The organism is Caulobacter sp. FG121, assembly GCF_057809815.1.
In genome coordinates this window covers 440,141-496,334 of record NZ_JBMDKR010000003.1, presented here as the reverse complement: position 1 = coordinate 496,334, position 56,194 = coordinate 440,141, and the positions used below count along the sequence as shown (strand labels likewise).

Genomic DNA, 56,194 nt, shown 5'->3' with positions numbered 1-56,194 from the left:
TGACCCGGCCCTGCAGAATCATGTCGCAGGCCCGCTTCTGATCGGCCTCTGACAGCTTGGTCAGGGCCCGCAGCTGGGCGGCATTTCGGCCCACCGGGTGGGCGCGGAGCTGGGTGGCGACTGAGGGGGCGAGGCGGCGATAGAGTTCGAGGTCGCGCCGCACAGTGCGGTCGGTTAGGCCGATCGAGTCGCCGACCTCCGAGGCGAACCCGTATGCAACGGACATCATGTCCGTTGCATCCTGGGCTTCCGCCTTCAGTGCGGTTTGCCAGCGGACCTGGGCGGAAACTGCGCGGCCATCGACCTCGGCCTCAATGCCGGCGCGAGCGCGCAACACCTGGTGAAGCTCGGCGACGAAGGCCGCTCGATCGAGCGGATCAAGGCCCTTGCGCCAGAGGTTCTCGGAGACCTCGCGCCGCCGCCGGTCGAGCGCGTCGGCCGACTTCACCACGGCCTTGATTTCGGTCCAGCCCTCGGCGCGGGCGCCGGCCAGGCGGTGGCCGCCGGTGATCAGCTTCCAGCCATTCCGACCAGGCAGCCGGCACACCGAGATGGGATCGTCCTGGCCGTCGGCGGTCATGATCCGGCCGAGCGCGGCGGCCCAGTTTGGATCGACAGGCCGCAGCCTGTCGCTGTCGTCGATCATGTCGATCGGCAGCATCACCGCCTGCTCGACGACCGCGAGGTCAGTGCTGGAAGCGGCGACGGAAAGAGCGGGCGAGGCCATGTCTAGCGCGCCCCCGCCGATAGACGGTGCGAGGTCCGTGCCTTTGCGCTACTATCCACCTTAGTGGATGTGGTGCCCCCTTCAGGGGCGGAGTAGCGGCGCGGGAACAGCCTATGCAACGGCTCTTTCAAAGCAGCGGCGATGGCCTCTTCGGTCTCGGCCGACGCGCGACCACGCAGAACATCCTTCACCGAACCAGACGGGCGACCCGCCTTCTTTTCGAACTTCAGAAGGCTGCCAAACTGCTTTCGCAGCTCGGCTTTGATGTCCTCTTTGTGCAGCGCGTCGGTCATCTGAATCCCGTCAGGGGGCGATTATCCCCTTTAGTGGACGCTAGTCGCTCTTCAGGGGAACGTCAACGGTGACCGGGCGGGCTGATCGCGACAATTCGTCCGCTTTTGCGGATCGCTTGGAATCGGCCCTGGGGAGCCTTCCGCAGGCCGTTGTGGCAAAGCGTGCGGACGTCTCGACCAGCGTCCTGAGCAAGTATCTGCAGGGCGCTGAACCGAGCCTTTTCCGGGCGGCGCGGTTGGCCAGGGCGCTAGGCGTCAGCCTTCAATGGCTCGCTACAGGCGACGGCGAGCCGAACGGGGCGATTCGCGGTTATGTCGACGTTCCCATCCGGGACGTCCGCCTTGCGGCGGGGGCAGCCAGTTTCGCCGAGGGCGCCCGAATAGTTGGCCACATGCCGTTCGACATGGAGCTGCTGCGAAGTATCGGGCGGCCGGATGGTGATGGCCTGACGGTCGTGGAGGCGGAGGGCGACTCGATGGCTCCTCTGATCCCGGATGGAGCGCGCGTCCTGATCGATCTTAAGGACACCAGGCTGAGGGAGGCCGTCTTTGCATTTCGCGTAGGAGACGAGCTGCGCATCAAAAGGTTGAGACGCGTGATAGACGGGATCGAGATCATCTCTGAGAACCCGCGTTATGAGGCGGAGTTGTTGGGTGGCGACAGGCTTGACCAATTCGCCATCATCGGCCGGGCCCGGTGGGCTGGCGCAGAGCTGTAGGAGCAGATGAGCATGGGCGAGCCCATCAAAGTCGAAGTGGTAGGTCAGCGTCTCACCTGGTGGAAGATCGCCATTCTGCTGATCTGGGCAGGCGTCATGGCCTGGCCGGTGGTTTGGTTTATGACCAAACTGACCTAGGTCGCCGAGTCATGTTCGGCTGGCTGAGGAAGTCGACCAACCCTCCGGTCCCGGTCGCAATTGAGCCTGCAGTCGAGGACAGCTTTGGGTGCCCGGAATGGGCGATGGTTGCCGCATTCGATGCGACCTGCAGTGATCTTCCCGAAGACTTCATCGACCGCGAACTGGTCTACCCTTCATGGCGAGCGGCCATGCTGTCAGGAGCGCCGCGACCACCATCAGCTCTGATCGACCTTCTTCCGCCGCCGGAGAGCTGGCCGGCGCCCGATCAACTCCTAATCTGTGATCAGGGTTGGGCTGAAGGCCGAGAAGGGACGCTCGCTCACCTGTTCGTTCGGACAGCAATTGGCCGAGCACGGGCCCTGCATCGCCATCAACGCGACGAGGCGACGGGAGGCGGCATTCAGTACCGGCGCTTCATAGCCGTTGAAGACAGGCGGACGCTTCCGGCCCATGCCGCGCTTCACGGCGTAGTCCTTCCGGTTTCCGATCCATGGTGGGATGACCACCTTCCACCACGAGGTTGGGGCTGTCGCTGTACCACGATTGTGGTCAACGAACGAACGCTGCACCGGCGGGGCTGGGCGGTCGCCACGAAGCCACTCGAAGGCGGTCGCTGACGCAATAGACCGCGCCTGGCAGGGGTCCCACTTCTTTGCGGCGCGGCCGAAGGCGCCTCGCCGCCCATGCTTGCTACAACCCCTTATTGTTTAAGCCTTTCCGGGAAGTGGGACCCCGCACGGGAAGTGGGTCCCCGCCTGGTCCCACTTCGGCGTGCCGGTGCGCGGCCCAAATTTTTAGGTGCGCCCGCGGCGGCGTCGGGCCCATCGTCCCCAACCCGTTACTGATAAGGCGTTTAGGCGGCCCTCATTGACCCGTGAGAGATCGTCGCGCGATCGTCGGCGACTCTAGCCGGTCCTGTCCGCCGGCCGTCTAAATCGCGGGCGACTCTAGACAGAGGCGCGCGATCGTCGAGGATCGCGACCGGCCAATTTTTCCTTGTGGCTCACGGGGTCATCCCACGGTGTCCCCGCGTATCCCACCCTATCCCGGCGACTCCAGCCTCTCTTGTCCCCTCACAGCGGTCGGTGCGGCGCAGTGTTGAGGATGCAATGACCGCAAACGACCCGTCCGATCTCTACGGCCTTCCGCCCGACTTCCGGCGGGACAGGCTGCATGCCGCCTTCATCACAAGTCTCGTTGCCCTGGCCACGGACATGCCGGCGCGCGAGATCGCTGGCCCCACGCGCAGAAACCATGCGGCGACGCGCGCGCGGCAGGTGGCGATCTACCTGGCGCACGTCGCGTTGTCCTGGTCGCTGGGGCGGGCGGCATTGGCCTTCGGCCGTGACCGGACCACCGCCAGCACGGCGGTCCGCACGGTCGAGGATATGCGGGATGATCCGGGCATGGATGCGCGCATCGCGGAACTCGAACTCTGCGTGCGCCATGCGCCGGCGCCCTGGGAGGCGGCGGCATGAGCGACGGATCGGTGGAACGGGCAGTGCGCGTGCTGGCCAGGCCGGGCGCCTGGCTCGATGCGATTGGAGACGGCGTCTACGCGGTTCGACTGTCGGCCGACCGGCGCCGGCGAGCGATGCTGGAGCTGGATGAGACAACCTTCATCGCGCTGACCGTCGAGCCGGGCCTCAAGACGCGCGTCGAGGGCGGCTGGCGGCTTTCGCGAGCGCCGGAGATGCGGCCAACGCTGGCGGCGCGCCCGAGCATTGTCGAAGGAAGCCGCCTTGTCACCGACCCTGACGGTCGGCGAGCCATGAGGACGGTCAATCTGGGCGAGTCCCCGATCGCCTGGCTGGCCCGGCGACGGGACTCTCGCGGCGAGGCCTGGCTGACGCCCGTTGAGATCGCGGCCGCCGAGAAACTGCGCGATGACTTCGTACAGGCCGGCACGGTCGGCCGTCTGACCATGGCGTGGGACGCCGGCCCAAAGGCCAGGGGAGGGCGCGGTCCGGGCGTCGATCCAGCCGAGCGCGCCCGCGCGGCCAAGGCGCGGATCGCCCGGGCGCTGACCGACGTCGGGCCGGGGTTGAGAGAAATCCTCGAGCGCGTCTGTTTCGCCGGCACGGCGCTTGAGGCGGCGGAACGGTCGCTCGGCCTGCCGCGCCGGTCGGGAAAGACGGTGCTCAAGCTGGCCCTCGGGCGGCTGGTCGCGCACTACGGCCTGGGCTGACCCAGGGCCTCGGCGTCGCGCCGGATGCGGGCGACCATGGACGCCAGCCCGTTGGCCCGCTGGGTCGACAGGGCTCCGCTGAGGCCGAGGGCCGCGAACGCCGCCGTGGCGTCGAAGGCCAGTATCTCGGCGGGGGTTCGATCATCGAACAAGCGCAGCAGGATCGCGATCAGACCGCGAACGATATGGGCGTCGGAATCGCCCCGGAACCGGACCCGGCCGTCCGGCAGGGGCTCGGTGACCAGCCAGACCTGGCTGGCGCAACCGCGGACCTTGTTGACCTCGGACCGTTCGGTATCGCTCAGCGGCGCGAGGTCCCGGCCGAGTTCGATGACGTAGCGATAGCGCTCCTCCCAGTCGCCGAGCAGGTCAAATTCGGCGGCGAGATCGTTCAGGGCGTCGGCAGGGGAGGTCATGCCGCCGGACTTAAGGCCCCGACGTGCCCCGGGCAAGGTCGCCACGGCCGGGCGGCGCTTCCGCCGGAATCCCCAGTTTGAGCCCGAATACCTATGCGTTCTTTGTTCCTCCACAGGTCAAAAGGCGAGCATTCCCCGGAAACGCATCGCCCACAGGGAGAGCGGTATGGAGCCGAGGCCTCGGGACGGCTACTGTCCCTGTCAGGCTCCTGAATGGAGCGGGGGGACGAAAGCCAGTGGGCGATAGCGAGTCCGACGAAGCCCCGAAGGGCGACGTCGCTCCGGCGACGCAGACGGACCTGGAGCGTTGGAACCGCGCCTGGTCCATCGCCTGGCTGTCTGCCGTGGGCGTGACCCTTGTCGCTTTGGCCATCTTCTATCCCGGCACGCTGTGGCCCGTTGCGCCAGCCCTGTTCATGGGCGGGCTGCCGGCGGGGATCGCGCTGGCGACGCGCAGTCATCAGTCAGGTCGGAACCCGGGCTTCATGCTCGCCATCTGGGCGGCGGCCGGCGGGCTGGCCAGTATCCTCGCAGGCGGCGTGGGGGGGCCATTGGCGGCCTGGTGTCTGGCCCCGGTCGCGGCGGCCGCGGCCCAGGGCGGCGGACGTCGGCTGGCCGAAAGCGCCTCGCTGGCGCTGGTCGCCGGCGCGGTGTCGGCGATCGCGGTTCTGGCCGGGTTCGCACCCGCGCCGCCGACCGGCATGGTCGCCTTCTGGATGGGTCTGCTCGCGCTGACGACAACAGGTCTGGGGCTCGGCGCCGGACTGATCATGATCGAGCGTCAGGTCAATCGACGGGAAATCCGTCTCGATGACGAGGTTGAACGCCTGCGCGCCGTGCTCGAGGAGCAGCCGCATTTGGTGATGTCCCTGTTCCCGCACGGCCGGGTGCGGGCGATGTTCGGCCGTACGCCGCCTGGCGTGGCCCGCGAGAAGCTGCGGACCCTGGGGCTCGGCGGCGCGGGCATGGGCGAGGCGGACCGGACGGCCATTCTCGACGGCCTGCGCAAGGCCGCGGCAGAGGGCTGGGCCGAGGTCGGCTTCACCCCGGGCGGCGCGATGGACCGCTGGACGGCGGTCACCCTGCGCCGAGTGGAGGAGAACCTGATCCTGGCCGTGATGCGGGACGCGACGGCGGAACGCGACCGTCAGGCGTCCCTTGAACAGGCCCGTCAGGACGCCGAGAGCCTGGCGGCCGGCAAGTCACGCTTCCTTGCCAACATGTCCCATGAATTGCGCACGCCGCTGAACGCCATCATGGGCTTCTCGGACATCATGCGGGCGAAGATGTTCGGCCCTCTGCCCGACAAGTACAGCGAGTACGGCGAGCTGATCCACGAGTCCGGAGGCCACCTCCTGGACCTGATCAACGACGTGCTCGACATGTCCAAGATCGAGGCCGAGCGTTTCCAGCTGTCGCGGGAGTCGTTCGACGCCCGGGAGGCGGTGTCCGCCGCCCTGCGCCTGTTGCGGGTCCAGGCTGACGGCGCGGGCGTCAATCTGCGGGGCGTGCTGCCGCAGGCCTCCGTGGATGTCGATGCGGACCGGCGGGCGATCAAGCAGATCGTGCTGAACCTCGTCTCGAACGCGCTGAAGTTCACGCCCCGCGGCGGCACGGTGACGGTGACGGCCCATGGCTACGACGGCGATTTCGAACTGATCGTGGCCGACACCGGCGTCGGCATTTCGGCGGATGATCTCGAACGGATCGGCCGCCCCTACGAACAGGTCGGCGATGTCACCCGGCGGCAGTTGGGCACAGGCCTGGGGCTGTCGCTCGTGCGATCGTTCGCCGAGCTGCACGGCGGCGACATGGTCATCGAAAGCACGGTCGGCGAGGGGACCTCGGTGACGGTCCGTCTGCCCGTGCTGGAAAAGCCCGAACGCGGCGCTCCCCGGCAGCCGGTCGGCGACAACGTGATCGCCTTCAATCCCCTGCGGTAGTCAGCGCGCATCGACTTTCAGGAACGCTCGTCCGGCGGCGAAATCCCCGACCTCGACATAGGCGCGGCGCACCGCGTCACGATCGCGTCCGGCGAAGACGAAGTCGACCGCCACAGCCTCGCGGGTGTCCAGGGCGGCGAGCGACTCGACCGCCTGGGTGGGAAAGCGGACCAGGATGGCGGACTTCGCGCCCCCCGGAGCCAGCCGCCGCGAGGCCGGGCTGCGGGCTTCGGCGGAAAAGGCCCGCGTGGCGGATGGCGGCAGGCGCCCGGCTAGCGGAATGCGACCGTCCGGTCCGGCCAGCCGCCGATCGAGATACGGCCCCGAGGTCCGTGTCACGTCACGCATCACGAGGCGGACGGCATAGGGAGAGGCGCCGTCCGCGAAGTTCGCGGACGCCAGCAGCACACCCTGACCGGTCTTGCCGGCAAGACCGAACACCATGCTGTCCCAGCCGAACCGGCTGGGCTGCGACAGACGCCAGACAGGTCCGTCGACGGAGACGTTGCGATTGGCGTCCCAGCTTGCCGTATCTCCGGGATAGGACAGACGCGCGATGCGGGAGTAGCTCTGGAAGGCGGACTTCACCCGGGACGCCGCGGTGACGACGTCGGGCGACTGGCAGTCCGCCGCCGCGGCCTTTGCACGGGCCCGGTCCGCGACACCCAGCAGTGACTCTTCGGTCGCGCCTGCACGCATCGCTGCGCCCCGCGCCTGGAGTCGGGCGGCGTCCAGCGCGGCGACCACGCCGGAGTCGAACAGATGGCAGCGGTCGTCCGCCGCCACCATGACCGAGCGCTCGTAGAACAGGTCGAGCGCGCCGCGGGCGAGCGCCGCCGCCGGCGCGGCGCAAACCACCGCAGCCAGCATCAGTCCCCGCCATCGGCGGGCGGCCGTTGAGCTCGGGCTCGTCATGGGTTCGTCTTTTCCCGTATGCTTCCACAAGGCCGCGACATCCTGGAGGGTGCGTGTTGCCGTTCGGTTAGCGGGTGGGTCTTTGCTTCTTTCCACGGACATCTGGGTCGGCGCCCTCATTCGCCGCGCCGAGCAGGGCGGGGCGTTCCCGATGGTCATCCGCAAGGGCGACCCACGCGCCGGCGCCGTGCTGGTCAAGGTGGTGGACCGGCGAGCGGGTATCGCCCGACTCTACAGCGAAGCCACACGCGGCGACGGCGAGCGGATCTGGATGCAGCCGCTGGCGTCGCAGGACGAGGCCGAGCTGGACGCCTATGCCCAACGGACCGTGCGCGTCGATCCTGATATCTGGATCGTCGAGATTGATGACGGGCAGGGCCGTCACTTCCTCGTTGAACCTGTCGAACAGCGTTAACGGCCCCGTTAACCGCCTTTCTACACCGGACTGAAAGCCTGCCCGGTCCATAGCAGGGGTGTCTTCACCCTGTACCCCGGCTGTGCTTTCACATGCTTTTCCTGATGAACGACGTCGTGCTGAATCTCGACGCGCTTGAGCTCGCGCCGCCGGTTATCGCGCGCCGCTTCGAACGCCTCGGCCGCAAGTACATCGACCAGCTGGGCGCGGAACTGTTCTCGGAAGACCCGCTTCTGCCGCACCACGATATCGAGCGCGCGCAACGTCTGGCGGCCCTGATCGTGGCGAAGACGCCCGAGATCAATGCAGCGCTGTTCGTCGCCCCCGCCAGGGGCTGCCCACCGGATCAGGTCCAGTCGCGCTATTGCCAGATCGGCATCGAGATCATGGGCCTCCTGCACGAGCGTCAAAAGCACGGATCCCTGACGACGGTCGAAGCCGACCGGCAGGTCTGGCGCCGTCTCGCGGCCTGACAGGCCCCGACGCCAGCCTTTACGGACCGTCGCCGGATCGCCTAGGCTACGCGCCTGAGTTGAAGGGCGTTGGTCCAGGGAAGCAGGCAATGGGAAACTTGAACCGCTGGATCCTGGCGATGTCGGCGGTGGTCGGGCTGTTGCTCGCACCTACGGCCGCCCAGGCAAAATGGCTGCGTGGAGAGACCGCCCACTTCGTCCTCTACAGCGATGGGCCAGAGTCGAACCTTCGCCACTTCGCGGCCGAGCTGGAGGATTTCGACGGCCTGCTCAGAATGGCCCACGGGCTCGACCCGACGGCGGCGCCGCCCCGCAAGCTGGAGATCTACCTGGTGGCCGGCAGTCGCGACCTTGCGCGCGTGATGCCAGGGGCGTCGGAAAGTATCGCCGGGGTCTATCGCGCCAATCTGGGTGACATCTACGCCGTGGCGATCCGCGGTCAGCGCGGATCGGGTGATGGCGAGCGCTTCCTGTTCCACGAATACACGCACCATTTCATGATGCAGCACTTCGCCGCCGCCTATCCGGCCTGGCTGGTCGAGGGGTACGCGGAATATTTCGGCGCGACCCGGATCGAGGACGAGCTCATCGAGGTCGGCGTCGCGCCCAAAGGCCGCGCCGCGAACCTGGCGAACTACCCCTGGCTGCCGCTGAGCACGGTGGGCAGTGTCACCCCGCCCGTCCGGCCCGCCAAGGGCCCCAACCTTGCCGGCGGGATGTACTATGCGGAATCCTGGCTGCTGACCCACTACATGCTCAGCGACCCGGCGCGGAAGGCGAGGCTGGGTGACTATCTGCTGGCCATCGGCCGCGGCGAGGATCCGGTGAAGTCGCTCGAGACCGCGCTTGGCATGGATCTGCCATCAGCCGAAAAGGTGTTGCAGAAGTACCTACGGGCCACGCCCGGCATCCGCTACAAGCGGGCCGCGCGACCGCCGACGGATGTGCTGGTCACCGTCCTGCCGCCTTCAGCTGACGATCTTCTGCTGGAGGGCCAGCGTCTGAAGAGCGGTGTCCCGGCCGCCGAGCGCCCGGCGTTCCTCGGTCAGATCCGTGAGCGCGCGGCGCGATATCCGGGGGATCGTCTCGCCGACCTCACGCTCGCCAGAGCGGAAATCACATTCGGCGACCGCGCGGCGGGGGAAGCGATCCTGGCCCGCCGCATCGCGACGGACGCCCGTGACGTCGACGCCCTCTGGCTGATGGCGTTGAGCCGACTGTTCGCCGGCAACGCGGACAGGGCTCATCGCGCGGCGCTCTATTCCGAGGCCGGTCCGTGGCTCGGCAAGGCGTTCGCTGTCGACCCGAACCGATATCAGGTCCTGTTCGACTACGCCCAGTCACGGTCCCTGACGGCCGACTACCCGACGGACAACACCCTGACCGTGCTGCTTCGGGCCCAGGAGTTGGCGCCGCAGGTGGCCCCTGTCCGGCTGGCCGCCGCCCGGGCCCTGATGAAGCGCGGCCGGTTTCCACAGGCGATCGCGCTCCTGTCGCCCCTTGCCAACAACCCTCACGGCGGCTCGGTCGCGGGAATTGCCCAGCAGCTGATCAGGCGGGCCCAGGCAGGTCAACAGGCTGAATCGGCCGCCCCGCCGGCGGACGACGATCCGGACGACAGTTGATTGGCGCGACCCGTCGCAATGGGCGCGCTCGCGCAAGGCGCGAGTCCTACTTTACGGTTCTCGCGTCCCCCGTCTAACGTCACGCCTTGGAGTTGAGGCGTAGGGGTGGGGGCATGGGTGCGATACGGGGATCGAACCGTTGGGGCGCGGCCGTGTTCGCCGCCCTGGGTCTGCTGTTCCTCATGCCGGCGACGGCCGAGGCCAAATGGCTGAGGGCCGAAAGCCCCCGCTTCATCGTTTACAGCGACGGCTCCGAAGCGGCTTTGCGCGATCAGACCGTGAAGCTCGAGGCCTTCGACACCTTGCTCCGCAAGTTTCACGGTCTTCCGGCCGATGGGGTCCCGCCCCGCAAACTGGAAGTCTATCTGGTCGATGGCGTGGACGGTCTGCGGCAGGTCTGGCCAAAGGCCACGGGTATCGCGGGTTTCTACACCGCGGACGAGGACGGCGTGTTCACCGTCGCCATCCGGCAACGCCATGACGACACGACCTTGCTGCACGAATACACGCACCACTTCATGCTGCAGTTCTTCCCCTATCCGTATCCGGCATGGCTGATCGAGGGATACGCCGAGTACTTCGGGACGGCCCGTGTTGCCGACAACCGAATCGAAGTCGGTCGGTTTGACGAAGGACGGACGACCAACCTGGTCCAGTTGACGTGGGTTCCGATTACCGACCTCCTGACCAAGCGGCCTTTCGAGTTGGCTGATGGCGAGGAGGCCGCGCTCTTCTACGCCCAGGCCTGGCTGCTCACCCACTACTTCATGGGCAACGCGGACCGATATCCGCGCATGGTCGCCTATATGGAGGCTGTAGGTTCCGGCGGCGATTCAGAGGAAGCGATGGTGAAGGCCGCCGGGATGCCGCTGCCGGCCCTGGACCGCACCATGCGCGCTTATCTGCGGGGCGGACTGCCCTATGGCCGATACCCGATGTCCGCTACCCCCGCGATTGCTGTAACGGCCATGCCGGCGTCGGCTGACGACATACTTCTCCTCTCGCTCAGATTGATGCAGACGTCCAAGGTCAGCGAGGACTTGATGGAAGCCATCCGCAAGGCCGTAGCCCGCTGGCCCGGCGACAGGGCGGGGACGCTGTTGCTGGCCAATGCCCAGACCCGGTCGGGTGACCCCGCCGCGGCCGAGCCGGCCCTTCGGGCGCTGCTCGCCACGAATCCATCCGACGTGGACGTTTTGCTGGCTCTGGGGAACAACCGTCTGGCCGCCGGGAAGGACGAGGTGGAGAAGCGGGTCGCCTTGTTTCGAGAGGCCGGCAAACTCTTCGCGCGGACCTACAAGGCCGACCCGGCCTCCTACAAGGCCCTCTATGGTTACGTGCGGAGCCGCACGATCGAGGCGGGCTATCCAAGCGACAATGACATGGAAGCCCTGCTGGCCGCCAATGAGCTGGCGCCCCAGGCCGATGATATAACCCTGGCGGCGGCCTACGCCTCAATCCTTCGCCACGAATGGCCGCGCGCGCGCGCCTTGTTGCTGCCATTGGCCAATTCGCCGCACGGGGGGGATGCCGCCAAGGAGGCCAGGGAGCTGCTGGTCAAGGTCGACCGGTCTTCACCCGCGTCAACCACCCCGTGACAAACACCGGCGACCCCGCTACCTCCCGCCGCCATGTCCAACGCCACCGCCCTTGAAGCCGCGCGCCGGCGCACCTTCGCCATCATCAGTCACCCTGACGCCGGCAAGACGACCCTGACCGAGAACCTGCTGCTGGCCGGCGGGGCCATCCGGGCGGCCGGGGCCGTGCGCGCCCGCGGCGAGAACCGACGCACCCGGTCCGACTGGATGAAGATCGAGCGCGAGCGCGGCATCTCCGTCAGCGCCTCGGTGATGACGTTCGACCACGACGGCCTGATGTTCAACCTGCTGGACACGCCGGGCCACGAGGACTTCTCGGAAGACACCTATCGCACCCTGACCGCCGCCGACGCCGCCGTTATGGTGCTGGACGCGGCCAAGGGCATCGAGCCCCAGACCCTGAAGCTGTTCGAGGTCTGCCGCCTGCGCGACATCCCGATCGTCACTTTCATCAACAAGATGGACCGCGAGGCCCAGGACCCGTTCGCCCTGCTGGACGAGATCGCCTCCAAGCTGGCGCTGGATCCGGCCCCGCTCTACTGGCCGGCCGGCTCGGGCGGACGGTTCAAGGGCATGATGGACCTGCGGACCCAGACCCTGATTCCGTTCAGCAAGAACCGCGACGAGGGCCACCCCGCGCCCGTGCCGTTCAAGTCCAACGCCATTGACGGGCTGCTGCTGCCGGACGAGCGCGATGAGCTGGAAGAGGGCTCGATGCTGGTCCAGGAGGCATCCAAGCCCTTCGACCACCAGGCCTTCCTCGAAGGCCACATGACGCCGGTCATTTTCGGATCGGCCCTTCGTCACTTCGGGGTCGACGAACTTCTGGCGACGCTCGCCGCCTATGCGCCGCCGCCCCGCCCGCGCGCCGCCCAGAAGGCCGGCGTCGACACCCAGGTGGTCCCGGGCGATCCCGAGGTGACCGGCTTCGTGTTCAAGGTCCAGGCGAACATGGACCCCAACCACCGCGACCGGATCGCGTTCTTCAAGCTGACCAGCGGCAAGTTCACCCGCGGCATGAAACTGAAGACCTATTCGACGGGCGTGCGCGGCGAGGCCCCCGGCAAGCAGATGAGCGTCAATGCGCCGATCATGTTCTTCGCCTCCGACCGCGAGCTGGCCGAGGAGGCCTACGCCGGCGACGTCATCGGCATTCCCAACCACGGCGTTCTGAGGGTTGGTGAAAGCCTGTCCGAGAGCGGCACGTTGCGCTTCGCCGGCCTGCCCAACTTTGCTCCGGAAATCCTGCAGCGGGTACGGGTCAAGGATCCGCTGAAGGCCAAGCATCTGAAGAAGGCGCTGGAAGGTCTGGCCGAGGAGGGGGTGACCCAGCTGTTCCGGCCGATCCTCGGCTCCGACTTCATCGTCGGCGCCGTGGGCCAGCTGCAGTTCGAGGTCATGGCCGACCGCCTGTCGAACGAATACCAGCTGGATGTGATCTTCGAGCCGGCGCCCTACGCCGAGGCCCGCTGGCTGCACGGCACGGCCGCCGCCATCGAGACCTTCGCCTCGACCCACCGCACGGCCATGGCCGAGGACATCGACAATTCCCCCATCTTCCTCGGCAAGTCGGCCTGGGAAATCAGCTACGTGGGCGAACGGTACCCGGACCTGCAGTTCCTGCGAACGCGGGAGCGGGGGTAGGCGGGCTAACGGGGACATGTACCGCAGGTACGTGTCCCCTAATCCAACCGCCGCTGAATCTTGATTGGGGGACACGTACCTCCGGTACATGTCCCCTAACGTCCCGCGTTAACCATACTGAAGAAATTTACGTCTTGTTAAGGACTTGGGACCGCGCTTTGCTCCTTCCCTGAAGACCGCCCACCGGATGTGCCGGGTCGGGACGGGTTTCGCCGGGGAGCGGGCGCCGCATGTTCGAGTTCGGTCGTGAGTTGCGCCGCTTCCTGGGGGGCGAGCCGGTCGCCAGCGTCTATCGCGACGGCCTGACCGGCGGCGATTCCAGCCTGCTGGAGTTGCTCGATCTCCGTCTGCTGATCAATGAGGCGCGCGGCGCTGACGTCGCGGCCGGCAGGATCGGCGTGAAGGATCGCGGGACACGGCTGGTCGAGGCCGCCGTCGCCTGGCGCGAGGTGGCCCGCCGGTCGGGCGACGCCACGGCCTTGCGCAAGGCCGCCTCGAGCGCGGAAGCCGCGGCGAAACTGTTCACGGAACAACACAAGGCCTCGGGCGTCGCCCGGGCCAAGGCCGAACAGGGTCTCTGCGCCCTGCTGGGCGCGGACCTGTTCGGCGATGAGGGCCTCGTCGCCGCCGCCGAACGTGTGCTGGGCGAAGCCGCTTCGGCGTCCGGCGTCGGCGCGGCGCTGGCCGGGGCGACCCTGGCCGGCCTGCGCGGCCGCGCGGCCCTGACCGGCGGCGAGCGTTCCGATGCCCCCGCCGCCGCCTTCGAGGCGCCGCTGGCGGCGCTGACCGCCGCGGGCCGGGCCAGTCCCGCCGCCCGGCTGATGGCGGTCGAGCAGCGCGTGGCGCGGGCCGATCTGCTGGCCCTCGCCGGCGCGTCGCGTCACGACCGGGATCTGATCGACCACGGCGTTCGCGAGGCCCGCGCGGCTTCGGCGACCCTCGATGTCGCCATTGAACCCCTGACCTGGAGCCGCACCCGCGCCGCTGAAGGCGCGGCGCTGAGCCTTCTGGCGGAACTGACCGGCGACGTCGGCGTCGCGGCCGACGGCGTCGATGCCCTGGCCTCGGCGCTGGAGCAGGTGGCCAAGGATCACAGCCCGCTCGACTGGGCCCGAATCCAGACAGGTCTGGGTCAGGCGCTGATCGTGCTCGGTGAAGCCAGCGACAATCCCCGCGCCTTCGAACAGGCGGTGACCTGCTTCGACCGCGCAGAACTGGTGCTGAGGGACCAGCCGGTGCTGGCCCTGCGCGCCCAGGCGGCGAGCGGCCGTGCGATGGCGTTGGGCCGTCAGGCCGAACTGACCGGGGATCTCGCGGTGCTCGATTGCGCCGTGGCCGCCCTGAAGACCGAGCTCTGCCGTCTCAAGCCCGGCGCCGAGCCGGTTGCCTGGGCCGTGGCGCAGCTGAATCTGGCCCGTCTCTACGAAACCCGCGCCGACATCACGGGCCGCGACGACGGCGGCCTGGCCGCGGCGTCAGTCGCCCTGGCCACGGCCATGGACGTCTTCGCCGAGGAAGGCATGCGGTCCCTGACGGACCTGGCGCACCAGGCCCTGGAGCGGTTGCGCACGCGAGGCGGCCCGGCCTAAACTCTCTACGGTTGTAGGGGGCTCTTCGATGTTCGCCTTGGTGTTCGCGTTGCTTCTAGCGGCGGCCGCGCCTTCGACGCCTCCGTCCGCTGGAGGCGGCTTCGTAACCCAACCGGTCTGGCTAAAGCTGCCCAACGGCGACGACATGGCCCGCTATCGGCCGGAAGACGCCCGCGTGTCGGGCCGCGCCGTCATCGAATGCAAGGTCTCCAGCCGTGGCCTGCTGCAATTCTGTCAGGTGCTGGAAGAAACGCCCGGCGAGCTCTACGGCAAGGCGGCGCTTGCTGTCGCTTCGCGTTTCAGACTGGGCCCCACGGACCGCGCAGGGCTGGCCACCGCCGGACGCAAGGTGCGCATCCCGCTGACCTGGACGCTGACCGCGCCGACGGACCCGGCGAACGTGATCCAGTCTCCGCACTGGATCCGCCGTCCGTCCGGCAACGACATGGCAGGACTCTATCCGCGGGCTGCGATGAACAAGGGGCTATCCGGCAGGGCGACGATCGTTTGTCGCATTCTCGCCAACGGACGACTCGCTGACTGCAACGCAGTCGAGGAAACCCCGGAGGGCATGGGCTTTGGCGCGGCAGCGGTCCGGCTGGCGCCCTATTTCCAGATGACGACCACGACGGCTGACGGTAAGTCCGTCGAGGGCGGGACCATCCGCGTTCCGCTTGTCTGGTCACTCCCCCAGTAGTCAGGCCGCCGCGACGTCCCCGGTCGACCGGCGCATCCGCCAGAAGCGGATCGTCCGCAGCGCGGCGTCCTTGGGCAGGGCGGTGTAGAGGTCGCCGTGGGCCTTGGCGCGGGCCATGGCGTCGCCGTCGCGATCCAGGATCAGCACCGTGAAGGTCAGGAACAGGCTGCGGTCGAAGTCCGCCGCCTTGCAGACGATCGCCAGGGCGTCGAGCTCCTTGCGCTCGAGGATCAGCCGGGCGGTGTGGTAGTCGATGTCGGCCAGCACGCCGAGCGCCACCAGGAACCGCGTGGTCTCCCGGTTGCGCAGCATGGCCGCCAGGGTGCGCGGACTGATGTCGCCCTTGGCCTTCATCGCACGGACACCGGCTTCGGCCTCGGCATAGTCCGCCGGCAGGGCGCCGTCGCCCAGGGCGACCCGCTTGCGGCCGGCGCTCAACGCCGCGTCAAGCTGGGCCGGATCGATTTCGGCGTTGCGCGCCAGGATCCGGTCGCGAAGCTGCGCCTCGACGACGAAATACATCTCGTTCAGCAGGTCGATCGGCAACGACTGGCGATTGACCACCGCCTCGTGAAGATCGGGATTGGCGGTCGCCCGGTCGACGGCCTGCTCGTGCGCCTGGCGCGACAGGGTGGCGCCTTCGTTGCGCAGCAGGACGCCCAGCGTGTGGTCGTCGCCGCGCTCGACGATGGCCTCGGAGACGGAGGCCGACACCGAATGACGTCGAGAGATCGCGCGCAGGTGATCCTGGCCGTGGGTCCGGGCGACCTGGAGCAGATCCTCGTCGCTGAGCGCCCAGGAATGCTGCAGAACCGGGCGGGCGACCTCGATGTCGTCTCGAGCCAGGGATCGCATCAGCCCGGCCGGCGCGCCGGCGCCGCCCGCCATCCGCTGCGCCAGCTCCGCCCGGACCGCCGTTTCCATCTCGCCGGCCAGCTGGCCGAGCACTTCATCGAACAGGGCCATCTCGTTCGCGCCGTGACGCTCGCCCGAGAAGAACAGGTCGGTGACGCCCCGCAACAGCTCGCGACGACGACCGCTGTCGGTCTCGTGCGCCAGGGCGATCAGATCATGCAGGCGGCTTCCGGCCGCGACATCGACGCTCACTTGCCGGCTCCCGGGCTGGCCGCGGCGCGGCGCGCGGCGGTACGTTCAGCCTCGCGCTTGGCGGCGCGGGCGGCCTCGTCGGCCTCCTCGGAGGCGCCGACGCCGGCCATGCTGTCATCGTCGCCCGCATCGTCCTTCAGGACGCCGTCGCCGACGCCGCTGAGCGCGACGGCCCCGGCGAGGCTGGCCTCGGGCCTGAATGCGGCGCGATCCCCCGGCGGCGGCATGGGGATTGGATCAGGCGTCTCGCCGTAGGCGCGGTGCACGGAATAGAAGCGCGGCGCGTTCGTCGCATAGAATCCGCCCAGAGCGGGAACAGGGCCCGGCGGCGGCGCGAGGGCCGCGACCGGCGCGGGCGCGGGCGCACCCGTGACCGGGCGGCTGTAGAGGCTTTGCGGTGCGGCCGGCGGAGCGACGCCGGCGTAGGCGGCTCCCGGACGGGGCATCGGCGCCTGGACCATCGGCGTCTGAACGGCGGGAACGCGGGTCATCGGCGCCGGCGACGCGGCGGTCGGACGGTAGAGCCCGCCGGGCAGCATGGTCGGAGGTCCCGCGACCGTAGACGGCGGTGTTTGCGGAACGGGCGGTGGCCCCTTGCCGGACCAGGTCAGCATCGGGCCTGCGTAGGGGGCGGCGCCGGCGGCAGCGCCGCGCGCGGCCACGGTTGACCCGTAGCGATCACCGGCGTGGGCGCTTGTGGCGCTGGCCGCCAGGACGGCGATGACAAGGACGAGACGCATGCACGCTTCCGATCGACTGGATGCGTTCTGTGTAGTGCGCGCCGCTTAATCCTCGCCTAACGGCCGCGCCACCAGATCAGCGCCCGGCGTTCCGCCGCCTGCAGGATGGCGTAGAGACCGGCGCCCATGACCGCCAGAACGAACAGCGCCGCGAAGGCCTTCGCTGTCTGCAATCGATTGGTGGCTTCAAGAATGCGCCACGCCAGGCCCTGCGATCCGCCCGACCCTGCGCCGAATTCAGCCACCACGGCCCCGACAACAGCCAGACTGGCGGCCACCTTGTGGCCCTGGAGAATGAGGGGCGCGGCGCTGGGAAGGCGCAGACGGGTCAGCTTCTGCCAACGGGTCGCGCCATAGAGGTCGAACAAGCGCTCAAGGTCGGGATCGGTCGATTTCAGGCCGGTCAGGACGCCGGAAAAGATCGGGAAGAAGGCCACGACGGCCGCCAGACCGACTACGGCGCGCTCCGGATGCTCCAGACCAGCCCAGACCGCCACGATGGGCGCTATGGCGATGATCGGAGTCACGCTGAGCGTCACGACCACGGGGTGAATTGCCTGTTCAACGAGATTGCTCAGCCCGGCGGTCAGGGCCAGCAGGCTGGCCACGAGGCTGGCGGCGAGCAGGGCCCAGAGCGCCGTGGCCAGGGTGTTCCAGCCCGAGAGGGCCAGCAGCGGCAGATTGTCCCGCAGGGCTACGCCGATCGCGGACGGGGTGGGCAGAAAATAGCTCGGCACCGCCAGCGCCCGGCAGGCGAATTCCCAGGCGCCGAGGATCAGGCCGATGAAGACGACGGGCGCCAGGATGGCGGTGAGGGCCTTCACGCCGCGCGCTCCATGCCGTCGGCCAGCAGACCGGACACGGCCTCGGCGGTCTTCCGGAAGGCCTCCGTCGTGCGGAAACCCGGCGGCCGCGGCATGGCCCCCTCGACGGCGGCCTCGCCGGCGATGCGGCCCGGCCCCGGCGTCATCACGATGACCCGTGAGGCCATATAGACGGCCTCCTCGACGTTATGGGTGACGAACAGGATCGCCGGCCTCAGGTCCGACCAGAGCGAGAGGACATCGTCGGCGAGGGTGCGGCGGGTGATCTCGTCGAGCGCCGCGAACGGCTCGTCCAGCAGCAGCAGGCGAGGGCGGGTCACCAGCGCCCGGGCCAGCGACACCCGCATGGCCATGCCGCCCGATAGCTGCGCCGGCCGGCTGTCGGTCGCGGCGCCGAGACCGACCCGCTCGAGGGCTTCGCAGGCCCGGTCACGCGCGATCCGGCGCTCGACGCCGGCCAGCTCGAGCGGCAGGGCGACATTGGCCGCGGCGCTCATCCACGGGGCCAGCGTGGGGGCCTGGAAGACCAGTGAGGTCTCGCCCCGTCCGGCCGTGCGGTCGACCGTCCCCCGCGTGGGTTGCTCCAGTCCGGCCAGCAGGCGCATGGCGGTCGACTTGCCACACCCGCTCGGCCCGACCAGGGCGACGATCTCGCCGTCGGCCAGCGACAGGTCGACCGGTCCCAGCGCCCGCCGGCCGCGATAGTCGACCTCTACACTGGAGAGGGCGGCGGTCACGCCTTCGGTGTCACGAAGTCGAGCGTGAAGGCCTGACGGTAGTCCATGTCCTTCGGATAGACGCCTTGTTGCGAGGTGACCCTGAAGAACTCGGCCCAGCGAGCCTCGCTCATCGCGCCGACGTTGCCGCCGGCCGCGTCGCCGGATTCGACGATGCCGTGCAGGCGCATCTGCTCGCGGGCGTTGGCCAGCAGGGCCGGGGTCATTTCCGGGTTGTCCTTGAGGATGAGCGCGTCAGCCGCGGCGGGGTCGCCATGCAGATAGGCCTTCCAGCCCACGGCGCTGGCCTCCACGAAGGCGCGCACCATGTCCGGATCAGTCTCGATGATCCTGTTCGGGGCCAGCACCATGGTGGCGTAGCCGGGATAACCTTCGTCGGCGAGCAGGAAGACGGCGGGCTTGAAATGGCCCTCCTTTTCCACCTGATAAGGCTCGCTGGACAGGTAGCCCTGCACGATCGCCCGCTGATCTGCGAGGAACGGCGCCAGGCTGTAGTTGTAGCTGCGCACCTGGGCGTCGGTGAAGCCGTACTTGGCCTTGAGCCAGACCCAGAAGGCCGTCTTCGACGCGTCGGCCAGCAGGATCGGCCGGCCGGCCATGTCGGCGATCTTCGCCACGCCCGTGCCGGGGTGCGCGATCAGCACCTGCGGGTCCTTCTGGAAGAAGGCTGCGACCGCCCTCACCGGCGCCTTTTCGGCCGCCATGTTCAGCGGGATGAAGCTGTTGGAGCCCATACCCATCTCGATGGCGCCGGCGGCCAGAAGCTGCGGGACGTTCACGCTGGGACCGCCCTGCATGATGGTCACGTCGAGCCCTCGTTTGGCGTACTCGCCCGAGGCCAGCGCCTGGTAGAAGCCGCCATGCTCCCCCTGGGCCCGCCAGTCGGTGGCGAAGCGGATGGTCTTGCGGCCGTTCGCCGCCTTTGGCTTCGGCGAGCAGGCGGCTGCGAGAACCGCCAGGGAGGCGGCGATCATCTGACGGCGGGTGGTCATGTGCGGAATCCCCAGCTTCTGCCAAGGCAAGGTAGGTCGCGGGAAATGGGGCGCCAAGGGTCGATGAATGACCGGTGTCGGCAAGCGACCAGAATAGCAGGGCCCTGAACGAGCAAGAGGACGATACTTCCGGTCGCCCGGCCGCATCGCCCTCTCACCCAGCGCCCTCTCGGGAGCTGCGGTCTGGAGGTCCCGGATCGTCCTGAACCTGGAATTTCTTCCGGCTCCTGACAATCCGCTCCCGGTCCGGTCTCCGAAGGTCTCCCTCCGGTCCTTGGCTCCTGGAGCGTCCCGCCCGCCTGGCCTTCCGGTTTCCCGTCTCGCCCGCGCCGCGTTTCCTCTCGACGGATTGAGAGTGCGTCCGCTCCGGTCGGGGCGCAACGGCCGCGGCAGGCGGCGCTGTGCATGGTTCGGGTAGACGTGGTGGATGTTTTGTGGACGGCCGGGGACTCGTCGTCGCAACAGGGCCACTGCTTTGCGATCGGTGTTATCCACAACAAACGTGGATCGACCGGCACACCCTTCTTTCGTCATCGTCGGACTTGTTCCGACGACCCATGAACGCCGAAGCGTGTCGTGGATTGCGAGGGGGCGGGCGCCCCTTCCGGCGAAAACCGCGTGCATGGGTCCTCGGGACAAGCCCGAGGATGACGGAATTTTTTGATCCCGCGGCGCTTCAGTCCGGCTATGGAACAATCGCAGTCCAATCAGAACCCCCGGGGAAGCGACCATGAGCCTGATCACCACCGAAAAGCGCGGCCATGTCGCCATTCTGACCCTCAATCGCCCGGACGCGATGAACGCTTTGGGCGCGCCCGGAGACGGCGATCAGGTGGCCGCCGCCTGCGCCGAGATCAACGCCGACAGGTCGGTCCGCTGTGTGATCCTGACCGGCGCCGGCCGCGCCTTTTCGGCCGGCGGGAACGTCAAGGCCATGAAGGACCGTGAGGGCGCGTTCGGCGGCAACGCCGTCAGCATCCGCGAGAATTACCGCACCAACATCCACCGCATCGTCCGCGCCATCTACGGCCTCGAGGTTCCGTCGATCGCGGCGGTCAACGGCGCGGCTATCGGCCTCGGCTGTGACGTGGCCTGCATGACCGACATCCGGATCGCCGCCACGGGCGCAAAGCTGGGCGTGACCTTCCTCAAGCTCGGCCTGATCCCGGGGGACGGCGGCGCCTGGCTGCTGCCGCGGACCATCGGCATGAGCCGCGCTTCCGAACTGCTGTTCACCGGCGATGTCATCGACGCCCAGACCGCCTGCGACTGGGGGCTGGTGAGCCGGGTCGTGCCGGAAGAGTCGCTGATGGATGAGGCCATGAAGCTGGCGGAACGGATCGCCCAGCAGCCGCCGCACGCGCTGCGCCTTGCCAAGTCGCTGCTGAAGCACGGTCAGAGCACCAGCTATGACACCCTGCTGGAAATGAGCGCCGCCTCCCAGGCCATCTGTCATCTGACCGAGGACCATATGGAAGGCGTCGACGCCCTGCTCGAGAAGCGTCCGGCCAACTTCAAAGGCATGTGATGCGGGGGCTGGCGCTGATCGCTATCGCGGGACTGGGCCTGGCCGGGTGCAAGCCCGCGCCGGCCGGTCCGGCGGCGCCGGCTCAGGCCGGCGAGGCGCGCTGGGCGTTCGGCATCGGCAAGAACAGCGTCGAGATGGCCTGGGTCACGAATGCGGCCACGGCCGACGCGCCGATCAGCCTGGTCTGCGCCCGGGGCGACGGGATCATGGTCGTCGCCCGGGCCTTCCACCCGATCGGCAGTGAAGAGCGGCTGACCATCGGCGCGGGTGACGACGCCTTCGCGCTCGTCGTCGCCGAGGACCCGCAAAGCGCCCACGTGAGCGCCACCGGGCCGGCTGACGAGGCGATGCTGACAGCCATTGTGAGCGGGCGCCCCATCAGCGCCAGCTACGGCGCCCAGCGCTACGGGCCTGTGAAGGCTCCGCCGTCGGCCCTGCGCCGGGCGTTCGCCGACACCTGCCGCAAGCTCAACGCCGGGCCGGGGATCGAGATCTGATGGGAAAGGACGTCGACGCCATTCCGGCCCGGTTCGGCGACGACGTCGAGGTCGGACGGCTGCAGTGGGAGTCGCCGAAGCTGATCTTTCGCGGCGCGACCCGCAGGGTCTTCGAGGGCGACGCGCTCAAGGGCATCGCCGCGGATGGCGCTGACCTCGTCCTCGCCGACGGCTCCCGTTTCACCCTTGGCGACGTTCAGGCAGGGCGCTGGGCGCAAGCGATCGCCAACCCGCCGGGCCGTCTCGACAAGCTGGGCGTCAAGGCCGGCATGACAGCGGCGATTCTCAATCTTGAGGATCCGGATTTCGCGACCGAACTCGCCACCCGCGCCAGTTTGTCGAACGCGTTCAGCGAACTTGATATACTGATTTTGGGGGCAGACTCGCAGGGGGACCTCGACCGGTTGCCCGAGATTATCCCGATGCTGGCCGAGCGCGGCGCGCTGTGGATCGTCTCGCTGAAGGGCAAGCTGCTGCGGATCAGGGACGTCGAGGTCATGGCCGCCGCAAAGGCTTACGGCCTGGTCGACAACAAGGTCTGCGCATTCTCGGATACGCGCACGGCGCTTCGGTTCACCCGCCGCCGTTGAACGGCCGGTCGTCTTGGCGCTCGCTTTCCGCGACGAAAGGGGCCTAGAGGTCGCCCATGGCCCTTCGCGACTTCGCCCTGCTCGTTCTGATGTGTCTCGTCTGGGCGTTGAACAACATCATCAGCAAGATCGTTGTCGCCCACTGGGGCGTGCCGCCGCTGTACTACGCCGGCGCGCGGTTCATGGTCGTGATGCTTTGCACCCTGCCGTGGCTGCTGCCGGCGCCGAGGCCAATCTGGCGGATGGTGGTCGTCTGCCAGCTGATCGGCGGGGCCAACTTCGCCTTGATGTTCATGGGTCTGAAGACGGCGAGCCCGTCGGCCGCCTCCATCGTGGTTCAGCTGGGCGTGCCGATGACGACCGTCCTCTCGATGTTCATGCTCGGCGAGCAGGTCCGCTGGCGACGCGGTATCGGCATGGTCCTGACCTTCCTCGGCGCCGTGGTGGTGATGTGGAACCCGGCGGGTCTCTCCATGTCGGCCGGACTCTGGCTCGTGGCGGCCGCGGCCCTGACCGGCTCGCTCGGCGCGGTGATGATGAAGCAGATGGAGGGGGTGAAGCCGCTGCAGTTCCAGGCCTGGGTCGGATTCACCTCGGCCTTGCCATTGCTGGGCGTAAGCGCGCTTGGGGAACACGGACAATGGGCTGCGGCCCTTCACGCCGGCTGTCCCTTCCTGGCGGCGGTGCTGTTCTCGGCCCTGATCGTGTCAGTGCTGGCGCACACGACCTATTACGGCCTGATCCAGAAGTATGAGGCGACCCTGATCTCGCCTCTGACCCTGCTGACGCCGCTGTTCACGATCATCCTCGGCGTGCTGGTCACGCACGACCATTTCGATGCAAGGATGGCCATCGGCGCGACTCTGGCGCTGGCCGGCGTGCTGATCGTCGCCCTGCGGCCCAACCATGTGATGCCCTTGCTCCTCCTGATGAGAAACCGGGTGCAATGACCCTGACCTTCATCGACACCCCGTCGCCGAATTTCGATGCCCGGACCAAGGTTCCGGACATGCTGGTGCTGCACTACACCGGCATGCAGACCGGTGAGGCCGCGCTGGCCCGGCTGTGCGATCCAGCCGCCGAGGTCTCGGCCCATTACCTCGTCGAGGAGGATGGCCGCATCTTCCGGCTGGTCGCCGAGGAGCGCCGGGCCTGGCACGCGGGTCGGTCGTTCTGGAAGGGCGAGACAGGCGTCAACCACGCCTCGATCGGCATCGAGATCGTCAATCCCGGCCACGAGTTCGGCTACCGGCCGTTTCCGGAGGCCCAGATCGCGGCCGTCATTGCGCTCGTCACCGACATCCGCACCCGCTGGGACATCGAGGATAGCCGTATCCTCGGCCACTGCGACGTAGCGCCGGAGCGAAAGGAAGATCCCGGCGAGTTGTTTCCCTGGAAGCAGCTTGCGGACGCAGGGCACGGCATCTGGGCCGAAGCCGACCCGGCGCCCGGCGATCCGCTTGCCGAGGGCGCCGAGGGGGTAGGGGTCTTTGCCCTGCAGGCCGGCCTGACCCGGCTGGGCTATGACTGCGCACCGACCGGGAAGTTCGACCAGAAGACGCGCGACACGGTGACGGCCTTTCAGCGCCACTGGGTGCAGAGCCGGTTCGACGGCGTAGCCGACGGCCTGACGCGGGCGCGCCTGATGGCGGTGCTTCGGGCGGCGGGCTGATCCTGCGTGGTTCGAGACGCGATCCTGGGGGATCGCACCTCACCATGAAGAAGATCTTTGGTTCGCACGTCTCCTCGTCATCCTGAGGAGCGAGCCTCAAGCGAGCGTCTCGAAGGACGCATTGACCGCACCGCCCCCATCCCCCACAACCCGCGACGGATCAGACGGCCGGGCGATCGCGGTCCCTTCGGGGGTCGAGGAAAGTCCGGGCTCCACGGTGACAAGGCGGCGGGTAACGCCCGCCCGGGGTGACCCGAGGGATAGCGCCACAGAAAGCAAACCTCCTCCGCTTCGGCGGCGGGAAGGGTGAAAGGGTGGGGTAAGAGCCCACCGCGGACGTGGTGACACGGACGGCATGGCAAGCCCCGCCTGGAGCAAGACCGAATAGGGATTCCGCGCCCGGTGTGTCCACGGATACTGCCGGGCAGGGCCGTCTCCGGCCCGAGGGATCCGGGTTGGTCGCGAGAACCGTCCCGCGAGGGGCGGTCCAGAGGAATGATCGTCGCGCGCCCGCAAGGGCGTTGGCACAGAACCCGGCTTACAGGCCGTCTGATCCGCCTTTCCCCACCCGCATAGACTGCATTGAGGCGCCGGTTATCCCCGTTGTTATTAACGTGTTCAGTGTATGTTCTGTGGATTGTTTACAGGCGTTAACCACTATCGCCTGCGACATTGTTGTTTTCGTGAAGAAACGCCGTCTGGTGTCATTGCCTCCCATTTCATCCCATGTTAACCCAGTCACTGTCGTCGGATGGGGTCCGGCGGCCTTGGGCGGGGATTGGGCGACGTGTTCCTGTCGACCTTTGACAAGCAGCTGGACAGCAAGCGCCGCATCGTCGTGCCGCATGGGTTCCGCGCGGCCGTCGGTCAGCCCTTCGACGGCGTCTTCTGCTTTCCCTCGATCGAGGCCGACTGCCTTGAGGGTGGCGGCAAAGCCTTGTTCGACCGTTACCTCGCGCTGATCGAGGAGCTTCCGTTCGGCGATCCGCTTCGGTCGGCGCTCGAGACCAGCGTGCTCGGCGGCATGTCGCGCCTGTCCTTCGACGACGCCGGTCGCATCACGCTGCCGCCCGCCCTGTGTGACATGGTCGGCCTGACCGACTGGGTGTCGGTTGTCGGCATGGGCGACCGCTTCCAGATCTGGACCCGCGACGCCTTCCAGGCGCACCGCGCCGCCGCGCGCGAAACGGCCCGCACGGGCCTTGCACAACTGCGCGCCGCCCAGCGGTCCCGTCTCACCGGGGCGGCCGAATGAGCGAAGCGCCGCATCTCTCCGTACTGCTCGATGAGGTCGTGGGCGCGCTGAGGCCCGGCCCCGGCGCGCTGATCGTCGACGGCACCTTCGGCGCGGGCGGATACGCTCGCGCCTTTCTCGATTCCGGGGCCCAGGTCGTGGCCTTCGACCGCGATCCGTCCGCGCGCCGCTTCGCCGCGCCGCTGGAAGCAACGGGCCGGTTCCGGCTGATCGAAGCGCGCTTCTCCGAGATGGGCGACCATTTCGGGCCTGCATCCGTCGACGGGATCGCGCTGGATATCGGCGTGTCTTCGATGCAGCTGGATGAGGCCGATCGCGGCTTTTCCTTCATGCGCGACGGGCCGCTGGACATGCGCATGAGCGATACCGGGCCGACCGCCGCCGATCTGGTCAACACGCTGGAGAAGGACGAACTGGCCCGGATCATCTGGCTGTATGGCGAGGAGCGTGAGAGCCGCCGGATCGCGTCCTTCATCATCCGCCGCCGCGCAATCCAGCTGTTCGAGCGCACCCTTGACCTGGCCGAGGTGGTCGAAAAGGCTCTCGGTGGACGGCGTGGCGCCAAGACGCATCCGGCGACAAAGGTCTTCCAGGCCTTGCGCATCGCGGTCAACGAGGAGCTTGCCGAGCTCGAGGCTGCGCTGGTCGCGGCGGAGAAGATTCTCAAGACGGGCGGGCGGCTGGTCGTCGTAACCTTTCATTCGCTCGAGGATCGCATCGTGAAGGCCTTCTTCACCGCCCGATCCGGCAACCTCCCGGGCGGCTCGCGCCATGCCCCGCCGGTGGCGGGCGGGCCCGCGCCGACGTTTGCGTTGCCGTTCAAGGGCGCGATGGAGCCTGGCGACGCCGAGCTCGCGGCCAACCCCCGCGCCCGTTCGGCCAAGCTGCGCGCCGGCGTGCGCACCGAGGCGCCGGCCTGGAGGGACGCGGCATGATCACCGCCCTGCTCAATCACCGCATCCGCGGCTTCCGGACGCTGAACATCGTGTTCGCCGCATTGCTTCTGGTGCTGGCTGTCGGCGTGAACCTGGCCAAGACCATCGCAGGGCGCGAGCGCAACGAAATCGGCCAGGTCGAAGCGAACATCGACAAGGAGCGGCAGCGAATCCGCGTGCTCGAAGCCGAGGTGGCGCACCTGGAGCAACCCGAGCGTCTCGAGCGTCTGGCGCGTGGCTATCTCGAAATGGCTCCGGTGTCGGTCCACCAGGAAGCGTCGCTCGACACGCTGAGCGAGGTCGCCAACGCCCACCCCCGACCCCAGGTCGTCTCAACCGCCGCCGTGGCGGTCCCATGAGCATCGCCGACCTGACCCCGCAGAGGTATCCCGCGCTGTGGCGCTGGATCATCGAACGCGTCTGGCGGGTCGAGCATGCGTTCGAACGCGCCCAGGCGGACGGCCGGGCAGAGAATGACACCCGCATCCGCATCTTCCTGGTGATGTTCGTGTTCGCGGTCGGCTTTGCCGTCATGTCCCTCGGCGCCGTGTGGTCGGCGACTTTCGCCCATGCGGGGCGGACGGGCGGCGCGGTTGTCGGCGCGCCGGAACGCGCTGACCTCGTTGATCGGGAAGGGCGGCTGCTGGCGGTCAATCTTGTCCACTACGCCCTGTCGCTGGACCTGAAGGACATTTGGAGCAAGCGCGAGACGCGGGCCGCCTTGCTCGCCGCGCTGCCGCAGCTCACGCCGGCGCAGGTCGACAGGGCCCTGGCGGCGAAGAAGCGCGCGTTTCTGATCGGGGGGCTGACCCCTGCCGAGCGCGCGCGCGTTCATGACCTGGGTCTTCCGGGCCTCATCTTCGAGCCGGAAGAGCGCCGGGTCTATCCGCTCGGTCCGCTGGCCGCTCATCTGATCGGCTACACGGAGAAAGGCGGGGTGAGCCTCGCCGGCGCGGAACGCGCCCTGCAGGTGGATATTCTGAAGGCCGGCGGCGAGGGCAAGCCGGTGGCCCTGTCTGTAGACGTGCGGGTTCAGGCGGCCCTGGAAGAGGAATTGGCAAGCGCCGCCGCGGAATTTCATCCCAACGGGGCGGTGGGGATCGTCACCAATATTCACACCGGCGAGATCCTGGCCCTGGCCAGCTGGCCGGACTTCGATCCCAACTTCCAGCAGCGCGCGACGCCCGATCAGAAGCTGAACCGCGCCGCGGCGTCGGTCTTCGAGATGGGATCGACCTTCAAGGCCTTCACGGTCGCCATCGGCCTGGACACCCGGGTGGCCACGCCGGACTCGACCTACGACGCCCGAACGCCCCTGAAGATGGGCTACCGGACAATCCATGACTACCACGGCACCAACCGCATCCTGACGCTGCGCGAGGTGTTCAACCACTCGTCAAACATCGGCACGGCGCTGCTGGCCCACGCCATCGGCAATGAGCAGCTGACCCGCTATTTCAACCTGTTCGGCCTGACCCGCAGGGCCCGGGTCGAGCTGATCGAGTCGGCCCGCCCCCTGACGCCGAAGAAGTGGGACGATGACGACATCGCCAGCGTCTCGTTCGGTCACGGGATCGACGTTTCGCCACTGACCCTGGCCCAGGCCATGGGCGCCATCCTCAACGGCGGCCGGATGGTCCCGCTGACCATTCGCAAGATGCCGGTCGGCTATCGCCCCGAAGGCAAGCGGGTCGTGTCGGAGCAGACCACGCTTTCGATGCTGCAGATCATGCGCGGCAATGTCGTCGAGGGCACCGGCCGCAAGGCTGACGCCCCAGGGCTTTCGGTCGGCGGCAAGACCGGGACCGGCGAGAAGTGGGATCCGGCGATCCGTCGCTACAGCGACTACAAGCAGGTCGGCTCTTTCGCTGCGGTCTTTCCGACGGAAGGTCCCGTCGAGGCCGACCGCTATTTCGTCCTGGTCCTGATGGATGAGCCCAAGGGCGGCATCCGGACGGGCGGCTGGGTCGCCGCGCCCGCCGTTGGGCGCACGATCAATCGCATAGCGCCCTTCCTTGGCGTCTCGCGTCACATGACGCCGACCTACGGCGCCCCGACCCTGATCGCCGCCCGCGCCGTCGCGCCCGGCGCGGCGCCGGAGACGGGGCTTTGAGCGCCCCGCTTTCGAGGCTCACGGGCCAGCGGGTCTCGCCGGACCCTGTGATCACCGGCGTCACCGCCGACAGCCGCAAGGTCCGCCCCGGCTTCCTGTTCGCCGCGATGCCGGGCTCGAAGGTCGACGGCCGCACCTACATCGACGGCGCGATCGCCGCCGGAGCGGTCGCGATCCTCGCGCCTGACGATGTTACGCGCGACGACGTGCCGGTGATTCACGCGCACGATTTGCGCCGGGCCTACGCGCTCGCCGCGGCCGGCTTCTGGGGTGCGCAGCCGCAAACCTGCGTCGCGGTGACCGGCACCAACGGCAAGACCTCGGTCGCCACCTTCTGCCGCCAGATCTTCGCCCGCAGGGGCCGCAAGGCCGCCAGCATGGGCACGCTCGGTGTCACGATCTCGCAGGCCGGGGCGCCCGATGTGCAGGTCACACCGCCCGGCCTGACGACGCCGGACGCGGCGGATGTCGCCGAGCTCATGGCCAAACTCGCCGCGGACGGCGTGACCCATGTTGCACTGGAAGCCTCGTCGCATGGCGTCGACCAGCGGCGGCTGGACGGTGTGACGCTGACGGCCGCAGGGTTCCTGAACCTGACCCAGGACCACCTCGACTATCACGGCACCATGGGCGTCTATCGGGCGGCCAAGCTCCGGCTGTTCGACACGCTTCTGCCCGCCGGCGGAACGGCGGTGCTGAACGCCGACAGCGACCAGTTCGACGTCTTCGCCAAGGCTGCCGCCGACAGGGGACATCCTGTCCTGTCGACAGGGGAGGCCGGCCGGGGACTTTGTCTGGTCGCACGTCACCTGACCTCCGACGGACAACAGCTGACGATCGAGCATGGCGGTCGGTCGTTCGATATCCGCCTGCCGCTCGCCGGCGCCTTCCAGGCCGACAACGCGCTGGTCGCGGCCGGCCTGTGCATCGCCGCAGGCGAGGATCCGGCGTCCGTCCTGCACGCGCTGGAGCACCTCAAGGGCGCGCCGGGGCGGCTGCAGCATGTCGGCGCCGGTCCGCGGGGCGGTGAGGCCTATGTCGACTACGCTCATACGCCGGACGGTCTCGAGACGGTGCTGAAGGCGCTGCGCCCACACACGGCCGGCAGGCTGATCGTGGTGTTCGGCGCCGGTGGCGATCGTGATCGCGGAAAGCGCCCCCTCATGGGCGGCATCGCCGCGCGGCTGGCGGACATCGCCATCGTCACCGACGACAACCCGCGCTCCGAGGTTCCGGCCGTGATCCGCGCGGAAATCCTCGCCGCGGCGCCTGGAGCCCGCGAAATCGGCGACCGTCGGGACGCGATTCGGGCCGCAGCCGCCCTCCTCGATGCGGGCGATGTTCTGGTTGTGGCGGGCAAGGGGCACGAGCAGGGCCAGTTGGTCGCCGGCGTGAACCACCCCTTCGATGATGTCGCCGAGACCGCCGCGGCCATTGGACTGGAGCTGGCGCATGGCTGATCCGCTCTGGACGTCCGAGGAAATCGCTGCGGCGACTGGCGGGCGCGTCGTCGGCCCGGCGTTCCAGGTCGGCGGCATTACCATCGACAGCCGCGACGTTGGTTCAGGCGACCTGTTCGTCGCGCTGACCGGCGAGCGGGACGGTCACCTGTTCGCGCCAGGCGCCCGCGCGGCGGGGGCGGGGGGCGTGCTGGCGTCGAAGCCCGTCGAGGGGCCGCATGTGCTGGTCCCGGACACGCTGAAGGCGCTGGAAGCCCTGGGCCTCGCGGCGCGGGACCGTTCGCCGGCGCTCCGCGCGGCGGTGACCGGCTCGGTCGGCAAGACCAGCGTCACCCAGGCCATCGCGGCGGGCCTCGCCGGCGCCGGACGCTGGCACTCGTCGGTCAAGTCCTACAACAATCATATCGGGGTCCCGCTCACTCTGGCGCGTATGCCCGCGGCCACCGAGCGAGCGGTCTTCGAGATCGGCATGAACCATGCCGACGAAATCACGCCCCTGTCCCGCATGGTCCGGCCACAGGTCGCTGTCATGACAACGGTTGGTCCGGTGCACATCGAGAACTTCCCCGACGGTGAGACCGGCGTCGCTCGCGCCAAGGCGGAGATCTTCGACGGTATCGCGCCGGACGGTGTCGCGGTGCTCAATGCCGACAACCGCTGGTTCGAGATGCTGGCGCGGCAAGCCCGCGCGGCGGGTGCGCGGGTCCTGTCGTTCGGGTCGAGCGCAGGCAGCGACGCCCGGCTGGTCGACTTCTCGGCCGCCGAGGGCGCCGCCACCGTGCGCGCCGAGGTCCATGGCCAGGCCATAAGCTATTCCCTGCTTCAGACCGGGGTGCACTGGGGGCTCAACAGCCTCTGCGCCCTGCTCACCCTGGAAGCGATGAATGTCGACCGGGAGACGGCGCTCGGCGCGCTGGCCGGCTTCGCGCCGCTGGCCGGACGGGGCGCGGAACGGACGGTACGGATCCCCGGCGGCGCCTTCACGCTGATCGACGAAAGCTACAACGCCAATCCGATCTCGATGGCCGCAGCCTTCAGGACCCTGGGCGCCCGGCAGGCCGCGGGGCGGCGGATCGTGGTGCTGACTGACATGCTGGAGTTGGGCCCCGAAGCGCCGGCTTTCCACGCCGCGCTGGCCGAGCCGATCGCGTCGGCAAACGTTGACCTCGTTTTCTGCGCTGGATCCATGATGAAATCACTCTGGGACTCCCTTCCGCCGACTCGTCGGGGCGGCTACGCGGAAGTGGCGGCGGATCTGGCGCCGCAGATCGCGTCGGCCGTGGAGCCGGGCGATCTGGTCATGGTCAAGGGATCGAATGGCAGCCGGGCGAGCGCGATCGCCGCCGCGCTGGTCGCCTTGGACGTTACGGGGGAGACGGCCTGATGTTGCAGTTCCTTGCCGACTGGCGGGATGCGGTTCCACTATTGAACCTGCTGAAATACCTGACCTTCAGGACAGGCATGGCGACTGCGACCGGCTTCATCATCGCCGTGGCCATGGGCTCGCGCTTCATCAACTGGATGCGCGCCAAGCAGGGCAAGGGCCAGCCGATCCGGGCCGAAGGCATCCAGCGCCACGTGATCGAGAAGGCCGGCACGCCGACCATGGGCGGGCTGATGATCCTGGCCGGCGCCATCGGCGGTACGCTGCTGTGGGCCAATCTGACCAACATCTACGTCTGGGTCGTGCTGATGGTCACCGCCGGCTACGGCGTGCTCGGCTTCATGGACGACTACGACAAGGTCACCAAGCAAACGACGGCCGGCGTTTCCGGACCGGTCAAGCTCGTGATCCAGTTCGCCATCGCCTTCGCAGCAGTGATCATCCTGATCAAGTTTGGCGGCAAATCCCCCGACGCGCCCGAGTTGTCGACGTCTGTGGCCTTCCCGATCTTCAAGCGGCTTCTGCTGGACCTGGGCTGGTTCTATATCGCGTTCGGCGCGGTGGTGATCGTCGGCTTCTCCAACGCGGTGAACTTCACCGACGGCCTCGACGGCCTGGCCATCGTGCCTGTTATGATCGCGGCGGCGGCGCTGGGGCTGATCGCCTATCTCGTCGGCAACTACGTCTTCGCCGAATACCTGCAGGTCCATTTCGTGCCTGGCGTCGGCGAGGTCGCGGTCATCTGCGGCGCGCTGATCGGCGCCGGCCTGGGCTTCCTCTGGTACAACGCACCGCCGGCCAAGATCTTCATGGGCGACACCGGCTCCCTGGCGCTCGGCGGTGCGCTCGGCGTGATCGCTGTGGCGGCCAAGCACGAGATCGTCCTGGCCATCATCGGCGGCCTTTTCGTCGCCGAACTGCTCAGCGTCATCATCCAGGTCGCCTATTTCAAGCGGACCGGCAAACGCATCTTCCTGATGGCGCCGATCCACCACCACTTCGAGAAGCTGGGCTGGGCCGAGTCGACGGTCGTCATCCGCTTCTGGATCGTCTCGCTCATGCTGGCCTTCATCGGCCTCGCCACCCTCAAGCTGCGCTAGGAGTTCGAGCACTCGCCATGATCCCCATCCGCGGCTTTGAGGGACGCAAGGTCGCCGTGTTCGGTCTCGGCCGGACAGGGCTGACGGCCGCGCGCGCGCTCGTCGCCGGCGGCGCGGAGGTGGCGCTGTGGGACGAGAAGGAAGCGGGCCGTGCGGCGGCCGCGGCTGAAGGGTTTCCGGTCGTCGACCTCAAGACAGCCGACTGGTCTTCATTCGCCGCCCTGATGCTGTCGCCAGGCGTTCCGCTGACCCATCCGAAGCCGAACTGGACCGTCGAGATGGCCAGGGCGGCGGGCGTAGAGGTCCTCGGCGACATCGAACTCTTCGCCCGCACGGTCAACGCCGCTCCGGCGCACAAGCGGCCCAAGGTCGCGGCGATTACCGGCACCAACGGAAAGTCCACGACCACCGCGCTGCTCGGCCATATCTGCGGCAGCGCCGGCCGCGACACGCGGATCGGCGGCAACATCGGCATCGGCGTGCTGGACCTGCCGGACATGCACGGCGGCGCCGTCTATGTGCTTGAGACCTCGTCCTATCAGCTCGATCTGACCTCCAGTCTCAAGCCCGACGCGGCTGTCCTGCTGAACATTTCGCCCGACCATCTGGATCGCCACGGGGGCATGGAGGGCTATGTCGCCGCCAAACGTCGCGTGCTCCTGAACCAGACAAAAGGGGACACGGCGATCATCGGCGTTGATGACGCATGGTGCCAGCGCATCTGCACCGAGATCACCGCCGCGAACCACCGGACCATCTGGCCGATCAGCGCCAGTCGCTCGATGGGGCGTGGTGTCTACGCCATCCAGGGTGTGCTTTACGACGCCACCGGAGACCGGGTGATCGAGGTCGCGGACCTCCTGCGCGCCCGTTCTCTGCCCGGCCGCCATAACTGGCAGAACGCCGCCGCGGCCTATGCCGCCGCCCGGGCCATGGGCGTGCCCGCGGAGGAGGCCGCCGAGGGTCTGATGACCTTCCCGGGGCTCGCGCACCGCATGGAGACCGTGGCGATGATCGGCCGGGTCCGTTTCGTCAACGACTCCAAGGCGACCAACGCCGACGCCGCCCGCCAGGCCCTGAGCAGCTATCCGCGCGTCTACTGGATCGCGGGCGGACAGCCCAAGGAAGGCGGGATCGCGCCGCTGGCGGATCTTTTCGGCCGGGTGGCGAAGGCCTACCTGATCGGCGAGGGCGCCGGCGATTTCGCCAGGGTCCTCGAGGGCCGCGCGCCCTGCGTTCAGTCCGGCACGATCGAGGCAGCCACGGCAGCCGCCTTCGCCGACGCAGAGGCCAGTGGCGAGGACGCCATCGTCCTGCTGTCGCCAGCCTGTGCATCGTTCGACCAGTTCAGCGACTTCGAGGCCCGGGGGGAAGCTTTCCGCGCCGCCGTCGAAGCCCTTCAGCGGCCGACCCTCAAGGGAGCGCGCGCGTGAGCTACAGCCCCCACACCTTCCTCCGCTCCGACACGACGCGCGTCGGCAACTGGTGGTGGACGATGGACCGCTGGCTGCTCGGGGCCGTCTTCACCCTGATCACGCTGGGCGTCCTGCTGTCGTTCGGCACCAGCCCGGCGGCGGCGGCGCGCCTGCACTATGACGACGCCTTCCATTTCGCGGTCCGCCAGTCGCTGTTCGGCGTGCTGGCCGCGGGGCTGGTGATCGGAGTCTCCATGCTGGAGGCCAGGACGATCCGGCGGGCGGCCTTCTTCATCTATGTCGCGATGATACTCATCATGGCGGCGTTACCGTTCATTGGCCACGAGGCCAAGGGCGCGACCCGCTGGGTCCACTTCGCCGGATTCACGCTGCAACCATCCGAGTTCATGAAGCCGGCGCTGATCGTGCTGGTCGCCTGGATGTTCGCCGAAGGCCAGAAGGGCGAGGGCGTGCCCGGCGTGTTCATCGCCTTCTGCCTCTACGGGATCGCGGTCGCGCTGCTACTGATCCAGCCGGATGTCGGCCAGACGGTGCTGATCACGGTCGCCTTCGGCGCGGCCTTCTGGATGGCGGGGGTGCCGATCAGCTGGATCATGGGACTGGGAGTCGTCGCCGTCATCGGCCTGGGCAGCACCTACTTCCTGCTGCCGCACGTCCACGCGCGGGTCGAGATGTTCCTCAGTCCGGACAAGGCCGACAAGCACCAGATCAGCCAGGCTTCGGAGGCCATCTGGGCCGGCCACTGGTTCGGCCGTGGGCCGGGCGAAGGTGTCATGAAGCGGGGCGTGCCCGATATGCACACCGACTTTGCCTATTCGGTCCTCGCCGAGGAATATGGCCTGGTCTTCTCGCTGGCCCTGATCGGCCTGTTCGCCTTCCTCGTCGTGCGGGGCCTGTACAAGTCGCTGCGCCTGTCCGATCCGTTCGAGCAGGTGGCGGCCGCAGGCCTGTTCGTGCTGGTCGGCCAGCAGGCCCTGATCAATGTAGCGGTGAACCTCAACATGATCCCGACCAAGGGCATGACCTTGCCGTTCATCAGCTACGGCGGTTCGTCGATGCTGGCGATGGGGCTGACGCTCGGCATGGCGCTCGGCCTGACCCGCCGCCGCCCGGGCGCCTACGCCACCAGCGAGGGTCTCGCCCGCGCCGGCGCTTTCGCCTAAGACGCCGCGCATGGCACAACGCGTCGCAGTCGTCGCCGCCGGGGGCACCGGCGGCCACATGTTTCCCGCCCAGGCCCTCGCCGAGGAACTGATCCGGCGCGGCTGGCGGATCCTGCTCGCCACCGACGACCGCGGCGCCCTCTATGCCGACAAGTTTCCGGCCGATGTGCGCATCAGCCTGGCCGCCGCCACCGCGAAGGCGGGCGACCCGATGGGCATGGCCAAGGCCGGCGTGGCCGTGCTGCGCGGCACGCTGCAGGCGCGCTCGATCTTCAAGCGCATGGACCCGGCGGTCGTCGTTGGATTCGGCGGCTACCCGTCCCTGCCGTCATTGCTGGCTGCCCTGACGCAGGGCCGGCCGACGGTAATCCATGAACAGAACGCGGTGCTCGGCCGCGTGAACCGGTTCCTGGCGCCCAAGGTCACGGCCGTGGCCTGCGCCTTCCCGACGCTGGAGATGGCGTCAGCGAAGGTGAAGGCCGGCGCGCTTGTGGTGGGCAATCCCGTCCGCCCCGAAATCCGCGCGCTATATGGACAACCCTACCAGACGCCTGAGGCAGGCGGACCCCTGCGCCTTCTGATCACGGGCGGCAGCCAGGGAGCTCGCCTTTTGTCGGAACTGACGCCTGAGGCCATCCTGCGCCTGCCGGAGGACATCCGCGGCCGGTTGGAGGTCCAGCAGCAGACCCGCAAGGAGTCGATGGACAGCGCCCGCCGGACCTACGCCAACGCCATGGTCAAGGCCGAGGTCGCTCCGTTCTTCCGTGACATGGCGGGCCGGCTCGGGGCGGCGCACCTGGTGATTGGCCGTGCCGGCGCCTCGACGGTCTGCGAGCTGGCCGTGGCCGGCAAGCCCGCCCTGCTCGTGCCGCTGAAGATCGCCGCTGACGACCACCAGCGTCTCAACGCCAAACTGCTGGCCGACGCCGGGGCGGCGGCCGTGGCGCTGGAGGACGAGCTGACGGTCGACAGCCTGGCCGGCGCGCTCAACGCCATGCTCAAGGATCCCGCCATGCTGACCCGCATGGCTGCCGGAGCCCGATCGGTCGCCCGTCCCGACGCGGCGGAAAAACTCGCCGATCTGGTCGAGCGGACAGCCTTGGGGTAAGCCGCTGGCCATGATCCAGCGTCGACGACCCGTCCCCTTCGAAATCGGCCCCGTGCACTTCATCGGCATCGGCGGCATCGGCATGAGCGGCATCGCCGAAATCATGATCCGCATCGGCTACACCGTTCAGGGTTCGGACGTTAAGGCGTCCGCCAACACCGAGCGGCTGGAGAAGCTCGGCGCGCGCATCTTCATCGGCCATGAGGGCAGCCACGTCGAAGGCGCCTCGGCAATCGTCTATTCCACGGCGGTCAAGCCCGACAACGCCGAGATGGTCGCGGCCCGCGAGCGCCGCCTGCCGCTGGTGCGCCGCGCCGAGATGCTGGCCGAGCTGATGCGGCTGCAGTTCTCGGTCGCGGTCGGCGGCACGCACGGCAAGACCACCACCACCTCGATGATCGCGGCCCTGCTGGACGCCGGGGGTCTGGACCCGACCGTGGTCAACGGCGGGATCATCAATGCCTACGGCACCAACGCGAAGGTCGGGGAGGGCGACTGGATCGTCGTCGAGGCCGACGAGAGCGACGGCACCTTCCTGAAGCTGAAGTCCACCGTGGCGGTGGTGACCAATATCGACGCCGAGCACCTCGACCACTGGGGCGACTTCGACGCGGTCAAGAAGGGGTTCCAGGACTTCATCGAGAACATCCCCTTCTACGGCTTCGCGGCGATCTGTGTGGATCATCCCGAGGTCCAGGCCCTCAGCGCCCGGGTCGAGAACCGGCGGCTGGTGACCTACGGGACCAATCCCCAGGCCGAGGTCCGCGCCACCCATATCACCATGGGTCCCGACGGCGCGAAATTCGACGTGCAGATCAGCCCTCGCGAGGGCGAATTCATCCGCTACGAGGACCTGACCCTGCCGATGGCCGGGTTGCATAACGTGATGAACGCCTGCGCGGCCATCGCCGTGGCGCGGGAACTGGGCGTGGACGCCGAAGCCATCCGTGCTGGTCTCAAGGCCTTCGGCGGGGTGAAGCGCCGCTTCACCACCACCGGCGTTGTCAATGGCGTGCGGGTCATCGACGACTACGCTCACCACCCGGTGGAGATCAGCGCGGTCCTGACCGCCGCCCGCGCGGTAACCGGCGAAGGCAAGGTCATCGCCGTGGTCCAGCCGCACCGGTTCACCCGCCTGCGCGACCTGCTGGCGGAGTTCAGCGCCTGTTTCAACGACGCCGACGTGGTGATCGTGGCCGACGTCTATACGGCGGGCGAGACGCCGATCGAGGGTGTCGACCGTGACGCCCTGGTCGAAGGCCTGCGCCGCTACGGCCATCGCCGGGCCATCCCGCTGGATGGGCCGGGCGCCCTCGCCGGTCTGGTGAAGGCCGAGGCGCAGGCGGGCGATATTGTCGTCCTGCTCGGCGCCGGCGACATCACCAGCTGGTCCTACGCCCTGCCGGGGCAGCTCGAGGCGCTGGCGTGAGGGGCTGCATCGACGGGGTTGCGTCCTTCGAGACGCCCTTCGGGCTCCTCAGGAGGACGAATAGGGATTGGGTTGCCCCAAACTTCGTCATGGTGAGGAGCGAGCCTCAAGCGAGCGTCTCGAACCACGCAGGAACGCGGCCATGACCTGGCGCGACAATCTCCCGCCCGTCCGCGGCAAGCTCTTGCGCGATGAGCCGCTGGCGCCGTTCACGTGGTTCCGGGTCGGCGGGCCGGCGGACATTGTCTTCCTGCCGGAAGACGAGGCCGATCTCGCCGGGTTCCTCAAGGCGCTGGACCCGGCCGTGCCGGTTATGGCCATCGGGGTCGGCTCCAACCTGCTGGTGCGGGACGGGGGTGTCGACGGTGTGGTCATCCGGCTGGGCCGGGGCTTCAACACCGTCGAGGCGCTGGGCGACAACCGCATCCGCGCCGGCTCGGCCGTGCCTGACGCCATCCTCGCCCGCAAGGCCGCCGAGGCGGGCATCGCCGGGCTGGAGTTCTACGCTGGCATTCCCGGCACGGTCGGTGGCGCGGTGATCATGAACGCCGGCTGTTACGGCGCCGAGACGGTCAACGTCCTCGAGTCCGCCCGTGTCATGGACCGTACGGGCGTGGCGCGCGACATGCCGCTGGCCGAGCTCGGCTACACCTACCGCCACAGCGCCATCCAGGACGGGGATGTCATCGTGCTCGGCGCGACATATCAGGGAACGCCCGACGACCCGGCCGCGATCAAGGCGCGCATGACCGAGATCACGGCCCGCCGCGAGACCACCCAGCCGATCCGCGACAAGACCGGGGGCTCGACCTTCAAGAATCCGCCGGGGCATTCGTCCTGGAAACTGGTCGACGAGGCCGGCTGGCGCGGGAAGCTGTTTGGGGGGGCCATGTTCTCGCCGCTGCATTCCAACTTCATGATCAACACCGGCGAAGCCACGGCCGCCGACCTGGAAGGTCTCGGCGAAGTCGTGCGGGCCGCCGTCAAGACCTCGACCGGCATCCAGCTGGACTGGGAAATCAAAAGGATCGGCAGACCCTTGCCGACCAAGGAGTAAGCCATGCGTCGCGCCGCCCTGTTTGCCGCCCTGTCGTTGATCGCGACGCCTGCCTTCGCCGCTGAACCGGCCGACACTGCCGCCGCCCTGCGCGACAGGGCCCTGACCGACACGACCGCCTGGACGGTGCTGGAAGATCTGACCTCGACGGTCGGGCCGCGCCTCGTCGGCTCGCCGGGCATGGCGCGGGCCAAGGACTGGGCGGTGAAGACGTTCACCGATCTCGGCTTCGTCAATGTGAAGGTCGAGGAGTTCGCCAAGCCAAGCTGGGCGCGCGGCGCGGAATCGGCCTCGATCGTCGGTCCCTATCCGTTCCAGCTGTCGATTATCGGGCTTGGCCGCACTGTGCCGACCCCGAAGAAGGGCATCGAGGCCGAGGTCGTGGTGTTCAGAAGCTACGCCGCCCTGATCGCCGCGCCGGTCGGGTCTCTGACCGGCAAGATCGCCGTGGTCACCGCCCCGATGACCCGCACCCAGGACGGCCAGGGCTACGGCGCCGCCGGCATCGTCCGCCGCTCGGGCGCATCCGAGGCCGCGAAGCGCGGCGCGGTGGCTTTCCTGATGCGCTCCGTCTCGACCTCCGACTCCCGTCTGCCGCATACCGGCGTGCTGACCTATGCCGAGGATGCGCCAAAGATCCCGGCCGCCGCCCTGGGTGTTCCTGACGCCGAGCTGATCGAGCGGCTGGCGGCGCGCGGTCCCGTCCGCATCAAGCTGAGCCTGGCGTCCAGCCTCGATCCGAACGGCGTGGCCTGGAACATCTCGGGTGAGATTCCGGGCAGCGGCAAGCCGGACGAGGTGATTGTCATTGGCGGCCATCTCGACAGCTGGGATCCCGGCACGGGCGCCATCGACGACGCCTCGGGCATCGCAATCACCACGGCGGCGGCCAGACTGATCGGCGCCTTGCCGCAACACCCGCGCCGTACGATCCGCGTGGTCATGTGGGGCTCGGAAGAGACGGGCGGCTCCAGCGAGGCCTACCTGGCCGCGCACAAGGACGAGGTCCCCAATATCGTCATGGCCAGCGAGAGCGATCTCGGCGCGGACGCCATCTTCAGCCTGATGTTGCCCAAGGACGCGATGAAGGACCCGGCGCTGGCCGAACTGCCGACCGTGCTGGCCCCGCTGAAGGTCTTCGTCTCGCGCGACCCGGCGCCGTTCGGCGGCTCCGACACCGAGGGCCTCCAGGAGGCCGGCGTGCCGGTGTTCAGCCTGCGTCAGAGCGCGCTTCGCTACTTCGACCTGCACCATTCGGGCGACGACACCATCGACAAGGTCGACCCGGCCCAGCTGAACCAGAACGTCGCCGCCTGGGCGTCGCTGCTCTACATGCTGGCGCAGAGCGAAGCGGACTATCGTCCCAAGGCCGCGGCCGAAGCGCCCAAGGCTCCCTGATCAGACGACCGGGGCTCTCCGCCGAAAATCCACGCGATGGCAGCGGCGGCTTAACACCCGGCTGCTATCGCGGCTAAAGCACCGCCGAACTTACTGGAGCCCCGCATGTCCCTTCCCCTGGCCGGCCGCCACGTCGCCGTACTGCTCGGCGGCCTGTCCTCCGAGCGCGAGGTCAGTCTCGTCTCCGGCGCGGCCTGCGCCACGGCGCTGGAAAATCTCGGCGCGAAGGTCACCCGGGTGGACGCGGGGCGCGACCTCGCCCAGGTGTTGACGGCGCTTAAGCCGGATGTCTGCTTCAACGCCCTGCACGGAGAATGGGGTGAAGACGGCTGCGTCCAGGGCGTGCTGGAGACCATCGGCATCCCCTACACCCACTGCGGTGTGCTGGCCTCGGCGCTGGCCATGGACAAGGCCAAGTCCAAGGCGGTGCTGGCGGCGGCCGGCGTGACGGTGCCGGGCGGCGGATTGTTCAACCGTTTCGCCGCGGCCGAACGTCACGTGATGGAGCCGCCCTACGTCGTGAAGCCGAACGCGGAGGGCTCCTCGGTCGGAGTGTTCCTGGTGTTCGACGGCGCCAACCGCCCGCCGCAGGAACTGGTCGCCCCGTCCTGGACCTACGGTGACGAAGTTATGATCGAGCCCTACATCGCCGGGCTCGAGCTGGCTGTCGCGGTCAGGGACGGCAAGGCGCTGACGGTCACCGAGATCGTTCCGACCACCGGATTCTACGATTACGACGCAAAATACGCTGAAGGCGGCTCCCAGCACGTGGTGCCCGCCCGCATGCCGCAGGAGGATTTCGACCGGGCCCTTCGGCTCGCCGAGCTCGCCCACGCCGCTCTTGGTTGCCGGGGGGTGACCAGAAGTGATCTTCGTTATGACCCCGTTAAGCGTCTTCTGGTCCTGTTGGAGGTCAACACGCAGCCCGGAATGACGCCGACCTCTCTGGTTCCTGAGCAGGCGGCGCATCTCGGAATGTCGTTCGATCAACTGGTGCTCTGGATCGTGGAGGACGCGTATGCCCGCGACATTGCGGGGGGCTCGGCAGAGTAACGCCAGGCCCAGGGCCAAAGCGCCCGTCAGCCAGGGAAAACCCCGCGCCTCCGCCAGGGGGCCCCAGACCGCGGCCAAGCTGCGGGCTGCCCATGGCGTCGGCCTGCCGCCCAGGTTCGCCATCATGGCCGCCGGGGCGGTTTTCGGCGTCGGCCTGATCGTCACCCTCGCCACGGGGCATCGCGCCCAGGCGCTGGCCCGGAACACGCAGCATGCCGTCGCCGGCCAGACCGCGGGTCTCGGCTTCAAGCTTGCCCGCGTGCACGTGCAGGGCGCGTCGCCGATGGCCGAAGGCGCCATCCTGGCGTCGACCGGTCTGCAGCTGGGTCAGCCGATCCTCGATGTTGATCTCGAGGCGGTCCGCAAATCCGTCGAGAGCGTCGGCTGGGTCGAGAATGCCCAGGTCGTGCGCCTGCTGCCGGACACGCTGGTCGTCGCGGTGCGTGAGCGCCAGACCCTGGCGGTCTGGCAGAACCACGGGCGCACGATGGTCATCGACGCGGCCGGTGCTCCCATTCCGGAAGCCGACGCCGGTCGGTTCCCGCAACTCCCGCTGATCGTGGGGGAGGGCGCCAACGTGGGCGCCGCCCAGATCCTGCAGGCCGTGAACTCCCGACCGCGTCTGGTCGAGCGGCTGGAAGCGATCGTGCGGGTCGACGGCCGTCGATGGGACCTGAGACTGAAGGATGGGGGGTTGGTCCAGCTTCCCGCCGTCGAGGAAGAATCCGCGCTGATCCAGCTGGACCAGCTCGATCAGCGTCAGCGGATTCTCGAACTTGGATTTGAACGGATCGATCTGCGTGAACCCGGCGTCGTCGCCGTGCGTCCGCGTGGCGCGCCGCTGCCGGGCGAACCGCTCGTGTCAGACGGCGCTTAGGGATTTTGGGGGCTTAGGGTGGCGAAGACTTTGACGCGGCAGGACGATCGCAAACAGGCTGGCGACAGCCTGAAGGCGGCGCTCGCCCGTCAGCCGGTGATCGCGGCGGTCGACCTCGGCGCCTCCAAGGTCGCCTGTTTCGTCATGAAGCCTGACGGCGTTCGTCGCTCGGACCGCACTCTGACGACTGCCGGCGTCGGCTACGTCCAGTCGCGCGGCGTCAAGGGCGCGACGATTTCCAGCATGGACGAGGCGGCCGAAGCCATCGCCCTGGCGGTGGAGCGCGCCGAGTCTGTCGCCGGCGTCAGCGTCCAGGGTGTGACGATCGCCACCGCCGGCGGCCAGATGCGCAGCGACCGCGTATCGGCGCGCGTCTCGATCGGCGCCCGGCCCATCTCCGACAATGACTGCTCGCGCGCCCTGGCCGCGGCGCTGGACCAGATCCGGCTGCCGGGCCGTCGGCCGCTGCATATCCTGCCGATCGCCTGGTCGGTCGACGCCCAGAAGGGCGTGCGCGACCCGCGCGCCATGTTCGGCAAGTCGCTGGGCGTCGATCTGGTGGTCGTGTCGATCGCCGAGACCATCTTCCAGACCCTGGGACACTGCGTGGAGCGCGCGCACCTGCAGTTCGAGGGTGTGGTGGCCGCGCCGTTCGTCTCGGCCCTGGCGGCCCTCGAGGAAGACGAGATGGACCTCGGCGCCATCTGCATCGACATGGGCGCCGGGGTCACCTCCGCCGCCGTGTTCAGCGGCGGCAGTCTGGTTCATGTCGAGTGCCTCGCCGTCGGCGGCGAGCATGTCACCCAGGATATCGCGCGCGGCTTCTCGACATCCCGCGCCGGCGCCGAACGGCTGAAGACATTGCATGGCTCGGCCATCGCCTCGGCCAACGAAGACCGCGAGATGATCGAGGCCCCGCCGCGCGGCGACGATCCCGGCGCCAGCCCGGTGATCGCACCCCGTTCGCTGCTCAAGGGCATCATCGCGCCGCGAGTCGAGGAAACCCTCGAACTGCTCCGTGAACGGCTGAAGGCCTCCGGCGCGGCCATTGAGCCGGGCGCCGGCATTGTTCTGACCGGCGGCGCCAGCCAGCTGGCCGGCGTGCGCGAAGTCGCCGTCCGCGTTTTCGACCGGCCGGTGCGGCTGGGGCGTCCGCGGCGCGTGCCGCACCTGGCTGACGCCGTGACGGGCCCCGCCTTCTGCGCCGCCGCCGGCATCCTGCACCGGGCGGCCTTCGGGCCGCGCGAAGCCGTGTCCGCAAAGGCTCTCGCCGGGGCCCGGGTGCGTCGCGAACCGCTCGATCCCGGCGCCGGGCCCGTGGCAAAGGTCGCGGCCTGGCTCCGTGATAATTTGTAGCAAGTAGTGCGCGTTGATTCGCGCAACCCCTTACGAATCAACAAATTTGCTCCGCAGACGTCTCGATCCCCTCGCGACTCACGCTATGCGGTTAACTGCCGATTAACGATGTGGGTCCGATGTTAACCCCGCCGTAAGGCATTCCCGGCGGGTGGATCGTCGGCACGTTCGAAAGAACAACAGGACGCGGGGTCCCGACTATGAAGCTGTACGCACCTCAGACAACCGAGCTTAAGCCCAGGATCGTCGTTTTCGGCATCGGCGGGGCTGGCGGCAACGCGGTCAACAACATGATTGAAGCCGGGCTGGAGGGTGTCGAGTTCGTCGTCGCCAACACCGACGCCCAGCAGCTTCAATTCGCAAAGACCGATCGCCGGATCCAGCTGGGGGTCACGACCACCCAGGGCCTGGGCGCCGGCGCCCACCCCGAAGTCGGCATGAGCGCCGCCGAAGAGTCCTCGCCCGAGATTGGCGAGCACCTTGATGGCGCCCACATGGTGTTCATCACCGCCGGCATGGGCGGCGGCACCGGCACCGGCGCCGCGCCGATCATCGCCAAGTGCGCGCGTGAGCGCGGCATCCTGACGGTCGGCGTTGTCACCAAGCCGTTCCATTTCGAAGGCCGTCACCGCATGCGGCTGGCCGACGCGGGCATCGCCGAGCTGCAACGCTACGTCGACACCCTGATTGTCATTCCGAACCAGAACCTGTTCCGCGTCGCAAACGAGCGCACGACCTTCGCCGAAGCCTTCGGCATGGCCGACCAGGTCCTGCACTCGGGCGTTCGCTCGATCACCGACCTCATGGTGCTTCCGGGCCTGATCAACCTCGACTTCGCCGACGTCCGCACGGTCATGACCGAGATGGGCAAGGCGATGATGGGCACCGGCGAGGCGACCGGCGAAGACCGCGCCCTGATGGCCGCCCAGAACGCCATCCAGAACCCGCTGCTTGACGAGGTCTCGCTCAAGGGCGCCAAGGCCGTGCTGGTCAACGTGACCGGCGGCCTCGACATGACCCTGCTGGAAGTCGATGAAGCGGCCAACGCCATCACCGACCAGGTCGATCCCGAAGCCAACGTCATCTTCGGCGCGGCCTTCGATCCCGCTCTGGAAGGCTCGATCCGCGTGTCGGTGGTCGCCACCGGCATGGACGGCGCCTCGATCGCCGCCATCGAACCGGCCCGTCCGCAGCGTGTGAACGCGACGGCCAAGCCGCTGATCGTCGAGCCGGTTCAGCCGATCGCCCAGCAGCCGGCTCCGCAGCCGACCTATGAGCAGCCTGTGCGCGCCGCCGAGCCGGCCTGGCAGGCGACGCGCATGGAGCCGCAACATATCGAACCCGCGCCGGTTTATGAGCCGGAGCCCGAGCTGACCTTCGACGCCCCGCCCGCGCCCCCGCCGGTCATCACGCCGCCGGCCCAGCACACGATGCGCGTCGAGCAGCACCGCACTGTGATCGTCGACCCCCTGGTCGAGGATGACGCCGACGCGCAGCTCTATGTGGATCCGCATTTCGAGGACAGCCGTCAGCAGCGAAAGGGCTTCCTGAGCCTGTTCGGCGGACGTCCGCAGCAGCAGCAACGCTATGAGGGTCCGCCCGCGTCGCGCGCCGTCGGTCGCGCCCAGACCGCTGCCGCGCCGCAGATCATGGAGGAGCCGCAGGCGGAAGACGGCGAGGATCTGGAGATCCCGAGCTTCCTCCGGCGCCTGGCGAACTAGCCTCTCACGGGAAAAGCCGGAACACCGGTTCAACCCGCAGCATGAATGATCCCGGTCGGACCGTTGCGGTCCGGCCGGGATTTGTCATTTTTGGTTTATATTTCAAGGTCTTGCGAGGGTAACAATTCGAAACAGGGTTTGCTTTGTCGCGGTGCAGCATAGTCCTTAAATGGCACGTGGGGCGTTGAGCGGTCGAATTCGGCCCTCGGCATTTAGTCAAAGGGTCTCCTGTGTCCGTGTCGGCGTTTTATCAGCACACCGTGGCCGGCCCCGTGATCTTCGCGGGCGTGGGTGTTCACACCGGCGCCCACGTGCGCGTCGTGGTTCGTCCGGCCGCCGCCAACGCGGGCATCACCTTTGTCCGCACCGACATCAAGGATCGCGACAACGCGATCCGGGTTTCCGCCGAAGCTGTCGGCCAGACCCGTCTGGGCACCGTGATCAACAACGCGGCCGGCGCCAGCGTTTCGACCATTGAACATCTGATGGCCGCCATGTCCGCCCTGGCGATCGACAACGCCGTGGTCGAGCTGGACGGTCCGGAAGTGCCTATCCTTGACGGGTCGGCCGAAGTGTTCGTGCAGGTGCTGGACCGGGCCGGTCGGCGCCGCCAGGAAGCCGCGCGCCACTTCATCGAGGTGCTGGAGCCGATCGAGGTTGTCGATGGCGACAAGACCGCGGCCCTGCTGCCCTGCGACACCTTTGAGATGGCCTTCGAAATCCAGTTCGACTCGGCGCCGATCGGCCGCCAGCGCGTCGATCTGGAAATCACCGAGCAGTCGTTCCGCGAGGAACTGGCCGATTGCCGCACCTTCGGGTTCCTGAAGGACGTCGAAGCCCTGCGCGCGGCCGGTCTGGCCCGCGGCGCCTCGATGGAGAACGCGGTGGTCCTGGACGGCGACCGTGTGCTCAATCCGGAAGGCCTCCGCCGCCCGGACGAATTCGTTCGCCACAAGGCCCTGGACGCGGTTGGCGACCTCTATGTTCTCGGCGCGCCGCTGATGGCCCGCTTCGAAGGCCTGTACGCCGGCCATGGTCTGAACAACCAGCTGGTGCGCGCGTTGATGGCCAATCCGCAGGCCTGGCGCATGCGGACGCTCGCGCCCGCGCTCGCCCAGGTCGGTTAACCGACGTCCGCCGCATTTGCGCCCGCCTTTGTGTGGTGTAGAAGCCGTGAGCTGCGCCCGGGGGCGCGCGAACTGGTTCGAGGTGAGGGTAAGTGCTTCCTAGATCGACTGGCCGGGCGGCCCTTCTTATCCTCGCCATCACCGTTTCACTGGTCGCATCCGGCTGCGCCCGCGAGAAGCCGAAGCCGCGCCTGGCTTACGAGGAGCGGCCGGTGGAGCTGCTCTACTCGACCGGCGCCTACAAGCTCGACCAGCACCGCTGGGGCGAGGCGGTGTCCTACTTCCAGGAAGTGGAACGCCAGCACCCGTATTCGGAATGGTCGCGCCGCGCGATTCTGATGACCGCCTTCGCCCACTACCAGGGCAACCAGTATGCGGACGCGATCAGTGACACCGAACGGTTCGTCCAGCTCTACCCGGGCAATCCGTCGGTGGTTTACGCCTACTATCTCAAGGCCATCTGCTATTTTGAACAGATCGTCGATGTGGGCCGGGACCAGGCCGCGACCGAGCAGGCGCTCGCCGCGCTGCAGGAGGTCATCCAGCGCTATCCCAACAGCGAATACGCCTCCGACGCCCGCCTGAAGATCGACATGGTCAAGGACCAGCTGGCGGGTAAGGAAATGGCCATCGGCCGTTACTATCTGCGCCAGGGTCAGACCATCGCCGCGATCGGCCGGTTCCGCGCCGTCATCGACCGTTACCAGACCACGACCCACACCCCGGAAGCCCTCTACCGCCTGGTCGAGTGCTATCTGACGGTCGGCCTGATCCAGGAAGCGACCAACAACGGCGCCGTCCTTGGCGCCAACTATCCCGGCGATGGCTGGTATTCCGATGCCTACAAGCTGCTGACCGACCGCGGTCTTCAGCCGGCCGTGGAACCCAAGACGCCCGGCGCCAAGCGCAGCTATCTTGATCGTCTGCTGAACCGCGGGACGGCCCTGCCGCCTCCCGGCGAGCGGGCGCCGACCCCGACGTTCCAGCCTCTGCCGGCGTCGGCCCAGCCGGGAGCCCCGGTCCCGACGCACGCCCCGAAGAAAAAGGGCATATTCGGTCGCCTCTTGGGGCACTGACTTTCGCAAAATCAGGCTAGACTGCGGTCATGCTGATCGGGCTGGCCATTCGCGACGTCGTGCTGATCGAGGCGCTTGATCTCGCCATCGGTCCCGGCCTGACCGCGCTCACGGGCGAGACCGGCGCCGGCAAGTCGATCATTCTCGATGCCCTGGGTCTGGCCACCGGCGCCCGCGCCGACGCCGGCCTCGTCCGTCGCGGCGCGCAGCAGGCCAGCGCCACCGCGATCTTTTCCCCGCCGGCCGATCACGCCGTCTGGGCCCTCCTCGACGAGAAGGGCCTGAACTATGAGCGCGATGAGGACCTGGTCCTGCGCCGCCAGCTGTCGGCCGATGGCCGCAGCCGCGCGTTCGTCAACGACCAGGCCACCGGCGTCGCCGCGCTGAAGGAGCTGGGCGCCCTGTTGCTCGAGGTGCACGGTCAGCACGAGACCGTCGGCCTGCTCGATCCTCGCACCCATCGCGCGCTGCTGGACGCCTTTGGCGGCGTGTCCCTCGGCGCGGTCGCCTCGGCCTGGAGCGGCTGGCGCGCGGCGCGTGAGCGGGCGGGCGCGCTCCGGGAGCAGGCCGCCAACGCCGAAGCCGAGATCGAGGAACTGACCCTGCGCCTGGGCGAGCTGGACCGGCTCGATCCGCGTGAGGGTGAGGAAACGGCTCTGGCCGAGGAGCGCGCCCTGCTGGGCGCCGCGGAGAAGGCCTTGGGCGACGTCGACGCCGCCTGTGACGCCCTGGGCGGGGAAGGCACCGCCAACCGCCTGTCGCAGGCCTTCCGGGCGCTGGAACGGGCCCGTGAGCGCGCCATCCAGGCCGGGGCGTCCGCCGACGGGCCGGCCGTTCAGCGCCTGACCGCCGCCGCAGAGGCCGTCGACCGCGCGGTCAGCGAGGTCCGCGAGGCCGAGGCCGCCATCGATCACGCCGCCCAGGCCTTCGACCTCGATCCCAAGCGGCTGGAGGAGGCCGAGGAGCGACTGTTCGCCCTGCGCGCCATGGCCCGCAAGCTGTCGGTTCCGGTCGAGTCCCTGCCGGCCGTGCGCGCCGACTTCGCGGCCAGACTTCGCGCCGTGGAGACCTCCGGCGAAGCCCTGAAACTGGCCGAGGCCGCTGAAGCCGCCGCCCGCGCCGCCTACACCGCCGCCGCAGCGACCCTGTCGGCCGAGCGCCGCGCCACCGGCGAGCGGCTGGCCCGCGCCGTGGAAGGCGAACTGGCCCCGCTCAAGCTGGAGAAGGCCCGCTTCCGCGCGGCCGTCGAACCGCTGGCCGAAGACCGCGCCGGGCCGTCGGGCATGGACCGGGTGGCCTTCGAGATATGCACCAACCCCGGCGCGCCGTTCGGACCTCTGGAAGCCATCGCTTCCGGCGGCGAACTGGCCCGCTTCGCCCTGGCGCTGAAGGCCGCGCTGGCCGGTCGTGTCGAGGGCGCCCAGCCGCTGATGATCTTCGACGAGGTCGACCAGGGTGTCGGCGGGGCTGTTGCCGATGCTGTCGGCCTGCGCCTCCGCCGGCTGGCGGCCGACGCCCAGGTGCTGGTGGTGACTCACAGCCCGCAGGTCGCCGCCCGCGCCCACGCCCACTGGCGCATCAGCAAGAGCGGTGACGACACAGCCATCCGAACGGCGGTCGAGTCCCTGTCGCCCAACGCCCGCGAGGAAGAGATTGCCCGCATGCTGTCAGGCGCCGAGGTGACGGATGCCGCCCGCGCCGCGGCCCGGGCGTTGATCGGGGCCTAGGGCATCCTTCGAGACGCGATCCGGAGGGATCGCTCCTCAGGATGACGGCGAGGGCTGGGCTGCACTAAGGTCCGTCATGTTGAGGAGCGAGCCTCAAGCGAGCGTCTCGAACCACGCAGCGAATCGAACCACCTCAGGCTGATGACCGAAACTCCCGTCCCCGACCTGACCGAAGCCGAAGCCGTCCTCGAGCTCGAGCGCCTCGCCGACGAGCTGGCCTCGCACGACCTGCGCTATCACCAGGAAGACGCCCCGACGATCAGCGACGCCGAGTACGACGCGCTCAAGCGGCGCAACGAGGCCATCGAGGCGCGGTTCCCGCATCTCGTGCGCGAAAACAGCCCCTCCCTGAAGGTCGGCTCGGCCCGCTCCGAGCAATTCGCGCCCGTTGAGCACGGCGTGCCGATGCTCAGCCTCGACAACGCTTTCGCTGATGACGAGGTCGAGGCCTTCGTCGCCCGGGTACGGCGGTTCCTCGACCTGCCGGCGGGCGAGCCCGTGGCCTTTACGGCCGAACCGAAGATCGACGGGTTGTCGGCGTCGATCCGCTACGAGAAGGGCGTGCTGATCCGTGGCGCGACGCGCGGCGACGGCCGCACGGGCGAGGACATCACCGCCAACCTTCGCACCCTGAGGGACATCCCTGAGCGCCTGTCCAGCGCCGGCTGGCCCGACGTGATCGAGATCCGCGGCGAGGTCTATGCGCCGCTGGCCGAGTTCGAGGCCTTCAACACCGCCGCCGAGGCCGCCGGCCAGCGCACCTACGCCAACCCGCGCAACTTCGCCGCCGGGTCGCTCCGCCAGATCGACCCGACCATCACCGCCCAGCGCCCGCTGCGGTTCTTCGCCTACGCCTGGGGCGAGATCAGCGAGCGGTTCGCGGAGACCCAGAGCGAGGCGCTGGAACATCTGGCCGACTGGGGCTTCACCACCAACGACCGCTCGCGCCGGGTGGAGAACGCCGAGGGCCTGCTGGGCGTCTATCGGGCCATCGGCGCGGCGCGGCCGACGCTGGCCTATGACATCGACGGCGTCGTCTACAAGGTCGATCGGCTGGACTGGCAGCAGCGGCTGGGTTTCGTCTCTCGCTCGCCACGCTGGGCTATCGCGCACAAGTTTCCGGCCCAGCAGGCGACAACGGTTCTGGAGGGCATCGACATCCAGGTTGGCCGGACGGGCAGCCTGACGCCGGTCGCCCGGCTGCATCCGGTGACGGTCGGCGGCGTGGTCGTGCGCAACGCCACCCTGCACAACGCCGACGAGATCGCCCGCAAGGACATCCGCATCGGCGACACGGTCACCCTGCAGCGCGCGGGCGACGTGATCCCGCAGGTGCTGGGGCCGGTCGACGCGGATCGACCGGATCGGGGGGCGCCCTACGCCTTCCCGACGACCTGTATCTGCCCGCTGAAGACGCCCGTGGTGCAGGAAACCACCGCCGGCGGCGCGGTGACGGTCGCCCGTCGCTGCACCGGCGAGTTCGCCTGTCCGTTCCAGAAGATCCGCCACCTGATGCACTTCGTCTCGCGCCGGGCCTTCGACATCGAGGGGCTGGGCGAGAAGCAGCTTCAGGCCTTCATCGAGGAAGGCTGGATCAACGCCCCCGCTGATATCTTCAGCCTGGCCCGGGACGAGGCGAAGCTGGCCGCCCTGCGCGAGCGGGACGGCTACGGCGAGACCTCGGTCGCCAATCTCATTCGCAACGTCGACGCGCGCAGGACCATCAGCCTGGACCGCTTTCTGTTCGGCCTGGGAATCCGGGACATCGGCGAGACCACCGCCACGCATCTGGCGCGGGCATTCGACAGCATTGGGGATCTCGAACGCGCCGTGATGGCCGCGTCGCAGCAGGCGCCCAGCCCGGCCTATGTTGAACTGACCGAGATGCACGGCATGGGCCCAAAGGCGCGGGACCAGCTGTTGTCACTGGCGCCGGGGCTTGGCGATGATCCCTGGCCCGATGCGCCGATGGCGACAAAGGTCGACCATGCCTTCGCCGGGCTGGCCAGCCCCGCCCGCCGCGCGCTGGGCGAACGTTTCGACCGCTGGACCGACCTGGTCGCCTTTGTCGCGGAAGCCGCGTCCGGCGCGCCGGGACCGGACTTCCTGCACCTGTCAGGTATCGAGGGGGTTGGCCCGGTCGCCGCCCAGTCCATCGCCACCTTTTTCCGCGAAGCGCACAATCGCGCACTGGTCGAAGCGCTGGTCTCCGAGCTGGACGCCATCCAGCCGCTGCCCAGGGCCAAGACCGACACCGCCGTGGCCGGCAAGACCGTGGTCTTCACCGGCGCGCTGGAGCGGATGACCCGTGACGAGGCCAAGGCCCAGGCCGAGGCGCTGGGCGCCAAGACCGCGGGCTCGGTGTCGAAGAAGACCGATCTGGTCGTCGCCGGACCGGGCGCCGGGTCAAAGCTGAAGGACGCCGAGAAGCATGGCGTGAAGGTGCTGACCGAGGACGAATGGCTGGCGCTGATCGGCGCGGGCTGACGGTCTAGAAATAGTCCTTCAGCACGATGGTCCGCGTCTCGCCGGTCGACAGGGTGAAGCTGACGCTCGATCCGGCGGGCAGGGCGCGCAGGGCCTGGATCGCCGAGGCGTTGTCCCCCGTGAGGGCAAGGCCGTTGATCGCCGTGAGGATCTGGCCGGCCTTCAGACCCGCGGCCTCGGCCGGGGAACCCGGCGCGATCATCAGGATCTCCGCCTTGCCCTCGCGGGCCGGACGGGCGAGCACGCCTGAGCGATCCTTCGAGAAGGGGCGGGTTGCGGCGTCGGGCAGGGGCGTCAGAAACAGCCGGTTGCGGGAATAGTCGGTCGTCAGCCGGAAGCGGCTGAGGATCGGCATGCCGATGTTTCCGAGCGTGCGGTTGCTCTCGGCGCTCTGGCCGTCATCGTCGAAGAAGATGGTCGGCACGTCGTGAAAGGTCACCCCGGCGAAGGTCACCGCCCGCAAGCTGGCGATGCTGCGCGTCTTCAGGCCGCCGATGCCACCCGAGAGCGTCTTCGACACCGGCCGGCCGTCTGACAGGGCTCCGGCCGGCTTCCACCAGGCCGAGTAGGCGAGGAAGGCCGCGCCATTGCCGAGATCGAAGTCGACCTGCACGGGCCGGTGGCCCTCGATCGACACCGGCACGGACCGGATGCCGTTGGCTGAGCTCACCGGCACCTCGACCGCGCCGGCCGGGGGCGTGAAGCGGGCCGGGTCGGCGAAGGCGATGGCCTTGCCCTGGAAGTCGAGGTCGACGGTCAGGGCGTTCAGCACCTCCTTCCCGAGAATCACCGGGACCGGTCGGCCGACCGCCTGTTCGATGCTCGACAGGTCGACCAGGGCGACGGTCAGGTCGCGCAGTTCGACTTCGCCGATGCGGATGGTTACGCCGGAGGCCAGTTGCGCTTCCTGGCGACCGCCGGTGCCGACGGCGGTGACCACGCCTGACACCTTTATCCCGGCGGCTTCAGCGAAGCGGCTGTCGAGGACGGTGGTCTCCGCGCCGCTGTCGAGCAGCACGTGCGTCGCCTGGCCGGCGACGGTGGCGGGAATGTAGATGCGCGATCCGAGGAAGAACTCGAACGGCAGCGGCGCGGTCGCCTGAACGCCTGGCGCGAACTGCACCACCTGTCGCGGCGGCGGCCGGGCCCCCACCGCCCGCGCGACGGCGGGGTCGATGTCCATCGCCGTGAAGGCCAGCCGGCGCTCGATCGGGTCGCCCTCTTCCTTCAGCCGCTCGGCGAAGGGCATGCGCACGCCCTCGACGATGCGCCAATCATCGTAGCGAACCAGCGTCTTGCGGCCGTCCTCGAGCCGCCGTTCAGCCCTCAAGGCCCCGGTCGTCGGGTCGATCAGCAGGTCGTAGGCGTCCGGGCCGCCGAAGGTGACGTGCAGCACCGAGACGGGCGCGCCATCGAAGATCTCCGGTGGGGCCAGGGTGATCGTCGCGCCGCCGGCGCCGCGGAGGGCATCGTCGAAGGTCAGCAGATCGCGGCGTCGTGCGGCGTCGACCTCGGCCGGCGAGGGCGCTTCGATCTGGCCGCTGAGGGTCACCGTCCAGGCTTCGCCCGGGCCATAGGCGGAGTCGGAGGTCAGGGCGCCGAAGGCGAAGCGGTCGCGGCCATGGCCGGCCGTGATCCAGCGCTCGACGGGTCCGCCGAAGCGTCCGTCGGTGGCGGTCCCGATCGCGTGAATACCGGTCGCCCGTTCAAAGGCGGGGCCGCCGCGCCAGGCGACATAGCGGTCGACCAGGACAGCGGCAGGATCGGCCGCGGCGGCCGGTCCGGCGAAGACGGCGAGGCCGGCGACGCAGGCCAGCAGGGCGGAGGTGCGGGTCATGGGCGGGCTCCGAGAAGGTGGGTGAGGCCGGGCGGGCGCAGGGTCAGCAGGGCGACGTCGGCGAATGGATCGTCGCCGGGCGGCAGGGCGGAGAGGCGGATCTCGGAAGACAGGGCGCTGTGCTGCAGGCAGGCCAGATAGGCGCTGTCGCTCCACAGGCCGCGGAGGACCTCGTCGCCCTCATGCGCCAGAAGGGCGACCAGATGCTCGCGCGCGTCGGCCGCCAGGGTCACTTGCTGCCCGGGCCAGCGTTCGGCGGCTTCGGCAGACAAGCCGGTGATCGACACCCGAACGGTCGTTACGGTCGGACCGTAGACCAAGCCCGCTACGACGATTCCGGCCGCGGCGGCCTTTTCCAGGTCCGGCTTCAGGGCTTCGAAGGGCTCCGGAAACAGGTCGAACAGGATGACGGACGTCGCGCCGGCGATCATCGCCCGCGCCTTGGCCAGCACCTGCTGGCGGCTCTTGAGAGCATAGAGGCGGTCGTCCGGCGTCGCGGCGTCGATGCTCGACAGGGCGGCCAGGGCCGCCGCGCCGCGCCGGTCGAAAGCGGCCTTCAGCCCGGCGAGCAGCTCGCCCGGAGGCGCTGAGCGCCAGGTTCGCGCGTCGCCGTCATCAACGATCACCGCGCCCTTCGACAGCAGCGACTCCAGCGCCTGATAGGTGTTGGTCGGGGCCTTGCTGATCGCGCGGGCCAGCCGGTAGCCGGTGGCGGGCCCGGCGCGGACCAGCTCGCAATAGACCCGCGCCTCGATATCGCTGAATCCGAGGTCGCGCAGGCTGTCTTCGGCAATAGTAGTTGTCATGACTACTACTATTTTAGCGGCGACGTGAAAGGTCGAGTGAAACCTTCGTAATCCTGGTCAGATCAGGCTTCGTCCCTGTACTCGCCCCGGTCCGCAAGCCAGGCCGCCGCTGTGACGACCAGATAGATCACCAGCGTCAGCCGGCCGAAGGCGAAGGCGTCGCCGGTCGGGGCGGAAAACTCGCCGATCATCTGCAGGGCCACAAGGAAGCCAAGGAACAGCATGGCGGGCCAGGCTGTTCGGCCGTATTTGCCGCGCTTCCATAGCCAGGCGCAGCCGCCGAGCGCGATCAGACCCATCTCCAGCGTCTTCTCCGCGCCGGGGAAGTTCCACAACGCCAGCCCGACCTTTTGCCCGCCCGGCCAGATCTCGAGGTCCGGCCGGTGCACCAGCCAGTCGGTCGCCCAGTGCGAAAACACCACCAGTCCGACCATCACGGCCGCGCTCCAGGGAACCCTGACGAGGAACCGCGCCAGCAGCAGACCGGCGATCGACCAGGCGACGGCCGCCGGCAGACTGTGCGTCCAGGGCATATGGTCGAGAATGAGCGGGCTGCCGGGCAGGTCCGGGTCGAAGCGGACCGTCTCCACCCCGGCCATGACCAGGCTGCTCCAGCCGATGTCGATGAGCTGCGCCGCCCCGACATAGGTCCAGAGCGGCGCCTTGGGTGCGATGGCCTTGCCGGCAAGCGCGGCGGCGTAGTGTCCGACGAACATGACGTCCTCCCCCGAGTTGGTCAGGGAAGGAGGGTGAACCTGTTCAGAGCGGCGCGCACGCGGTTTCGAGCCAGGCGCGAACCTCGGCGCTGACCAGCGGTCCGATCAGCTCCAGAACCTGGGCGTGGTAGCCGTCCATCTGGGCCCGTTCCTCGTCCGTCAGCAGGTCGACGTCGATGCAGGCCCGGTCGATCGGCGCCCAGGTGAGGTTCCCGAACGCCAGCATCGGCCGCTCGCCGCCCGGCACGTCCGTCGCCTCGGTGACGTACTGCAGGTTCTCGATGCGGATGCCGTATTCCCCGGGCTTGTAGTAGCCGGGTTCGTTGCTGAGGATCATGCCGGGGCGCAAGGCGATGGTGCTGGGGGCCTTGGCGATGCGCTGCGGACCCTCATGGACGCCCAGATAGACGCCGACGCCGTGGCCGGTGCCGTGGTCGTAGTCGAGCCCGGCGTTCCAGAGCGGCGCACGGGCGAGCACATCAAGCGCCGAGCCCGTCGTGCCGACGGGAAACCGCACGCGGGCCAGATGCAGGTGGCCCTTCAGCACCAGCGTGAAACGATGCTTCATCTCGTCCGATGGCGTGCCGATGGCCATGGTCCGGGTCACGTCAGTGGTGCCGTCCAGATACTGGCCGCCGCTGTCGACGAGCAACAGGGACCCCTGGGCGCAGCGCTCATTGCTGCGTTCGGTCGGGCGATAGTGGGGCAGCGCGCCGTGGCCGTTGGCCGCGCCGATGGTGTCGAACGACAGGTCCTTCAGCGCGCCGGTGGCCTCGCGGAAAGCCTCGAGTTTGGCCACGGCTTCCTTTTCGTCCGGCGGATTGATTTGCCCTTCGGTGGCGATCCAGTGGAGGAAATTGGTCAGGGCGGCGCCGTCGCGGATGTGGGCCTTGCGCGTACCGGCGATTTCCACCGCATTCTTGCAGGCGCGCGGCAGGGTGCAGGGATCCATCGCCCGCAGCACGGTCGCGCCTTCGGCTGACAGGGTGTCGAAATACCAGGCCGAGGATTGGGCCGGGTCGACCAGCACCGTCTTGCTCTTCAGGTCCGACAGGGCGTCGGCGAGGGCGTCGGGAGTCTCCAGCGAGACCTGGTTGCCCAGCCAGGCCGGGAGATCGGCCGTCACCTTGGCGGGGTCGAGGAACAGTCGGGCGGAACCGTCGGCGTTGACCACAGCCTGGCCGATAGGCAGCGGCGAGCGGATCACGTCGCCGCCGCGGATGTTGAACAGCCAGGCGATCGAGGCCGGGGCGGTGATCACCGAGGCGTCGGCGCCGTCGCGGGCCAGGGCCTCGCCGATACGGGCGCGCTTGGCGGTCGAATCCTCGCCGGCAAACTCGAGCGGCTGGGGCACGACCGGCGCCGTCGGCTGGGCCGGGCGCGACAGGCCCCAGGCCGTGTCGAGGGGGTTGGGGTCGACCGGTTTCAACGACGCGCCGGCCTTTTCAGCGGCGGCGCGCAGGTGGCCGAGCGCGTCCGGGCTGTGGAGGCGCGGATCATACC

The 56,194-nt window shown here is 68.6% G+C and carries 52 protein-coding genes and 1 other RNA gene (2 of these 53 cut by a window edge); 40 read left to right on the top strand and 13 right to left on the bottom strand.

Annotation, left to right across the window (positions count from 1 at the left end; translation table 11 throughout):
• Both ACODSL_RS11365 and ACODSL_RS11360 read right to left on the bottom strand, forming a co-directional pair.
• Nucleotides 1-727 carry the 5' portion of a ParB/RepB/Spo0J family partition protein gene (locus ACODSL_RS11365; protein ID WP_488900786.1) on the bottom strand. The gene continues 191 nt to the left of window position 1, outside the view, so 727 of the gene's 918 nt are visible here — the first part of the coding sequence; its start codon is at nucleotides 725-727; its stop codon lies beyond the left edge, outside the window.
• Nucleotides 728-729: 2 nt separating this feature from the next.
• Nucleotides 730-1,020, bottom strand: a complete 291-nt coding sequence (locus ACODSL_RS11360; protein ID WP_488900785.1) for a helix-turn-helix domain-containing protein — start codon at nucleotides 1,018-1,020, stop codon at nucleotides 730-732.
• Between the two features lie 116 nt (nucleotides 1,021-1,136).
• Here ACODSL_RS11360 and ACODSL_RS11355 point away from each other — a divergent pair, with 116 nt between their 5' ends.
• The 5 genes from ACODSL_RS11355 (at nucleotide 1,137) to ACODSL_RS11335 (ending at nucleotide 4,068) form a co-directional block, all read left to right on the top strand.
• Nucleotides 1,137-1,739, top strand: coding sequence for an XRE family transcriptional regulator (locus ACODSL_RS11355; protein ID WP_488900784.1), 603 nt, complete (start codon nucleotides 1,137-1,139; stop codon nucleotides 1,737-1,739).
• Between the two features lie 12 nt (nucleotides 1,740-1,751).
• Complete coding sequence (locus ACODSL_RS11350) at nucleotides 1,752-1,877, top strand: hypothetical protein (protein WP_488900783.1); 126 nt, start codon at nucleotides 1,752-1,754, stop codon at nucleotides 1,875-1,877.
• 11 nt (nucleotides 1,878-1,888) lie between these two features.
• Nucleotides 1,889-2,497, top strand: coding sequence for a phage head morphogenesis protein (locus ACODSL_RS11345; protein WP_488900782.1), 609 nt, complete (start codon nucleotides 1,889-1,891; stop codon nucleotides 2,495-2,497).
• A 492-nt stretch (nucleotides 2,498-2,989) separates the two neighbouring features.
• The gene (locus ACODSL_RS11340) at nucleotides 2,990-3,358 is read left to right on the top strand and encodes a helix-turn-helix domain-containing protein (protein WP_488900781.1); all 369 of its coding nucleotides are present in this window, start codon (nucleotides 2,990-2,992) and stop codon (nucleotides 3,356-3,358) included.
• Complete coding sequence (locus tag ACODSL_RS11335) at nucleotides 3,355-4,068, top strand: DUF6456 domain-containing protein (protein ID WP_488900780.1); 714 nt, start codon at nucleotides 3,355-3,357, stop codon at nucleotides 4,066-4,068. Before ACODSL_RS11340 ends, ACODSL_RS11335 begins: the two co-directional genes overlap by 4 nt.
• Here the strand turns inward: ACODSL_RS11335 and ACODSL_RS11330 are convergent.
• Nucleotides 4,053-4,484 (bottom strand): SufE family protein, encoded by a 432-nt coding sequence (locus tag ACODSL_RS11330; protein ID WP_488900779.1) that lies wholly within the window; start codon nucleotides 4,482-4,484, stop codon nucleotides 4,053-4,055. The genes ACODSL_RS11335 and ACODSL_RS11330 overlap by 16 nt on opposite strands.
• 236 nt (nucleotides 4,485-4,720) lie before the next feature.
• Between ACODSL_RS11330 and ACODSL_RS11325 the strand changes: the two genes are divergently transcribed.
• Nucleotides 4,721-6,427 (top strand): sensor histidine kinase, encoded by a 1,707-nt coding sequence (locus ACODSL_RS11325; RefSeq protein ID WP_488900778.1) that lies wholly within the window; start codon nucleotides 4,721-4,723, stop codon nucleotides 6,425-6,427.
• Here the strand turns inward: ACODSL_RS11325 and ACODSL_RS11320 are convergent, their stop codons facing one another.
• On the bottom strand, nucleotides 6,428-7,342 hold the full coding sequence (locus ACODSL_RS11320; RefSeq protein WP_488900777.1) for a hypothetical protein: 915 nt from the start codon (nucleotides 7,340-7,342) through the stop codon (nucleotides 6,428-6,430).
• 82 nt (nucleotides 7,343-7,424) lie between these two features.
• Here ACODSL_RS11320 and ACODSL_RS11315 point away from each other — a divergent pair, with 82 nt between their 5' ends.
• The 7 genes from ACODSL_RS11315 (at nucleotide 7,425) to ACODSL_RS11285 (ending at nucleotide 15,383) form a co-directional block, all read left to right on the top strand.
• The gene (locus ACODSL_RS11315; RefSeq protein WP_488900776.1) at nucleotides 7,425-7,757 is read left to right on the top strand and encodes a DUF1491 family protein; all 333 of its coding nucleotides are present in this window, start codon (nucleotides 7,425-7,427) and stop codon (nucleotides 7,755-7,757) included.
• Nucleotides 7,758-7,849: 92 nt separating this feature from the next.
• The gene (locus ACODSL_RS11310) at nucleotides 7,850-8,230 is read left to right on the top strand and encodes a hypothetical protein (RefSeq protein WP_488900775.1); all 381 of its coding nucleotides are present in this window, start codon (nucleotides 7,850-7,852) and stop codon (nucleotides 8,228-8,230) included.
• A gap of 89 nt (nucleotides 8,231-8,319) precedes the next feature.
• On the top strand, nucleotides 8,320-9,855 hold the full coding sequence (locus ACODSL_RS11305) for a DUF1570 domain-containing protein (protein ID WP_488900774.1): 1,536 nt from the start codon (nucleotides 8,320-8,322) through the stop codon (nucleotides 9,853-9,855).
• Between the two features lie 113 nt (nucleotides 9,856-9,968).
• Complete coding sequence (locus ACODSL_RS11300) at nucleotides 9,969-11,453, top strand: tetratricopeptide repeat protein (protein WP_488900773.1); 1,485 nt, start codon at nucleotides 9,969-9,971, stop codon at nucleotides 11,451-11,453.
• Between the two features lie 33 nt (nucleotides 11,454-11,486).
• On the top strand, nucleotides 11,487-13,097 hold the full coding sequence (locus tag ACODSL_RS11295) for a peptide chain release factor 3 (protein ID WP_488900772.1): 1,611 nt from the start codon (nucleotides 11,487-11,489) through the stop codon (nucleotides 13,095-13,097).
• Between the two features lie 230 nt (nucleotides 13,098-13,327).
• Entirely contained in the window at nucleotides 13,328-14,686 is a 1,359-nt protein-coding gene (locus tag ACODSL_RS11290) for a hypothetical protein (protein ID WP_488900771.1), read from the top strand.
• 28 nt (nucleotides 14,687-14,714) lie between these two features.
• Nucleotides 14,715-15,383 (top strand): energy transducer TonB, encoded by a 669-nt coding sequence (locus tag ACODSL_RS11285; RefSeq protein WP_488900770.1) that lies wholly within the window; start codon nucleotides 14,715-14,717, stop codon nucleotides 15,381-15,383.
• Here ACODSL_RS11285 and ACODSL_RS11280 read toward each other — a convergent pair whose 3' ends face one another.
• The 5 genes from ACODSL_RS11280 to ACODSL_RS11260 are packed head-to-tail and all read right to left on the bottom strand — an operon-like array spanning nucleotide 15,384 to nucleotide 19,783.
• Entirely contained in the window at nucleotides 15,384-16,490 is a 1,107-nt protein-coding gene (locus tag ACODSL_RS11280; protein ID WP_488900769.1) for a DUF2336 domain-containing protein, read from the bottom strand.
• Complete coding sequence (locus ACODSL_RS11275; RefSeq protein ID WP_488900768.1) at nucleotides 16,487-17,230, bottom strand: hypothetical protein; 744 nt, start codon at nucleotides 17,228-17,230, stop codon at nucleotides 16,487-16,489. The genes ACODSL_RS11280 and ACODSL_RS11275 overlap by 4 nt, the downstream gene beginning before the upstream one ends.
• Before the next feature lie 56 nt (nucleotides 17,231-17,286).
• Nucleotides 17,287-18,054 carry an ABC transporter permease gene (locus ACODSL_RS11270; protein ID WP_488900767.1) on the bottom strand — a complete coding sequence of 256 codons (768 nt, stop codon included), beginning with the start codon at nucleotides 18,052-18,054 and terminating at the stop codon, nucleotides 17,287-17,289.
• Nucleotides 18,051-18,791: an ABC transporter ATP-binding protein gene (locus ACODSL_RS11265; protein ID WP_488900766.1), complete on the bottom strand. Its 741-nt coding sequence runs from the start codon at nucleotides 18,789-18,791 to the stop codon at nucleotides 18,051-18,053. Before ACODSL_RS11265 ends, ACODSL_RS11270 begins: the two co-directional genes overlap by 4 nt.
• Entirely contained in the window at nucleotides 18,788-19,783 is a 996-nt protein-coding gene (locus ACODSL_RS11260) for an ABC transporter substrate-binding protein (RefSeq protein ID WP_488900765.1), read from the bottom strand. The genes ACODSL_RS11265 and ACODSL_RS11260 overlap by 4 nt, the downstream gene beginning before the upstream one ends.
• 730 nt (nucleotides 19,784-20,513) lie before the next feature.
• On the opposite strand from ACODSL_RS11260, the gene ACODSL_RS11255 reads away from it, so the two are divergent.
• From ACODSL_RS11255 to ligA, 27 genes are all read left to right on the top strand, one after another.
• Entirely contained in the window at nucleotides 20,514-21,311 is a 798-nt protein-coding gene (locus ACODSL_RS11255; RefSeq protein WP_488900764.1) for a crotonase/enoyl-CoA hydratase family protein, read from the top strand.
• On the top strand, nucleotides 21,311-21,808 hold the full coding sequence (locus tag ACODSL_RS11250; protein ID WP_488900763.1) for a hypothetical protein: 498 nt from the start codon (nucleotides 21,311-21,313) through the stop codon (nucleotides 21,806-21,808). Before ACODSL_RS11255 ends, ACODSL_RS11250 begins: the two co-directional genes overlap by 1 nt.
• Nucleotides 21,808-22,398 (top strand): DUF3052 domain-containing protein, encoded by a 591-nt coding sequence (locus ACODSL_RS11245; protein ID WP_488900762.1) that lies wholly within the window; start codon nucleotides 21,808-21,810, stop codon nucleotides 22,396-22,398. The genes ACODSL_RS11250 and ACODSL_RS11245 overlap by 1 nt, the downstream gene beginning before the upstream one ends.
• A gap of 56 nt (nucleotides 22,399-22,454) precedes the next feature.
• Nucleotides 22,455-23,348, top strand: coding sequence for a DMT family transporter (locus ACODSL_RS11240; protein WP_488900761.1), 894 nt, complete (start codon nucleotides 22,455-22,457; stop codon nucleotides 23,346-23,348).
• The gene (locus tag ACODSL_RS11235; RefSeq protein WP_488900760.1) at nucleotides 23,345-24,070 is read left to right on the top strand and encodes a peptidoglycan recognition protein family protein; all 726 of its coding nucleotides are present in this window, start codon (nucleotides 23,345-23,347) and stop codon (nucleotides 24,068-24,070) included. The genes ACODSL_RS11240 and ACODSL_RS11235 overlap by 4 nt, the downstream gene beginning before the upstream one ends.
• Nucleotides 24,071-24,230: 160 nt before the next feature.
• Nucleotides 24,231-24,627, top strand: an RNA gene (rnpB, locus tag ACODSL_RS11230) — RNase P RNA component class A.
• A gap of 230 nt (nucleotides 24,628-24,857) precedes the next feature.
• A complete protein-coding gene (locus tag ACODSL_RS11225; RefSeq protein WP_488900759.1) occupies nucleotides 24,858-25,325 on the top strand; it encodes a division/cell wall cluster transcriptional repressor MraZ in 468 nt (155 codons plus the stop codon).
• Entirely contained in the window at nucleotides 25,322-26,260 is a 939-nt protein-coding gene (gene rsmH / locus ACODSL_RS11220) for a 16S rRNA (cytosine(1402)-N(4))-methyltransferase RsmH (RefSeq protein WP_488900758.1), read from the top strand. Before ACODSL_RS11225 ends, rsmH begins: the two co-directional genes overlap by 4 nt.
• A complete protein-coding gene (ftsL, locus tag ACODSL_RS11215; protein WP_488900757.1) occupies nucleotides 26,257-26,619 on the top strand; it encodes a cell division protein FtsL in 363 nt (120 codons plus the stop codon). Before rsmH ends, ftsL begins: the two co-directional genes overlap by 4 nt.
• Nucleotides 26,616-28,373, top strand: coding sequence for a peptidoglycan D,D-transpeptidase FtsI family protein (locus ACODSL_RS11210; protein WP_488900756.1), 1,758 nt, complete (start codon nucleotides 26,616-26,618; stop codon nucleotides 28,371-28,373). Before ftsL ends, ACODSL_RS11210 begins: the two co-directional genes overlap by 4 nt.
• A complete protein-coding gene (locus tag ACODSL_RS11205) occupies nucleotides 28,370-29,833 on the top strand; it encodes a UDP-N-acetylmuramoyl-L-alanyl-D-glutamate--2,6-diaminopimelate ligase (protein ID WP_488900755.1) in 1,464 nt (487 codons plus the stop codon). The genes ACODSL_RS11210 and ACODSL_RS11205 overlap by 4 nt, the downstream gene beginning before the upstream one ends.
• Entirely contained in the window at nucleotides 29,826-31,217 is a 1,392-nt protein-coding gene (locus ACODSL_RS11200; protein WP_488900754.1) for a UDP-N-acetylmuramoyl-tripeptide--D-alanyl-D-alanine ligase, read from the top strand. The genes ACODSL_RS11205 and ACODSL_RS11200 overlap by 8 nt, the downstream gene beginning before the upstream one ends.
• On the top strand, nucleotides 31,217-32,317 hold the full coding sequence (mraY, locus tag ACODSL_RS11195) for a phospho-N-acetylmuramoyl-pentapeptide-transferase (protein ID WP_488900753.1): 1,101 nt from the start codon (nucleotides 31,217-31,219) through the stop codon (nucleotides 32,315-32,317). Before ACODSL_RS11200 ends, mraY begins: the two co-directional genes overlap by 1 nt.
• 17 nt (nucleotides 32,318-32,334) lie before the next feature.
• Nucleotides 32,335-33,750, top strand: a complete 1,416-nt coding sequence (murD, locus tag ACODSL_RS11190) for a UDP-N-acetylmuramoyl-L-alanine--D-glutamate ligase (RefSeq protein WP_488900752.1) — start codon at nucleotides 32,335-32,337, stop codon at nucleotides 33,748-33,750.
• Nucleotides 33,747-34,916 carry a putative lipid II flippase FtsW gene (gene ftsW / locus ACODSL_RS11185; protein WP_488900751.1) on the top strand — a complete coding sequence of 390 codons (1,170 nt, stop codon included), beginning with the start codon at nucleotides 33,747-33,749 and terminating at the stop codon, nucleotides 34,914-34,916. The genes murD and ftsW overlap by 4 nt, the downstream gene beginning before the upstream one ends.
• A gap of 10 nt (nucleotides 34,917-34,926) precedes the next feature.
• Entirely contained in the window at nucleotides 34,927-36,024 is a 1,098-nt protein-coding gene (gene murG, locus ACODSL_RS11180; protein WP_488900750.1) for an undecaprenyldiphospho-muramoylpentapeptide beta-N-acetylglucosaminyltransferase, read from the top strand.
• A 10-nt stretch (nucleotides 36,025-36,034) separates the two neighbouring features.
• The gene (gene murC / locus ACODSL_RS11175) at nucleotides 36,035-37,453 is read left to right on the top strand and encodes a UDP-N-acetylmuramate--L-alanine ligase (RefSeq protein WP_488900749.1); all 1,419 of its coding nucleotides are present in this window, start codon (nucleotides 36,035-36,037) and stop codon (nucleotides 37,451-37,453) included.
• A gap of 142 nt (nucleotides 37,454-37,595) precedes the next feature.
• A complete protein-coding gene (gene murB, locus ACODSL_RS11170) occupies nucleotides 37,596-38,510 on the top strand; it encodes a UDP-N-acetylmuramate dehydrogenase (RefSeq protein WP_488900748.1) in 915 nt (304 codons plus the stop codon).
• A gap of 3 nt (nucleotides 38,511-38,513) precedes the next feature.
• Nucleotides 38,514-39,908, top strand: coding sequence for a M20/M25/M40 family metallo-hydrolase (locus ACODSL_RS11165; protein WP_488900747.1), 1,395 nt, complete (start codon nucleotides 38,514-38,516; stop codon nucleotides 39,906-39,908).
• Nucleotides 39,909-40,013: 105 nt separating this feature from the next.
• On the top strand, nucleotides 40,014-40,961 hold the full coding sequence (locus tag ACODSL_RS11160) for a D-alanine--D-alanine ligase (RefSeq protein WP_488900746.1): 948 nt from the start codon (nucleotides 40,014-40,016) through the stop codon (nucleotides 40,959-40,961).
• Entirely contained in the window at nucleotides 40,927-41,838 is a 912-nt protein-coding gene (locus tag ACODSL_RS11155) for a cell division protein FtsQ/DivIB (protein ID WP_488900745.1), read from the top strand. The genes ACODSL_RS11160 and ACODSL_RS11155 overlap by 35 nt, the downstream gene beginning before the upstream one ends.
• A 30-nt stretch (nucleotides 41,839-41,868) precedes the next feature.
• Nucleotides 41,869-43,194, top strand: a complete 1,326-nt coding sequence (ftsA, locus tag ACODSL_RS11150) for a cell division protein FtsA (RefSeq protein WP_488900831.1) — start codon at nucleotides 41,869-41,871, stop codon at nucleotides 43,192-43,194.
• A 200-nt stretch (nucleotides 43,195-43,394) separates the two neighbouring features.
• Nucleotides 43,395-44,915 (top strand): cell division protein FtsZ, encoded by a 1,521-nt coding sequence (gene ftsZ, locus ACODSL_RS11145; RefSeq protein ID WP_488900744.1) that lies wholly within the window; start codon nucleotides 43,395-43,397, stop codon nucleotides 44,913-44,915.
• A 236-nt stretch (nucleotides 44,916-45,151) separates the two neighbouring features.
• Nucleotides 45,152-46,042 (top strand): UDP-3-O-acyl-N-acetylglucosamine deacetylase, encoded by an 891-nt coding sequence (gene lpxC, locus ACODSL_RS11140; protein ID WP_488900743.1) that lies wholly within the window; start codon nucleotides 45,152-45,154, stop codon nucleotides 46,040-46,042.
• Between the two features lie 92 nt (nucleotides 46,043-46,134).
• Nucleotides 46,135-47,118, top strand: a complete 984-nt coding sequence (locus ACODSL_RS11135) for an outer membrane protein assembly factor BamD (RefSeq protein WP_488900742.1) — start codon at nucleotides 46,135-46,137, stop codon at nucleotides 47,116-47,118.
• 29 nt (nucleotides 47,119-47,147) lie between these two features.
• The gene (gene recN / locus ACODSL_RS11130; protein WP_488900741.1) at nucleotides 47,148-48,845 is read left to right on the top strand and encodes a DNA repair protein RecN; all 1,698 of its coding nucleotides are present in this window, start codon (nucleotides 47,148-47,150) and stop codon (nucleotides 48,843-48,845) included.
• A 141-nt stretch (nucleotides 48,846-48,986) separates the two neighbouring features.
• Nucleotides 48,987-51,332: an NAD-dependent DNA ligase LigA gene (gene ligA, locus ACODSL_RS11125; RefSeq protein ID WP_488900740.1), complete on the top strand. Its 2,346-nt coding sequence runs from the start codon at nucleotides 48,987-48,989 to the stop codon at nucleotides 51,330-51,332.
• Nucleotides 51,333-51,336: 4 nt separating this feature from the next.
• Here the strand turns inward: ligA and ACODSL_RS11120 are convergent, their stop codons facing one another.
• The 4 genes from ACODSL_RS11120 to ACODSL_RS11105 all read right to left on the bottom strand — a co-directional run.
• Nucleotides 51,337-53,169 (bottom strand): retropepsin-like aspartic protease, encoded by a 1,833-nt coding sequence (locus ACODSL_RS11120; protein ID WP_488900739.1) that lies wholly within the window; start codon nucleotides 53,167-53,169, stop codon nucleotides 51,337-51,339.
• A complete protein-coding gene (locus tag ACODSL_RS11115; RefSeq protein WP_488900738.1) occupies nucleotides 53,166-53,975 on the bottom strand; it encodes a TrmB family transcriptional regulator in 810 nt (269 codons plus the stop codon). Before ACODSL_RS11115 ends, ACODSL_RS11120 begins: the two co-directional genes overlap by 4 nt.
• Before the next feature lie 62 nt (nucleotides 53,976-54,037).
• Nucleotides 54,038-54,691, bottom strand: a complete 654-nt coding sequence (locus ACODSL_RS11110) for a hypothetical protein (protein ID WP_488900737.1) — start codon at nucleotides 54,689-54,691, stop codon at nucleotides 54,038-54,040.
• Between the two features lie 43 nt (nucleotides 54,692-54,734).
• Nucleotides 54,735-56,194, bottom strand: the 3' portion of a protein-coding gene (locus ACODSL_RS11105; RefSeq protein ID WP_488900736.1) for an aminopeptidase P family protein. Its footprint extends 352 nt past the window's final position; the window shows 1,460 of its 1,812 coding nt (coding positions 353-1,812); its start codon lies beyond the right edge, outside the window; the stop codon is at nucleotides 54,735-54,737.

Excerpts from the sequence above, each read along its gene's own strand:
- ACODSL_RS11300 (WP_488900773.1), top strand. The coding sequence starts at position 9,969 with ATGGGTGCGATACGGGGATCGAACCGTTGGGGCGCGGCCGTGTTCGCC.
- ACODSL_RS11155 (WP_488900745.1), top strand. The coding sequence starts at position 40,927 with ATGCCCGCGACATTGCGGGGGGCTCGGCAGAGTAACGCCAGGCCCAGG.
- ACODSL_RS11210 (WP_488900756.1), top strand. The coding sequence starts at position 26,616 with ATGAGCATCGCCGACCTGACCCCGCAGAGGTATCCCGCGCTGTGGCGC.
- ACODSL_RS11290 (WP_488900771.1), top strand. The coding sequence starts at position 13,328 with ATGTTCGAGTTCGGTCGTGAGTTGCGCCGCTTCCTGGGGGGCGAGCCG.
- ACODSL_RS11245 (WP_488900762.1), top strand. The coding sequence starts at position 21,808 with ATGGGAAAGGACGTCGACGCCATTCCGGCCCGGTTCGGCGACGACGTC.
- ACODSL_RS11335 (WP_488900780.1), top strand. The coding sequence starts at position 3,355 with ATGAGCGACGGATCGGTGGAACGGGCAGTGCGCGTGCTGGCCAGGCCG.
- rsmH (WP_488900758.1), top strand. The coding sequence starts at position 25,322 with ATGAGCGAAGCGCCGCATCTCTCCGTACTGCTCGATGAGGTCGTGGGC.
- ACODSL_RS11360 (WP_488900785.1), bottom strand. The coding sequence starts at position 1,020 with ATGACCGACGCGCTGCACAAAGAGGACATCAAAGCCGAGCTGCGAAAG.
- murB (WP_488900748.1), top strand. The coding sequence starts at position 37,596 with ATGACCTGGCGCGACAATCTCCCGCCCGTCCGCGGCAAGCTCTTGCGC.
- ftsZ (WP_488900744.1), top strand. The coding sequence starts at position 43,395 with ATGAAGCTGTACGCACCTCAGACAACCGAGCTTAAGCCCAGGATCGTC.
- ACODSL_RS11200 (WP_488900754.1), top strand. The coding sequence starts at position 29,826 with ATGGCTGATCCGCTCTGGACGTCCGAGGAAATCGCTGCGGCGACTGGC.
- ACODSL_RS11255 (WP_488900764.1), top strand. The coding sequence starts at position 20,514 with ATGAGCCTGATCACCACCGAAAAGCGCGGCCATGTCGCCATTCTGACC.
- ACODSL_RS11165 (WP_488900747.1), top strand. The coding sequence starts at position 38,514 with ATGCGTCGCGCCGCCCTGTTTGCCGCCCTGTCGTTGATCGCGACGCCT.
- ACODSL_RS11275 (WP_488900768.1), bottom strand. The coding sequence starts at position 17,230 with ATGCGTCTCGTCCTTGTCATCGCCGTCCTGGCGGCCAGCGCCACAAGC.
- recN (WP_488900741.1), top strand. The coding sequence starts at position 47,148 with ATGCTGATCGGGCTGGCCATTCGCGACGTCGTGCTGATCGAGGCGCTT.
- murC (WP_488900749.1), top strand. The coding sequence starts at position 36,035 with ATGATCCAGCGTCGACGACCCGTCCCCTTCGAAATCGGCCCCGTGCAC.
- ligA (WP_488900740.1), top strand. The coding sequence starts at position 48,987 with ATGACCGAAACTCCCGTCCCCGACCTGACCGAAGCCGAAGCCGTCCTC.
- ftsL (WP_488900757.1), top strand. The coding sequence starts at position 26,257 with ATGATCACCGCCCTGCTCAATCACCGCATCCGCGGCTTCCGGACGCTG.
- ACODSL_RS11160 (WP_488900746.1), top strand. The coding sequence starts at position 40,014 with ATGTCCCTTCCCCTGGCCGGCCGCCACGTCGCCGTACTGCTCGGCGGC.
- murG (WP_488900750.1), top strand. The coding sequence starts at position 34,927 with ATGGCACAACGCGTCGCAGTCGTCGCCGCCGGGGGCACCGGCGGCCAC.
- ACODSL_RS11330 (WP_488900779.1), bottom strand. The coding sequence starts at position 4,484 with ATGACCTCCCCTGCCGACGCCCTGAACGATCTCGCCGCCGAATTTGAC.
- ACODSL_RS11250 (WP_488900763.1), top strand. The coding sequence starts at position 21,311 with ATGCGGGGGCTGGCGCTGATCGCTATCGCGGGACTGGGCCTGGCCGGG.
- ACODSL_RS11345 (WP_488900782.1), top strand. The coding sequence starts at position 1,889 with ATGTTCGGCTGGCTGAGGAAGTCGACCAACCCTCCGGTCCCGGTCGCA.
- ACODSL_RS11295 (WP_488900772.1), top strand. The coding sequence starts at position 11,487 with ATGTCCAACGCCACCGCCCTTGAAGCCGCGCGCCGGCGCACCTTCGCC.
- murD (WP_488900752.1), top strand. The coding sequence starts at position 32,335 with ATGATCCCCATCCGCGGCTTTGAGGGACGCAAGGTCGCCGTGTTCGGT.
- ACODSL_RS11110 (WP_488900737.1), bottom strand. The coding sequence starts at position 54,691 with ATGTTCGTCGGACACTACGCCGCCGCGCTTGCCGGCAAGGCCATCGCA.
- ACODSL_RS11285 (WP_488900770.1), top strand. The coding sequence starts at position 14,715 with ATGTTCGCCTTGGTGTTCGCGTTGCTTCTAGCGGCGGCCGCGCCTTCG.
- ACODSL_RS11240 (WP_488900761.1), top strand. The coding sequence starts at position 22,455 with ATGGCCCTTCGCGACTTCGCCCTGCTCGTTCTGATGTGTCTCGTCTGG.
- ACODSL_RS11320 (WP_488900777.1), bottom strand. The coding sequence starts at position 7,342 with ATGACGAGCCCGAGCTCAACGGCCGCCCGCCGATGGCGGGGACTGATG.
- ACODSL_RS11235 (WP_488900760.1), top strand. The coding sequence starts at position 23,345 with ATGACCCTGACCTTCATCGACACCCCGTCGCCGAATTTCGATGCCCGG.
- mraY (WP_488900753.1), top strand. The coding sequence starts at position 31,217 with ATGTTGCAGTTCCTTGCCGACTGGCGGGATGCGGTTCCACTATTGAAC.
- ACODSL_RS11310 (WP_488900775.1), top strand. The coding sequence starts at position 7,850 with ATGCTTTTCCTGATGAACGACGTCGTGCTGAATCTCGACGCGCTTGAG.
- ACODSL_RS11260 (WP_488900765.1), bottom strand. The coding sequence starts at position 19,783 with ATGACCACCCGCCGTCAGATGATCGCCGCCTCCCTGGCGGTTCTCGCA.
- ACODSL_RS11120 (WP_488900739.1), bottom strand. The coding sequence starts at position 53,169 with ATGACCCGCACCTCCGCCCTGCTGGCCTGCGTCGCCGGCCTCGCCGTC.
- ACODSL_RS11305 (WP_488900774.1), top strand. The coding sequence starts at position 8,320 with ATGGGAAACTTGAACCGCTGGATCCTGGCGATGTCGGCGGTGGTCGGG.
- ACODSL_RS11350 (WP_488900783.1), top strand. The coding sequence starts at position 1,752 with ATGGGCGAGCCCATCAAAGTCGAAGTGGTAGGTCAGCGTCTCACCTGG.
- ACODSL_RS11340 (WP_488900781.1), top strand. The coding sequence starts at position 2,990 with ATGACCGCAAACGACCCGTCCGATCTCTACGGCCTTCCGCCCGACTTC.
- ACODSL_RS11115 (WP_488900738.1), bottom strand. The coding sequence starts at position 53,975 with ATGACAACTACTATTGCCGAAGACAGCCTGCGCGACCTCGGATTCAGC.